Raw genomic sequence first — 54,012 nt, 5'->3', positions numbered from 1 at the left:
CGGCTAACCCGGCGTCCTGCCGGGTTACCCACGGATTCAAGCCTGCGTTCGGCCAGCGTGGTTTAACGGGGCGCCTAAGATCAAGATCAAAAGCCAGATCAAGAGCGACTCGCTTCGCATCGTGGTTACGGTTGGGCGCTGCTGAGTTGTGTAGATACTTATGCTTATGGGGGGCTGCAAGTGAAAGGCGCCTTTGCTTGCAGCTTGCAGCTTGCAGCCTAAACCTTGAGCGCCTTCTTGGGATAAATGTCATAACGACTGGACTTGCCCTCCAGCGCATGGCTCGGCTTGGGCCCGTCAATGCACGGCGCCTTGCGCGGGCGCTTGACCACTACGCGATGGCTGGCCAGGGCCAGGGCCGCCGCGAGCAATGCCGGTGCATCCAGGTCATCACCGACCAGTGGCCGGAACAGGCGCATTTCCTTCTTCACGAGGGCGGTTTTCTCGCGGTGCGGGAACATTGGGTCCAGGTAGATCACTTGCGGCGGCTCGCCTTCCCAATTGAGCATCACTTCAATGGCGTTGCCCTTGAGCAGCGTCATGCGCGCCACGATCGGCGCCACGTCAAAATCCTGCGCGGCGCGTGCCAGGCCGTCTTCCAGCAAGGCACCAATCAACGGCTGGCGCTCGATGAGGCTCATCTCACAGCCCAGGCTTGCCAGCACGAACGCATCCTTGCCCAGCCCGGCCGTGGCGTCCAGTACACGGGGGCGCACGCCTTGGGCGACGCCCACGGCCTTGGCGATCATCTGCCCGCTGCCACCGCCATATAGACGCCGGTGCGCCGCGCCGCCTTCGACAAAGTCGACCCGCACCGGGCCCGGTGCGTCCGGCCCGAGCTGTTGCAATTGCAGGCCTTGTTCGCCGACCTGCAGGGAAAAATCCGCTTCATCGCGTTGCACAGGCAAGCCCAGCAGCGCAGCCCACTGCTCGGCGCGGGCCTGGAATTCTTCGGCCAAGGCCTCGACCCGAATGCGGCTGGCCGCTGGTTGTTCACTCATCAATCGCTACGCTCGAAAATATTAAGGATCGGCCAATACCGGCCGATAAAAACAACAGTCAGGTATTTTGCCAGAGCTGAGCGTCGACCGAAAAAAATGTCAGACATTCTTCCCCTAACCATCGGTGTACTGCCGACCCACAACCACTACGGCCTGCGCAATACTCAAGCGCTGGCCGGGGTGAGTCATGTGTGGCAGGACTTCTTTGCCCGAGCTCTGGCCGAACAGCTCGGCGCTACGCCGGGCGCGCTGGCCGCCACGACGCCTGCACCGCAGGACCCGGCGGTGGAACCCGGCGAAGGCGCCGACCTCTTGGCGCAGATCCTCACCCAGCGTGGGTGTGACGTGAAAGATACCGAAGTCGCCCCACCTGAGCCGCTGTTCCTGCCGATTGCCGAATTCGATACCGAGCTGCTGCCACCCGCGCCCGCGCCATTCCCTGACGAAGACATCATCGCCCAGCAACGCCAGCAGCATTTCGAAAGCGGCTGGGTACGGCCGATTGTCCTGAATGCGGGCCAACCCGCCGCTGAACCCGGCCCGGCGCCGCAGCCCCGCCCGCTGCATCTGCCGATTGCCGAGTTCGAGCTGGACTTGCTGCCACCGCCCGCGACCCCGTTCACCGAACAGGACTTGGTCGAACAACAGAAGGCCCTGGATTTCGACTACCACTGGGCACGTCCGTTGATCGTCAACAACCTGCGCCTGGCCGCCTGACGCTTAGCGACACACCCACCAGCGTCCCATGTCCAGATGAAAATGGTTACGGTGTGCGGCGTTGTAGTCCGGGCTCAACACCCCGTTGAACGCGTTACACGCACTGTCACGCACCTGACGCAGAAACCGTGCGTCAGCGTCGTCGCCCGGCCAATCCTTGAGCACACTGATACGGCGTCCATCGGCCAGGCGAAACCCGGCGATATCCAGGGCATTGGCCGAGGCGTGCTGACTGAGGCGGCCTTCGGCGCGGTTGTAGATAGTGCGACAGGCAAAACTGCCCAGGTGATCGACCCGCGTCACCGCCTCGCCATAGATCGCCTGAGCCGCCGGCTGCAGGCTGTGCCGCTCGAACAACGCAAAGGCTACGGCCAACGGGCAACTGGCCAGAAAACTGCGGCTCAAGCCCACCTCCCCGCCCTGTACCCGCAATGTGTTGCGCAACGGGCAGGCGGCGTCGGGGGCTGAGTCCGCCTGGCCGGTCACCCGCAACCCCGAGGTTTTCAGCACTTGGTCGCACAGCAACGGATTATCCTGCAGCCGCCCCAGCTTGTAGCGCGTCAACAGGTTCGGACTGGCGCGTACATCCAGCGGCGCCCAGGGGTTCCACTCGTCCGGCACCGGCACCCAGCCCCGCCATGCGCCCACCGCAACAGCGCCACCGAGCACCAACAACGCGCCCATCCACCCGATCGACCGCACGGCTTAGCCCTTGAAGAATTGATTGGCCTGGTCGAACGGCATCTTGCGTTCGGTAAAGGTGAAGGTGCCCGATCCATAGACCTCCTGCGCCGCCCGATAAAACTCGCCATAGGCCGCCAGGGCCAGGGCCGAGCCGACGCTGATGCGCCGCACGCCCAGCTCGCTCAACTGCGCGACGCTGAGGTTCAAGCCACCGGACATCAACACGTTCACCGGCTTGGGCGCGACGGCCTTGACCACCGCCAACACCTCTTCGGCACTGCGCAGGCCCGGCGCATACAGCACATCGGCGCCCGCCTCGGCGTAGGCTTGCAGGCGGCGAATAGTGTCGGGCAAATCCAGGCGGCCATGCAGGAGGTTTTCTGCGCGTGCCGTCAGCGTGAAGGGAAATGCCAGGCTGCGGGCAGCGGCAACGGCAGCCTCGACGCGCTCGACGGCCAGGTCGAAGGGGTAGATAGGGTCGGCGGCAACGCCCGTGGCGTCTTCGATGGAGCCACCGACGATACCGGTGGCGGCGGCTCGCAGAATGGTCTGGGCACAGCCTTGGGGGGTGTCGCTGAAACCGTTTTCCAAGTCGGCGGCGACCGGCAGCGCAGTCGCCCGGACGATGCTGCCGGCATTGCCCAGGGTGTCCTCCAGCGACAGCGCGCCTTCGGCATCCGGCCGCCCCAGGCTGAACGCAAAGCCCGCGCTGGTGGTGGCCAACGCTTCGAAGCCAAGGCTGGCAAGCATGATGGCGGAACCTGCGTCCCACGGGTTGGGCATCACAAAGGCACGATCACGGGTGTGCAGGGCTTGGAAGGTTTCGGCGCGAAGGGTTTGGGCATCCATGACGGGCTCCTGGCGGGGAAAAGAGCCCTAGAGTAACCCCAGTTGCTCCGCCACGGGTTCTCGATGCAAGGTCGGCAGCGGCACAAGCCCCGGCAGACGTGCCATCAACTGGTCATGGAAACGCAAGGCCAATTGGGCGGCGAGGCGGTTGTCCGAGGTGTGCAGGAACATGTAGGGGGTGCGCCCCTCTTCGATCCAACTGGCGATCTTTTCGACCCAGGGCATCAGGAATGGATCGTTGGCTTCAAGTTCGGGGTGCCCGATAAAGCGCACTTGGGGATATTGAGTCAACGCCGCCGGGCGCGCTGGCACCCTGGGCTTTTTCGATTGGGCATGCAGGACGGCCGCCGAGGTGGAGGTGCAACTGAACAGCGCGCGCGAATCGAGGCACACGCGCTCGACGCCACGGTCACGCAACAGGCGGTTGAGCATGCGCTCGGCCTCGCCTTTGGCGAAGAACTCATCGTGACGCACTTCAACCGCCAGTGGACGGTCAATGCCATCGAGGAATCCGGCCAGCTCTCCGAGACGCTGCGGGGTAAAACCCTTCGACAGTTGCAACCACAACGGCGACACACGCTCGCCCAGGGGGCTCATCAAGCCGATAAAACTTTCCGCCGCCGGCAGTTGTTCGCGCAAGTCACCGGCATGGCTGATATCACCCGGGAATTTGGCGGTGAAGCGAAAGTCATCGGGCATGATGTCGGCCCAGCGCTGCACGGTTGCGGCCGAGGGTCGAGCATAAAAAGTGGTGTTGCCTTCAACGGCGTTGAAGACCTGGGAATAGAGCCCGAGGTAATCGTTGGCGCGTGCATCGGCGGGGTACAGGTACTCGCGCCAGGCGTTTTCACTCCAGGACGGGCAACCGATGTAGTAAGGCAGGCGCATCAGATGTGGATATCGAGACCCAGCACTTCCATATCCCATTCGACAAAACCGGCGGTGGTCAGGTAGCTGGCCAGGGCATTGGCAACGCTTTTGCTCATGGAGCGGGGGAAGACCATGTCTTGCTGACGGGCGGGAAGACCGCTGATGCGTGCTTGAGTGCCGGCCTGCGCATCGGAGTGGACTTCGATGAAGTCCGGCGAGTCCTCGACGGAATCGTCCACCGTCGCGTTAGCCTTGCGCGGCTTACGCTTGATCGGGTACGACTGTGAGGAAAAGCCATCAATACGCATAGGCGCGAACTCGCTATCAATAGTGGCATTTTAGTGGCGCAATCCGTAACGCGCAAATGCTCTGGTGATAACTAGAACACATAATTGGTAAAAGGTTTAAAAACCGCTGCAAATTCTGACGATTGGCGAAATTTGCCTCAAAATGCCATCATTTTTGGCGTCAAATAATCCCGCGTTCCGCCTTGGTTTGCGCAACCTTGTCGCGCAAGTACACCGGCGCCGCCTGGTCAGCCGCAATGGCCTCGCCACGCTCGAATGCAAAGCGCGCCAAGGTCAGCAAATCCTCTGCATGGGGCAGCATCGCGGGGTCCTGGCCGACCAGCTGGACGCCGATCCGCTCGCCATAGCCCCAGCCGGTGCCGGCGCCGAACCAATCACCGCTGGCGTCCTCGGGCAGTGCAGATGATTCCGGCGCCTGCACCGCTTCCACGCCCACCAGGCGCATCTCGCCCGCCGTCTCGCGGTAGCAGCCCCAATAGACTTCATCCATGCGCGCATCAATCGCCGCCGCCACTTGCGAGGCGCCATGTTCACGCAGCGCACGCTGGGCCAGCACCGCAAGGTTGGACACCGGCAACACCGGACGCTCCAGCGCAAACGCCAGGCCCTGCACCACGCCAATGGCAATGCGCACGCCGGTAAACGCGCCGGGGCCACGGCCGAAAGCGATGGCATCCACGGCGGCCAGGCTGGTGCCGGCGTCTTCCAGCAGTTGCTTGATCATCGGCAACAGCTTCTGCGCGTGCAGGCGCGGGATCACCTCGTAGTGGCTGGTTACTTTGCCATCGTGCAGCAAGGCAACCGAGCAAGCTTCAGTCGCGGTGTCCAGGGCCAGCAGGGTGCTCATGGGTGTGGGTGTCCAAGTCGAAAAAAGTGCGCCAGTATAAACAACAACGGCCCGCAAGCGGGCCGTTGTCAATGCAGTCGATCAACGCATCAGCTCAGTGCTTGCAGCACCTTGGCTGTAATCGCCTCCACGGAGCCGACGCCAGGGATATGGCTGTATTTCGGCTTGCCCTGGGCAGCGGAGAGCTTCTGGTAGAAGTCCACCAGCGGCTTGGTCTGGGAATGGTAGACCGACAGGCGATGACGCACGGTTTCTTCGGTATCGTCCTTGCGCTGCACCAGGTCTTCACCGGTGACATCGTCCTTGCCTTCAACCTTGGGTGGGTTGTAGACGACGTGGTACACGCGGCCCGAGCCTTCGTGTACGCGACGACCGGCAATGCGCTGGACGATTTCTTCGTCCTCGACGGCGATTTCAACCACGGCGTCCAACTCGACACCGGCCTTGACCAGGGCTTCAGCCTGGGGAATGGTGCGCGGGAAGCCGTCGAACAGGAAACCGTTCTTGCAGTCTTCCTGGCTGATGCGTTCCTTGACCAGGTTGATGATCAGGTCATCGGAGACCAGGCCACCGCTGTCCATCACGCTCTTGGCGATCAGGCCCAGCTCGGTGCCGGCCTTGACGGCCGCGCGCAGCATGTCGCCGGTGGAGATTTGTGGAATGCCGAATTTTTCAGTGATGAACTTTGCCTGAGTACCTTTACCGGCCCCGGGAGCTCCCAGCAGAATGACGCGCATCGATGTGCTCCTCAATTTTTTATAGAGATGACGCTCGGATTCGCCGCGTGGGGCCAATCTCGTAAAAATGTGGTTCCAGGCCGATCAAACGGCCAAAGGCTGATCAAGATACACAGCGGGCCCTTGCCACACAAGCCGCCCAAAGTAGGAGAAACCCGCGCCAGGCATGCGTCGGCCAACGGGTTTGCCTGAGCGCAACCCCGCCCCTCAAACAACGACCGCCCTTTTCCGGGCGGTCGTCGCAGTTCATTCGCAAGCCGTTGAGAACACGCGAAAAACCTCAACCGGTGTTGCGCAAACCTGCGGCAATACCGGCTACGGACACCAGCAGCGCCTGTTCCAGAGGGCTGTCCTGCGCCGCTTCGCGTTGGCGCGAGCGGGCGAGCAATTCAGCCTGCAACAGATGCAGGGGGTCCAGGTAGGTGTTGCGCAGGCGGATGAACTCCAGGGTATCCGGGCTGTGGGCCAAGAGTTGCGACTGCCCGGTCAGGCCAAGCACCACCTCGCAGGCCTGCGACAATAGGTCGCGTAAATGCGCGCCCAATGGCAGCAAGTCAGGCTGCACCAGGCGCTCATCATAGAGCCGGGCGATATCGGCGTCGGCCTTGGCCAGCACCATTTCCAGCATATCGATGCGGGTGCGGAAGAACGGCCACTGTTCGCGCATCTGCCCAAGCAACTCACCCTCGCCGCGCTCCAGGGCCTTGCTCAATGCCGCTTCCCAGCCGAGCCAGGCGGGCAGCATCAAGCGGGTCTGGGTCCAGCCGAAGATCCACGGAATCGCGCGCAGGCTTTCAATACCGCCGGCACGCCGCTTGGCCGGGCGGCTGCCCAACGGCAAGCGGCCCAGTTCCTGTTCCGGTGTGGACTGGCGGAAATACTCGACGAATTGCGGATTTTCCCGCACCACCGCCCGGTAGGCGCTGACGCCGTCGGCCGCCAATTCGTCCATCAAGTGACGCCAGGCCGGTTCCGGGGGCGGTGGTGGCAACAGCGTGGCTTCGAGCACTGCGGCCAGGTAGAGGTTGAGGTTCTGCTCGGCAATGTCCGGCAGGCCGAACTTGAAGCGGATCATCTCGCCTTGTTCGGTGGTGCGGAACCGCCCCGCCACCGAGCCCGGCGGCTGCGACAGAATCGCCGCATGCGCCGGGCCGCCGCCACGGCCGACGGTGCCACCGCGACCGTGGAACAACAGCAACTCCACTTGCTGCTCACGGCAGATGTCCACCAAACGCTCCTGCGCCCGGTACTGCGCCCAGGCGGCAGCAGTGGTGCCGGCGTCCTTGGCCGAGTCCGAATAGCCGATCATCACTTCCTGCGGGCCTTGCAGCCGCGCGCGATAGCCCGGCAGCTGCAACAACCGCTCCATCACCGGCCCGGCGTTATCCAGGTCGGCCAGGGTCTCGAACAGCGGCACCACACGCATCGGCCGCTGCACACCGGACTCTTTGAGCAGCAGTTGCACCGCCAGCACATCCGAGGCGGCACCGGCCATGGAAATCACATAGGAGCCCAGCGATGCGGCCGGTGCAGCGGCGATTTCCCGACAGGTGTTCAAGACTTCCGCCGTGTCTGCCGACGGCTTGAAATAACCCGGCAGCAGCGGCCGACGATTGTCCAGTTCCTTGCTCAGGAAGTCGATGCGCGCTTCTTCGTCCCAGTCCTCATAACGTCCCAGGCCAAGGTAGTCGGTGATTTCAGTCATGGCCGACGCGTGGCGAGTGGAGTCCTGGCGCACATCCAGGCGGACCAGGAACAGGCCAAAGGTCACGGCGCGGCGCAGGCAATCGAGCAACGGGCCATCGGCGATCACGCCCATGCCGCACTCATGCAGCGACTGATAGCACAGTTGCAACGGACCGAGCAGGTCGCGATTGTCGCGCAGCACCTGCTCGGGTGCCGGTGCAGTGCCATTCAACGAGGCATGGGCCCACTGGCGCGTGGCGCGCAGACGTTCGCGCAACTGCTTGAGCACCGCACGGTAGGGTTCGACGCTGTCTCCCGCCTGGGCCTGCAACGCCGCGCTGGCCTGTTGCATGGACAACTCGGAGGCGAGTTGATCGATATCGCGCAGATACAAATCCGCCGCCATCCAGCGCGCCAGCAACAGCACTTCACGGGTGACCGGCGCGGTGACGTTCGGGTTGCCGTCACGGTCGCCGCCCATCCACGAGGCAAATCGAATCGGCGCAGCCTCAAGCGGCAGGCGCAAACCGGTTGCGGCATGCAAGGCCTGGTCGGCCTTGCGCAAATAATTCGGGATGGCCTGCCACAAGGAATGCTCGATGACGGCAAAGCCCCACTTGGCTTCATCCACCGGCGTAGGCCGCACGCGACGGATTTCCTCGGTGTGCCAGGCCTCGGCGATCAAGCGTTGCAAACGTTCACGGATGTGCTCGCGTTCGGCACGGGTAAGGTCACGGTGATCCTGCAGCGCCAACTGCGCGGCGATCGCGTCGTACTTCTGGATCAGGGTGCGACGTGCGACTTCGGTGGGGTGGGCGGTGAGCACCAGTTCGATTTCCAGCCGCGCCAATTGGCGCGCCAGGGATTCATCGCTGTGCCCTTCACGCTGCAGACGGGCCAACAGTTCCGGCAACACGCGGGACTCGAAGGGCGCCGGCTGCGACTCATCGCGCCGGTGAATCAACTGGTACTGCTCGGCAATGTTGGCCAGGTTGAGGAACTGGTTGAAGGCCCGGGCTACGGGCAGCAGTTCGTCTTCCTGCAGTTGATTGAGGCTTGTGCTGAGTTCATCGCCCGCGCCGCGCCGGTCGGCCTTGGCGCCTTTACGGATCTGCTCGATCTTGTCGAGAAAATCACCGCCGTATTGCTCTGCAATGGTGTTGCCCAACAGTTCACCCAGCAGGTGAACATCCTCACGCAAGCGTGCATCGATATCACTCATCAGCCACTCTCCAGCCAGAAATCCGGGACGCGCAGGGGGTCCAGAGTGCCGTCGGCGCAGGTTTCTGACAAGACACTTTAAACCTTGCCGCTTCCCGCTAGTCTCAACATCAGGTCGCCGCGTTATGCACACCGGCGGCTGGACACTCATTATTGAGGTTGCCATGAAAATTCGAGACCTGCCCCAGCATTGGGAAGAGACCGCCAAGGGTCAACTGACCAAAACCGAATACGCCATTCATCTGGATGTAGAGGCCGCCGCGAGACTGGCCGCCCTGGCCGAGATGTACCCCAAGCGTCACGCCGAAGAACTGCTCGGCGAGCTGATCGGCGCCGCCCTTGAAGAATTGGAAGCCAGCTTTCCCTACGTCCAGGGGCAGCAAGTGATTGCCACCGATGAGGAAGGCGATCCGCTGTATGAAGACGTTGGGCCCACACCGCGATTTCTGACGCTGTCACGCCGCTATCTGCATGATTTGTCAGCCGGTAATGACGAACAGCAGCACTGATCACTGTTTACCCACCCCAATTTAACCCAGGTATTCCGGGCTTTTCAGCGGCCCGGAGTACCGTTGTGCGTGGTGAAAGTTCCAATTTTCCAGAGCTGACCAATCAGTCAGATATTTTTTTAGGCAAATCGCCATCTTCGCTGAACTTTTGAAAAAAGCCTCCGGTCACAGCCAGTAAGCCATCACTTGGAACGCTCGTTTGAACTGGTGTCATGTGCTTTACCGCCGGGCCCGCAAACGAACACCAAGATGGATTTTGATGTTTTTCAGGAGCTACCCAATGGAGTTGAAGACGATGAAGACCAGCACTGCCAAATCCTCGTTTAACCACCTGCGCGGGCTTAAATTGGCCGCGCTGGCAATCGGCACCAGCTTCGTTCTGGCAGGTTGCGCCGGTAACCCGCCGACCGAGCAGTACGCAGTGACCCAGTCTGCGGTCAACAGCGCGGTCAGCGCCGGCGGCACCGAGTTCGCAGCCGTGGAAATGAAGTCGGCTCAGGACAAGCTCAAAGAAGCTGAAATCGCCATGCACGACAAGAACTACGACAAAGCTCGTATGTTGGCTGAACAAGCCGAGTGGGATGCTCGTGTCGCTGAGCGTAAGGCCCAGGCTGCCAAGGCCGAGCAAGCGGTGAAGGATTCCCAGAAAGCAGTTGATGAGTTGCGTAAGGAAGGCATGCGCCCGGCTGCTATCCAGCAGAAGTAAGCCGCTGCCCCTTGATTGCATCGCACCTGATATCGAATTGAAAGGACGACACGACTATGCGTAAACAATTGATGATCCCTGCCCTGTTGGCGATGAGCGTTGCCCTGGCAGCCTGCTCCACCCCGCCGAACGCGAACCTGGAAAACGCACGGACCAACTTCACGGCCCTGCAAACCAACCCGCAGGCGACCAAGCTCGCAGCCCTGGAAACCAAAGACGCCAGCGAGTGGCTGGACAAGGCAGACAAGGCCTACCGCGACAAGGAAGACGAGAAGAAAGTCGACCAACTGGCTTACCTGACCAACCAGCGTGTAGAAGTGGCCAAAGACACCATTTCCCTGCGTGAGTCCGAAGCCAAGCTGAAAAACGCTGGCGACGAACGTGCCCGCGCCCTGCTGGACGCCCGTGACGCGCAGATCAAGCAACTGCAAAACAGCTTGAACGCCAAGCAAACCGATCGCGGCACCCTGGTAACTTTCGGTGACGTGCTGTTTGCCACCAACAAGTCCGACCTCAAATCCAGCGGCCTGGTCAACATCACCAAGCTGGCTCAGTTCCTGCGCGACAACCCGGACCGTAAAGTGATCGTCGAAGGCTACACCGACAGCACCGGTTCCGACTCGTACAACCAGAGCCTGTCCGAGCGCCGCGCCGCTTCCGTACAGCGCGCACTGGCCCAGCAAGGCGTGGACATTTCGCGCATCGTGACCCAGGGTTACGGCAAGGAATATCCGGTTGCCGACAACGGCAGCGTCTCCGGCCGTGCGATGAACCGTCGCGTCGAAGTGACTATTTCCAACGACAACCAGCCAGTCAAGCCGCGCTCGTCCGTTGCTAACTGATTGATTGAAGCGGCATAAAAAAACCCACCTTATGGTGGGTTTTTTTTCGGCTCGTCGAACTGTACGGTTCGACCGGTATCTTCAGCCGGCATTTGAATCTGCGGGCCCGCCTGCTTGTCTGCCTGACTCTCAAGCCTGTTGCGGCGAGCAGCTTCCTGTTCAATCGCCACATGCTGCCTTGCCATGATCAGCATATTTTCCAGCACTGGAATCTTGAATTCCATCCTCGCCTCAAACCGTGTGAGTGACAACGCTTTGTGTGGTATCTGAAGAAATAAGGTTCCAGGCATTCCTGCCCAGACCGACGACTGGCCATCCGATGCACGAAAAAAACCGCCCCTGCAGGCTGATGCCGTTCAGTTAAGGCTTTTTGTAGGAGCGAGGGGGGCGCCTAGCTCTTGCTCGCAAAAAACCACAGGCGCCGCGTTCAACCAGGAAACACGCGTTATCGTTGACGTTTTTCGCGAGCAAGCTCGCTCCTACAGAGGGCGATGTACGCTTAACTGAACAGCATTAGCCCTGCAGGCGGTTTTTCCAGGAGGCTTGATCAGTTGCCGACTTGGCCTGAACCTTGATAGTCCGGCTGCTGGATCTGGCCCTGTCCCGCGCTCTGACCACCGCTTTGGCCATCGTCGGCGCCTTGACCGCCCTGGGCACCTTGAGCGCCCTGCGCGCCACCCGCCTTCTGCGCGAGCAACTTCTTCAGCAGCTCCTCCAATTCCTTGAGGGGATCTTCACCACCGGCACCACTATTTCCCTGACTGCCTTGAGAACCCTTGGCTTTAAGATCCTGGATCTGCTTTTGTACGTCTTTAATCTGCTGGTCGAGGCCTTGCGAGCTTCCCTGGCCATTGCCAGCGCCGCCCACACCCCCCATGCCGCCCATGCCACCCATGTTCGCGCCGCCCGAGATACCGTTGATTCCTGCCATAAATGCTAACTCCAACCTATGAATTAAGGGACCGATCAGCCTTGCCAATCGGTGAATAATCAGTGGTGGGTGAGCCAGGATGGTTCCGGCCTGCCGGGTGGCTGACATGCGTGAAATCAATAGTCTGTAAAGACTAGGGTGGTTTCCCACGGCTGGGAGGCAGAATTCACTGTTGCAGTTGCGGAGTTTCTTGCCCGATGCAACGCACTGCCTGTTTCTTGTTGTTCACCAGTACGCCGCTCAAGCCTTTCTGGTCGGTATCGAACATCACCAGCACACCGTCCACGCACTGCGCCACTTGAGTGGCGGGGGTCAGTGAGACTTTGTAATCCTCCCCCGGCACGGTCTTGAGCATCGTGAATTCACTGAGCAGCAGCGCATCTTCCGGCTTGGCGAAGTGCAGGTAGCCGTAGTACCACAAACAACCGACCGTACCGATGATGGTGCCGATCCCTGTGAGAATCAGCGGGATCATGTTGCGCTCTTCACTCATTGCGGGCTCTCTGATGGGTCAACCTTGGAAAGGGGGTAATTCGGTATTTCGCCCAGACGCCGCAGGCCGTTGAAATGCTGCGGGTCATCCAGGTAACGCAACATGACGGTTTGCCAGGTCTTGTCGGCAAACGTCTGCACATGCCCGCCTCGCGTCAGCTGCAGTACCCTGGGCGGCGGCGCCGCTTGGTAAAGGCGTATGCCGTTGGACACGGGCACGATCGGATCATCCAGGCTGTGAAACAGCAGTTTGGGAACGCCCTTGAGCTGGGGCATGGCGTTGATCGCGCTGTCGGCGTCAGGTACCAGCCAGGACAGAGGGACCTGAAACGGCCATGTTAACCAGGAAGTGCTCAGGGCAAATTGTCCCACGTCACGATAACTGGCGGGCACACCGTCCAATACCAGGGCTTTGAGCCGGGACTGGCGCTCGGGGTGAGCCGCCAGATAATGCACCGCCAGGGCGCCGCCCAGGCTCTGGCCAAGCACGACCAACGGCTGCCCCTGGGCTTCGGGCGCCTGATCCAGCCAGCTGAAGGCTGCGTCCACGTCCTGGTAGATAGCCGGCAGTGACGGCTTGCCTTGCGAAAGCCCATAACCGCGATAGTCGAGCAACAGCACCTGGTAGCCCTGCTCCGGCAACCACCAGCTGCCGCCCAGATGCCACGCCAGGTTGCCGCCGTTGCCGTGCAGGTGCAGCACCGTGCCTTTGAGGGGCACGCCAGGCTTGGCCGGCAGCCACCAGGCGTGCAGTTTCACGCCGTCGGCGGTGGTAAGGGTGACGTCGCGATACGCCAGGTGGGCTTTTTCCGGCGTGAACGGCAGGCCGGGCTCGGGGTAGAACAGCAGGGAGCTGCAGCCGTTCAATGTGAGTAGCAGGCACAGAATGCCGAGGATTCTCATCCGTTGAGCCTCGTGAGTGAGATGAAATGGGCGGACGTGGGAGATCCCGGGTGAGTCGCCGTCCGGTCAAAGGATATTGGAATAGTCCGCCTCGATCCGGTCCAGGCTCAAATGGTTGAGGAAGTTGGAAAAGCACATCCAGGCCGCCAGTGCGTTCATGTCGCGAAACTGTTCGGGCAGGTACTTGGGCGGCACGACCAGGCCTTCGTCGACCAGTTGGCGCAAGGTGCGCATATCTTCGAGCGTGGTCTTGCCGCAGAACAGCAACGGCACCTGTTCCAGCTTGCCCTTGCGCACGGCCAGCTGGATGTAGTTGTAGACCATGATAAAGCCCTTGAGGTAGGACAGGTCCTTGGTGAACGGCAGGCCGGTCGGCACCGAGCCACGGAACACTCGACTGGCGTTGCCGTAGCTTTCCGCCATTTCAAAACCCTGCTCGCGGAAGAACTCGAACACCTGCAGGAAGTCGGCGCCCTCCTCCACCATATGGATGGCGCGGGTGCGGTTGGTCAGTTTGCGCAGCCGGCTGGGGTAGGAGGCAAACGTGATGATCTCCATCAGGATCGCCAGGCCTTCCTGGGTCACGGTGGACGAGGGCGGCCCCTTGGACAGGAACGTGCAGATCGGCTGGTTCTGGCCATTGAGGGTGGTGCCCACATGCACCAGGCCTTCGTGCACTTCCAGGGCGCGCACGTCACGGTCGTTGAACATCGCGTCGGCGCGGATCTTGATGTAGTCGGCGCCCGCCGCTGCGTCGGCGACGATGCCATCGGACTCGAATACGCGGATGGTCTCCTCGGCCTCGCCGAACACCTTGTTCAAGCGGGTCTGCAGCAGGCTCACCGCATCCTTGGCGGTCAGGGTCTTGGCTTCGTCCTTGAGGTCGCCCCGGCCATCGATGTTGTTCAGGTAGTCCGAAAGCATCAGCCCCAGGTCCGCCAGCGTCGGGTCGCCGGCGTGGAAGGCGTCGGAAGCGGCGCCGTAGAGTTCCTGGGAGATCAGGCCGAAGTCCTCGGTGCCACGGGCTTCGAGCATCCGCACGACCATGCGGTACTCCCGGCACATGCGGCGCATGATCTGCCCCACCGGGCTGAACTGGCCGAGGCGGCGGGTAATGTCGCGCTCGATGTTCTGGAACTCCAGCTTGACCGCGCTGGAATCGAACGACAGCGGCCGGTTCAGGTAGTAATCGCGATCCACGGCGGGCATGGCCTTGCCCTTGGCCTTGAGAAAGCCCTGGCGAATGTTCTCGTCCCACTTCACCGCATCAAGGACGCGGATCGGTGTTTGCGCCAGCACAATGCGATCGGACAAGCTGCGTATCGTCTGCTGGTAATCGTCCACCCGGTGCTTCCTCTTTGAACGTGGCCTTTCTGGTATCAGACTGAAGCCAATACCAGGTGCATGTAACGCTTGAGTATCTCCAGCATTTCTTCACCGGTCAGCGGCTCTGCGCCGCCCAACAGGCCCTGATATTCCATCCGACTGATAATCGCCGTCAACACCTTGGCATCCTGCTGCGGCTCGCGGGAGCCCAATACCTGGAAAAACTGCCCGGTGCCTTGCAGCAGAATCTGTTGGTGGGAGCGTACCAGTTCGGCAAGGCGCGGATTGAGCAAGGCTTCCTGGCGGAAAGCCTGCTCGGCCATCAGGTATTCGCGACGGTTGATCAGTTGGCGCTGCACATAGTCGGCGGTCAGCCGCGCAATGTCATCGGCCAGCTGCGAGCGCGACGCCGGACTGCCGTCGCCGTAAGCGACCATCTCGCGCAGCAGGCCTTCGTTGCGCACCCACAGCTTGCCCATGAACGCGGCGCTGCGTTCGACGTATTGGGCGAAGGTGTCGGTGAGCAGGTCATCGATATCCTTGAAGTAGTAAGTGGTGGCCGACAACGGCACGCCGGCCTCCGCCGCCACGGCCCGGTGCCGCACGGCACGTACGCCGTCACGGACCACGATGCGCATGGCCGCATCGAGAATGTCCTGCCGGCGCTGTTCACTGCCCCGGCGGCTGGCCTTGCGGCCCTGGTACTGGACGCTATCGGCCACGGCAGCGGCAACGCCGGCGGCGCCTTCTTGAGCCATTACGCGGTTCACCACATTTCCCTCTTCTAAGTGTGACGCGCAGCGTCACAGGATGCATTCCCACGCAGAGCGTGGGAACGAGCAACCGATCAACAAAACCTGGCGCTGTTTGTTTGACGCGAATTTACGCCACATAAAAAAGCCGCCTTATAAAAGGCGGCTTCGGATTTCGCTACGGTTACGCTTGTGGCCGCATATGCGGGAACAAGATCACATCGCGGATCGACGGCGAGTTGGTCAACAGCATCACCAGCCGGTCGATGCCGATACCTTCACCGGCGGTGGGCGGCATGCCGTATTCCAGGGCCCGTACGAAGTCGGCATCGTAGTGCATGGCTTCGTCATCACCGGCGTCCTTGTCGGCCACCTGGGCCATGAAGCGCTCGGCCTGATCTTCCGCGTCGTTGAGCTCGGAATAGGCGTTGGCGATTTCACGGCCGCCAATGAACAATTCGAAACGGTCGGTGACGTTCGGGTTGTCGTCGTTACGACGCGCCAGCGGCGACACTTCGAACGGGTACTGGGTGATGAAGTGCGGCTGTTCGAGCTTGTGCTCCACCAGTTCTTCGAAAATCATCACCTGCAACTTGCCCAGGCCTTCGAAGCCCAGCACCTTGGCGCCGGCCTTCCTGGCGATGGCGCGAGCCTTGTCGATGTCGTTCAGGTCGTCAGCGGTCAGCTCAGGGTTGTACTTGAGGATCGAGTCGAACACCGACAGACGCACGAACGGCTCGCCGAAGTGGAACACTTTGTCGCCATAAGGCACGTCAGTGCTGCCCAGCACCAGCTGCGCCAGTTCACGGAACAGTTCTTCGGTCAGGTCCATGTTGTCTTCGTAGTCGGCGTAGGCCTGGTAGAACTCCAACATGGTGAATTCAGGGTTGTGCCGAGTCGAGACGCCTTCGTTACGGAAGTTGCGGTTGATCTCGAACACCTTCTCGAAACCGCCGACCACCAGGCGCTTGAGGTACAGCTCCGGCGCGATCCGCAGGAACATTGGCAGGTCCAGCGCATTGTGGTGGGTTTCGAACGGCTTGGCCGCGGCGCCACCAGGGATGGTCTGCAGCATCGGCGTTTCCACTTCCAGGAAGTCACGCTGGGCCAGGAAGCTGCGGATGTGGGCGATGACCTGCGAACGCACGCGGAAGGTCTGGCGCACGTCTTCGTTGACGATCAGGTCAACGTAGCGCTGGCGGTAGCGCTGCTCGGTGTCGGTCAGGCCGTGGTGCTTGTCCGGCAGCGGGCGCAGGGACTTGGTCAGCAGGCGCACGCTGGTCATCTCGACATACAGGTCGCCTTTGCCGGAACGGGCCAGGGTGCCCTCGGCTGCGATGATGTCGCCCATGTCCCAGGTTTTCACCGAGGCCAGGGTTTCTTCGGAAAGGGTCTTGCGGTTGACATAGACCTGGATGCGCCCGGTCATGTCCTGGATCACCATGAACGAGCCACGGTTGAGCATGATGCGACCCGCCACCTTGACCGGGATCGCCGCTTCTGCCAGCTCTTCCTTGGTCTTGTCCGCGTACTCTTTCTGCAGGGCATCGCAGTAGTTGTCGCGGCGGAAGTCGTTGGGGAAGGCGTTACCCTTGGCGCGCTCGGCAGCAAGCTTTTCCTTGCGCAGGGCGATCAGGGAGTTTTCTTCCTGTTGCAGGGCTTGCGGGTCGAGTTGTTGGTCGCTCATGTCTTAAATTTTCCATCAGGTTCGTTGTCCCCGGCCAGTGGCCGGGGATCGCCTACAATCTTTACAGCCCCGATTTCAGGCTGGCTTCCAGGTATTCGTCGATATCACCGTCGAGCACCTTGTCGCAGTCGCTGCGTTCGATGTTGGTGCGCAAATCCTTGATCCGCGACGCATCGAGCACGTAGGAACGGATCTGGTGCCCCCAGCCGATGTCCGACTTGGTGTCTTCCAGCGCCTGGGACGCGGCGTTGCGCTTCTGCATTTCCTGCTCGTACAACTTGGCCCGCAGCATTTTCATGGCGGTGTCCTTGTTGGCGTGCTGGGAGCGCTCGTTCTGGCAGCTGACCACGGTGTTGGTCGGTACGTGGGTGATACGCACGGCCGAGTCGGTGGTGTTTACGTGCTGGCCACCAGCACCGGAGGAACGGTAGGTGTCGATGCGCAGGTCGGCCGGGTTGATCTCGATTTCCACCTTGTCGTCGATCTCCGGGGAGACGAACACCGCCGAGAAGGACGTATGGCGACGGTTGCCGGAGTCGAACGGGCTCTTGCGCACCAGGCGGTGCACGCCGATCTCGGTACGCAACCAGCCAAAGGCGTATTCGCCCTTGATGTGCACGGTCGCGCCCTTGATACCGGCCACTTCACCGGCGGACAGCTCCATGATGGTCGCGTCGAAACCGCGCTTGTCGGCCCAGCGCAGGTACATGCGCAGCAGAATGTTGGCCCAGTCCTGGGCCTCGGTGCCGCCGGAACCGGCCTGGATATCCAGGTAGGCGTTGTTCGGGTCCATTTCGTGGCTGAACATGCGGCGAAATTCAAGCTTGGCGAGGTTTTCCTCGAGACGGGCCAGCTCGGCGACAACATCGCCCACGGCGCTTTCGTCATCTTCTTCGACGGCCATGTCCAGCAGGTCGCGGCAGTCGGCCAGGCCGGTGTTCAGTTCGTCGAGCGTGTCGACGATCTGCGCCAGCGCAGCGCGCTCGCGCCCCAGTTCCTGGGCGTACTCAGGTTTGTTCCAGACACTCGGATCTTCAAGCTCGCGATTGACTTCGGTCAGACGCTCATGCTTTTGATCGTAGTCAAAGATACCCCCGAATAGTTTCGGAGCGCTCGGACAGGTCCTTGATGGTGTTAAGGATCGGGTTGATTTCCATGGCGGGCAGCACTCGTTGGCGAACTTTTGAAAGCCGGCGAGTATAACGGCAAACGCCTGGAAACGGCAGTCCACCCGGCCGAAAAGGCAGAGGTTTGTACACAATCCCAAGACCGACGAAGAGCCAAATGTGGGAGGGGGCTTGCCCCCGATGGCAGTCTGTCTGCCAATGAAGTTGTGACTGACACACCGCTATCGGGGGCAAGCCCCCTCCCACATTTGGCTTTGCGCCGGCCTTGAGTTATTCGATGCCGACTTGATTGCGCCCATTATGCTTGGCGATATACAACCCCTTGTCCGCCGCCATGATCAACTGCCGGCAATCGGTGCCCTGTACGGGTGTCAACGTCGACAGGCCAATGCTGACGGTCAGGCTCGAACCTTCCGCAGGCGCGATATGCGGGATTTTCAGGGCGGCCACCGCCATGCGCAGTTTTTCCGCCACCAGCCGCGCACCGCCCGGCGAGGTGTTGGGCAGCACCAGCGCGAACTCTTCGCCGCCATAGCGTGCCGGCAGGTCGGAGGGACGGCTGCTGGCTTCGCGGATGGTATTGGCGACTTTGCGCAAGGCCTCATCACCCTCGACGTGGCCAAAGCTGTCGTTGTAGGTCTTGAAGAAGTCCACATCGATCATCAGCAAGGAGAGCTGGGTCTGGTCGCGCATGGCTCGGCGCCATTCCAGTTCCAGGTATTCGTCGAAGTGGCGGCGATTGGACAGCCCGGTCAGGCCATCGGAGTTCATCAGCCGTTGCAGCACCAGGTTGGTGTCCAGCAACTGTTGCTGGCTGACCCGCAGCGCACGGTAAGCCGCGTCGCGCTGCAACAGGGTCATGTAGGAGCGCGAGTGATAGCGAATGCGCGCCACCAGTTCGATATTGTCCGGCAGCTTGACCAGGTAATCGTTGGCCCCGGCCGCAAACGCTGCGCTCTTGATCAGCGGGTCTTCCTTGGTGGAAAGCACGATGATCGGGATATTCGCCGTGGCCGGGTGATTGCGGTACTCGCGCACCAGGGTCAGGCCGTCGAGGCCGGGCATGACCAGGTCCTGCAGGATCACGGTCGGCTTGATGCGAATTGCCTGCGCGATCGCCTGGTGCGGGTCGGCGCAAAAGTGGAAATCGATGTTTTCTTCATGGGCCAGGCCGCGCCGCACAGCTTCGCCGATCATGGCCTGGTCGTCGACCAGCAGCACCATGGCGGCGTTTTCGTCGGTCTTGAAGTCGTCAAGTTGCAAATCATTCATGTGCGGTCACCTGAATTACGCCTGCAAACCAGCACGGCGGGAGATTGTCGATCATGTTGCAAAGACCTCCTGCAATCGCGGCGCAATTCTTTCCAGTGGGCGAATTTCAACAGCGGCATCAATCGCCGCCGCTGCTTTGGGCATCCCATACACCGCCGAACTCGACTGGTCCTGGGCGATGGTCAAATATCCTTGTTCGCGCATCAACTTGAGGCCCTGGGCGCCGTCGCGCCCCATGCCGGTCAGCAGTACGCCGACGGCGTCACCGATCCAATAGCTGGCGACACTTTCGAAAAACACGTCGATGGACGGCCGGTAAATCTCGTTCACCGGCTCTGCGGTATAGGCTAGCGTGCCATTTTTCAACAAGCGAATATGGTGGTTGGTACCGGCCAGCAAGACCACGCCGCTCTGCGGAGGCTCACCCTCTCGCGCCAGGCGCACCGGCAGGCCGGACGCACTGCTCAACCACTCGGCCATGCCCGCGGCGAACACCTGGTCCACATGCTGGACCAGCACGATGGCGGCGGGAAAGTTGCGGGGCAATCCCTTGAGCAGGACTTCCAGGGCAGCCGGACCGCCCGCCGAAGAACCGATCGCCACCAGGCTCTGGCGTTTGCCGGTGCTGCGATCGGGCGCGGTTTCGGCGCGCACACGGCTACCGCGCTGGCCGATCAGCCAGCCGATATTGAGGATCTTGCGCAACAACGGCGCTGCCGCATCCCTGGGGTTGCCCACGCCGAGCGCCGGGGTGTCCACCACATCCAGGGCGCCGTGGCCCATGGCTTCGAACACCCGGCTCATATTGGCCTGGCGGTCGACGGTCACCAGCAGAATCGCGCAGGGCGTCTCGGCCATGATCTGCCGCGTGGCCTCCACGCCGTCCATTACCGGCATGATCAAGTCCATCAGGATCAGGTCCGGCAGCCGTTCGGCACAGCGCTGCACCGCTTCCAGGCCATTACTGGCCACCCATACCACCTCGTGCGCGGGTTCCAGGTTCAAGGCGCGCCGCAACGCCTCGACGGCCAGGGGCATGTCATTGACGATCGCAATCCTCATGCCCGGGCGCCCCCGATCAGTTCAACCACGGCGTCGAGCAAGGCATCGTCGTGGAAGCTGGCTTTGGCCAGGTAATAGTCGGCGCCGGCGTCGAGGCCTCGGCGTCGGTCTTCTTCCCGATCCTTGTAGGAAACCACCATCACCGGCAACGATTGCAGGCGACTGTCACGGCGCAAGAGTGTGACCAATTCAATACCGTCCATGCGGGGCATATCAATATCAGTGATAAGCAGGTCGAAATCCTCGGAACGCAATGCGTTCCAGCCATCCATGCCATCGACCGCAACGGCCACTTCATAACCGCGATTGAGTAATAACTTGCGTTGCAGCTCACGCACAGTCAGAGAGTCGTCCACCACCAGTACCCGCTTGCGCGGTGCCTCGGTGGCCTGCTGGGTGCGCCGGGCGATACGTTCCAGGCGGCCGGTGTTGAGCAACTTGTCCACCGAACGCAACATGTCCTCCACGTCGACGATCAGGACCACCGAGCCATCGTCAAGCAAGGCGCCGGCGGAAATATCCTGGACCTTGCCCAGGCGATCATCCAGCGGCAATACCACCAGGGTGCGCTCACCGATAAAGCGCTCGACGGCGATCCCATACACGGCATCGCGCTCGCGTATCACCACCACTTTCAAGGTATCGCCAGGGGTTTGCCCCGGTGGACGCTGCAACAGCTGACTGGCGGCGACCAGGCCGACATGCCGGCCCTCGTGCCAGAAATGCTGGCGACCTTCCAGTTGCACAATGTCCTCGGGCGCCAGGTCGCACATGCGTTCGATGTGCGCCAGCGGGAAGGCGTAGGCTTCATCACCGACCTCCACCACCAGGCTGCGCACCACCGACAGGGTCAACGGCACCTCCAGGTGAAAGCGACTGCCCTGCCCCGCCGTCTGCTCCAGCACCACGGCGCCGCGCAGTTGACGCACCATGTGCTGCACCGCATCCAGGCCGACGCCGCGACCGGACACTTCGGTCACCTTGTCACGCAGGCTGAACCCCGGCAGGAACAGGAACGTGAGCAGTTCTTCCTCGCTCAGGCGCAACGCGGTTTCCACGGGGGACAGGTGCCGGTCGACAATGGTACCGCGCAGGCGCTCAAGGTCGACGCCGTTACCGTCATCGCTCAACTCCAGCACCAGCAAGCCGGCTTGATGGGACGCACGCAGGCGAATCAAGCCTTCCGCCGGCTTGCCCGCCAGCAGCCGCTGCTCGGGCATTTCGATGCCGTGGTCGACGGCATTGCGTAATAAATGCGTGAGTGGCGCCTCGAGCTTTTCCAGCACATCGCGGTCGACCTGGGTCTTTTCGCCCTCGATCTCCAGGCGCACTTGCTTGCCCAGGCTGCGGCCAAGGTCACGCACCATGCGCACCTGCCCGGCCAGCACATCGGCAAACGGGCGCATGCGACAGGCCAACGCGGTGTCGTAAAGCACCTGGGCGCGCTGGCCGGCCTGCCAGCCGTACTCGTCCAGCTCGGCGTTCTTCTGCGCCAGCAGCGCCTGGGCCTCACTCAACAAGCGGCGGGTATCGGCCAGGGCTTCCTGGGCCTCAAGGTTGAGGTCGACGACCTTGAGGTGGCCCTCGAGGGTATCCAGGGCGCGCAGGCTGTTGCTTTGCAGGCGCTTGAGGCGCTGCAGGCTGGCGAGATAGGGCTTGAGTCGCTGGGTTTCCACCAACGATTTGCTGGACAGGTCCAACAGGCTGTTCAAGCGTTCGGCCGTGACCCGTAGCACGCGCTCACCGCCTTCGGTCATGCGTTTGCCCTGGCGCGGCGGCTCGCTGATGACGGCGGGCGCAGGCTCAGGTTCGGGTACCGGCGCTTCGATCACCGGCATGGGAGCCGGTTCGGGTTTCGGCGCGACCATGGCAGTCGGTTGCGACGGGTCCAGCAAGCGCTCCATCAGCGCCACATAGGCCTGGATATCCGCCGCCCCTACGTTATTGCCCGGGGTGGCGATACGCATCAGCAAATCCGTGCCCTGCAGCAACGCGTCGATATGCTCGGGCTGCAGGTACAAGCGCGCTTCCTGGGCGCTGACCAGGCAGTCTTCCATGACATGGGCCACGCTGACGCCGGCATCCACCCCGACAATCCGCGCCGCGCCCTTGAGCGAGTGCGCGGCGCGCATGCAGGCCTCAAGCTGGTCGGCCTGGGTCGGGTTGCGTTCCAGGGCCAGCAGGCCTGCACTGAGCACCTGGGTCTGCGCATCGGCTTCCAGACTGAACAGTTCCAACAGCGAGGCATCGCGCATCTGGTCGGGGGTCATGCGAGGCTCCGGGTCACGGCGGACAACAATTGAGCCTCGTCCAGCCAACGCAGGCTGCGGCCTTTCCACTGCAATACGCCCTGGGTGAAACGCGCGCTGGCCTGGGTACCGGAGGCCGACGCGGCGCTCAAGGTGCGCTCATCGATGGCATGGATGCCATCCACTTCGTCCACCGGCACGACCACCGGGCCATCCTGCGCGGCAATGATCAGCATGCGCGGCATGATGCGCCCGCCGGTGGCGCCGGTATTGGCGCTGTCCAGGCCGAGCAGTTCCACCAGCGACAGGCAGGCCACCAATGCGCCGCGTACGTTGGCCACGCCCAGCAAAGCCCGGGAGCGCTGGTGCGGCAAGGAGTGGATCGGTTGCAGCGGCGCGACTTCCACCAGGCAACGGGTCGCGATGCCAAGCCACTCCTCGCCGAGGCGGAACATCAGCAAGGAGCGGGTGACCACCTGGTTGTCGAGCTCGCCGGCGGCTTGCGCGGGACGCTCGTCCTGCACCAGCGCATAGCGGTCGAGCAGGCGCGTGGCCGCGGCCGAATACACCGAGCAGTTACGGCAATGGATGTGCTCCACCAGCAAGGGGCAGGATTTGTCGCCATGGATGCCGATGCGGTTCCAGCAGTCGTCGATGGCTTGGGTGTCGGCCAGGGTCAGATCCAGGCCAGCGGTATCCAGCGCGTCAGGGCTACTCATCGTTTGGACTCACTGTCAGCTCGCTCGCTACGCGCGGCCCGCGCCTGCAAACGACGCGCCCCCGCACTGTCGCCCTGGGACTCGAGCAACGCGGCCAGGTGCATCAAGGCCTGCGGATGCTGCGGTTCCAGGTATAAGGCTTTACGGTAATACCCTTGGGCTTGCGGGGCATTGCCGGCTACATCGCTGAGCAAGCCCAGCCAGTAGAACACCTGGGCCACCGGCGGATGGCTGCCCAGATAGCGCTCGCACGCAGCGCGGGCCTCGGCACTCTTGCCCTCATTGGCCAAGGTGGCGATCTGGTTGAGCAGCTCGCCGGCCTCCGTATGCGCTGCCTTGACCGGCGCCGCCTGGGCGCCAACCGTACTGAACGGGCGCGGCTTGAGCGTAACAGGCGCCGCACTGCGCGGCGGCGTGGGTGCCGGTATCGGTGCAAACACCGGGGCTGGCGCGACCGACTCCGCGTGCCGGCTGAACGCAAAGGATTGCGGCACGCCAATCGAACGCATGCCATGGTGTCCCAGCAGGCTGCCTTCGGCTGGGCCGATAAACAACACGCCGTCCACGTGGGTCAGTTCCTTGAGCACATCGAAGACTTGCTTCTGGGTGGGCTGATCGAAATAGATCAGCAGGTTGCGACAGAACACAAAATCATAACTGGACTCATTGGCCAACAGCGCCGGGTCGAGCAGGTTGCCGACTTGCAGGCGCACTTGCTCGCGCACCCGGTCGGCGATGCGGTAGGCGCCGCCGTCTTCAGTGAAATGCCGGTCGCGAAATTCAAGGTCGGCGCCGCGAAAGGAGTTCTTGCCGTACACACCGCGGCGGGCACGCTCCACGGACAGCGGGCTGACGTCCATCCCCTGCACTTTGAACTGGTGCGGCGCCAGGCCGGCGTCGAGCAGGGCCATGGCAATCGAATAGGGCTCTTCGCCGGTGGAACAGGGCAGGCTGAGAATGCGCAAGGCGCGCATCTGCTTGATCTCGGCCAGGCGTGCATGGGCCAGGCGCGCCAGGGTCGCAAAGGACTCGGGGTAGCGGAAAAACCAGGTCTCGGGAACGATCACCGCTTCGATCAGCGCCTGCTGTTCATCGTGGGAGCTTTGCAGGAGCTGCCAGTAGGCGTCCGCTGTGGGCGCCTGGGACAGTTGGCAACGCTGGCGCACCGCGCGCTCGATGATCGCCTCGCCCACCGACGCGACGTCCAGGCCGATACGTTCCTTCAGGAAGGCCGAGAAGCGCGGATCACTGCTCATAGGCTCAACTCGCTGGAAAACAGCAACGCACGCACGTCATCGCTCAACAACTCGGCCACACCGATCCATTGCATCAAGCCCAGCGCATCTTCGCGCACCGGCCCCAGGTAGGGCGCCTGGCGGTTATCCAGGCCATAAGGCTGGAATTCGGCGGGGTCGCAACGCAGGGTGTCGGTGGCCTGCTCCAGGATCAGGCCCAGCCACCGCGCCTGGCTCCCGGCTTGTGGCTGATAATTGACCAGCACCAGCCGCGTACTCGTACGGGCCTGGGCCACGGTGCCGAAGGTCAGCGCGCTCAGGTCGATCACCGGCACCAGCGCGCCGCGATGGGCAAAGATGCCCGCCACCCACACAGGTGCCTGGGCGATGGGTTTGAGCGGCAGGCGCGGCAGCACCTCGACCACTTCCGTGGCCTTGAGGGCAAAGCGCTCAGTGCCGATGTGGAACACCAGGAACAACGCCTTTTTCGCTGCCGTAACGGCGCCGCGTTTAGCCGCGAGGTCGCTCATCAGACTTTGAAACGCGACACGCCGCTGCGCAGACCCACCGCGACCTGGCTCAGTTCATCGATGGCAAAGCTGGCCTGGCGCAGGGACTCGACGGTCTGGCTGCTGGCATCCCCCAACTGCACCAGCGCGTGGTTGATCTGCTCGGCGCCGGTGGCCTGGGCCTGCATGCCTTCATTGACCATCAACACCCGCGGCGCGAGGGCCTGCACCTGGTGGATGATTTGCGACAGTTGCTCACCCACTTGCTGCACCTCGAACATGCCTCGGCGCACTTCCTCGGAGAACTTGTCCATGCCCATCACGCCCGCCGACACCGCCGACTGGATCTCGCGCACCATCTGCTCGATGTCGTACGTCGCGACGGCGGTCTGGTCGGCCAGGCGGCGCACTTCGGTAGCGACCACGGCAAAACCGCGCCCGTACTCACCGGCTTTCTCGGCCTCGATGGCGGCGTTGAGGGACAGCAGGTTGGTCTGGTCTGCCACTTTGACGATGGTCACCACCACCTGATTGATGTTGCCGGCCTTCTCATTGAGGATCGCCAGCTTGGCGTTGACGAGGTCGGCGGCGCCCATCACCGAATGCATGGTTTCTTCCATGCGTGCCAGGCCCTGTTGACCGGACCCGGCGGCGACCGAAGCCTGGTCGGCGGCAGTGGACACTTCGGTCATGGTACGCACCAGGTCCTTGGAGGTCGCGGCGATTTCACGCGATGTGGCGCCGATTTCAGTGGTGGTGGCGGCGGTTTCGGTGGCCGTGGCCTGTTGCTGCTTGGAGGTGGCGGCAATCTCGGTCACCGAGGTGGTGACCTGCACCGACGAACGCTGCGCCTGGGAGACCAGCGCGGTCAGCTCGGTCATCATGTCGTTGAAGCCGGTTTCGACCATATTGAATTCGTCATTGCGCTCCAGGTTCAGGCGTTTGCTCAGGTCGCCCGTGCGCATGACTTCGAGGATATCGACGATACGTTTCATCGGCGCCATGATTGCGCGCATCAACAGCAGGCCACACAGCGCGGCGGCAAGCACCGCCAGCAGCAGCGAGACGCCCATGCTGATCTTCGCGGCCTCGACGGCATCATCGATGGCGGCGGTAGCCTCGTCGGCAACTTGTTTGTTCTGCTGGATGATTTCATTGAGCTTCGCGCGGCCTGCGACCCAGGCGGGCGTCAGTTGCTCGTTGAACAGCCTGAGGGCCTCCACGGCGTTGTTGCTCTGCTGCGCCTGGAGCACTTGGGCGAGGATCTGGTTGTAGCTCTGGTGGGTTTTTTCGAAGGCGTCGAAATCGCTGCGATCCTGGGTGAAGTTGATCGTCTGGGCGTAGTCGGCCATGTATTTCTCAAGGCGTGCCTCGAAGGACTTGTAGTCCTGCTTGTCCTCCTCGGAAATGCCCTGGTTTTTGTGGATGCCCACCAATTCCTGGGTTTGCAGGTAGCTGTCGACCCAGGCGCTGCGAATCATCGAGCTGAAAAACACGCCAGGCACAGCGTCATCGCGCACGGAGCTCTCACTGGTTTCGATTTTCAACAGGCGCGAATACGAGAGCACGACCATCAGCAGCATGATCGCGATAATTACCGCAAAGCTCGCCAAAATCCGTTGGCGCAGGGTCCAGTTCTTCACAGTAATTCCTCGCAGATCCATTCAAATGGAGGGGAGTATAGCTGAGCGATGGCGTGTATTAACCAATGGTTTGCGGGGACACTGCAGGTGCCGGCGGCGCCCTGGCGGCAGGCGCCCTGGCGCTTGGAACCAAGCCGGGTTTGAAGGTGGGAGCAGGCCCGCTCCCACCTGTGGACAAGTAGGCGGTTTTATTCGAGGTTAAGGCGCACCTGTTTCTCCAGCTCCGCCTTCAGGCCCGGCTCCAGCTTCAGCTGGCGCGCCAGTTCGTCCAGGTAGGCCTTCTCCATGAAGTTTTCCTCGTCCACCAGCATCACACTGGCGATGTACATCTCGGCGGCCATTTCCGGGGTGCCGGCGGCGCGGGCGACGTCGGCCGGGTCGAGGGGTTTGTTCAACTCGGCGTGCAGCCAGGCTTGCAGTTCGCGGTCGTTGTCGAGCTTGGTGAACTCGCCTTCGATCAACGCCCGCTCACGCTCATCCACATGCCCGTCGGCCTTGGCGGCAGCGACCAGCGCCTTGAGAATGCCCTGGCTGTGCTGCTCGACCTGGGCCGGCGGCAGACGATCAATGGTTTGCGGCTCGCCCTGGGGCGCGTTGGCCTGCTGCGCCTGCCAGTTGCCGTAGGCTTTGTAGGCAATGACTCCCAACGCGGCCAGGCCTCCGTAGGTTAGGGCCTTGCCGCCGAATTTGCGCGCCTTCTTATTGCCCAGCAGCAAGCCCATGGCACCGGCCGCCAATGCACCACCGCCTGCGCCACCGAGCAGACTGCCAAGTCCGCCACTGCCAAGCAGCCCGCCAAGGGCGCCTTTGTCAGTCGATTGACGCTGGCCGCCAGCCTTGTTCTGCAACATGTCCTGGCCAGACTTGAGCAACTGATCGAGCAATCCACGGGTATTCATTCGTAGCCTCCAGACACTTGGGTTCGTAGGACCAATAGGCCCCCAGCGTAAAACTAAGTGCCAAAAACGCTCTATCTAGAGTGCTTCCAGATGTAACGCCCTGCCCTGGCGTCGGAAATGTCTTGTTGCACAGCGGCGCCATCATGCTGCCATCAATGATTTTTCCTTCACCATCGAACCGCTTAAGCTATCCGGCGTCTGTTTATTGTCCGTTGCGTTTGGCCGAAGGCATGTCCGAACCGTTATTTCTGATCCGTTACGTGCCAGGAACGGCGCGGGATTCGCTCACGACAGGTTGTCTCTATGCACCGCAGGAATTTGCTCAAAGCGTCCATGGCCATTGCGGCCTACACCGGTTTGTCGGCCAGTGGCCTGCTGGCCGCGCAGGCCTGGGCCGGGAACCGTGCCGCCGACGGCAAGGCCGTGGCATTCGATTTCGATACGCTCAAGGCCCAGGCCAAACAGCTCGCCGGCGCCGCCTACAAAGACACCCGGCAGGTGCTGCCGCCCACGCTGGCAACCATGACCCCGCAGAACTTCAACGCCATTGGCTACGACGGCAACCATTCGCTGTGGAAGGAACTGAACGGGCAACTGGACGTGCAGTTTTTCCACGTCGGCATGGGCTTCAAGACGCCGGTGCGCATGCACAGTGTCGATCCCAAGACCCGCGAGGCCCGCGAAGTGCATTTTCGCCCTTCGCTGTTCAACTATGAAAAAACCACGGTTGACACCAAACAGCTGACCGGCGACCTGGGCTTCTCCGGGTTCAAACTGTTCAAGGCACCGGAGCTTGACCGCCATGATGTGCTGTCGTTTCTGGGTGCCAGCTACTTCCGCGCCGTCGACTCCACCGGCCAGTACGGCCTGTCGGCGCGCGGCCTGGCGATCGACACCTACGCGAAAAAACGCGAAGAGTTCCCCGACTTCACCCAGTTCTGGTTCGAAACCCCGGACAAGGATGCCACCCGCTTCGTGGTCTACGCCCTGCTCGATTCCCCCAGCGCGACCGGCGCCTATCGCTTCGATATCGACTGCCAGGCCAATCAAGTGGTGATGGCGATCGATGCCCATATCAATGCGCGCACCGCCATCGAACAATTGGGCATTGCGGCCATGACCAGCATGTTCAGTTGCGGAACCCACGAACGCCGGATGTGCGACACCATCCACCCGCAAATCCACGACTCGGACCGCCTGGCCATGTGGCGCGGCAACGGCGAGTGGATTTGCCGTCCGCTGAACAACCCGGCCAAGCTGCAGTTCAACGCCTTCGCCGACACCAACCCCAAAGGCTTCGGCCTGGTGCAGACCGACCACGAGTTCGCCAGCTATCAGGACACCGTGGACTGGTACAGCAAGCGACCCAGCCTCTGGGTAGAACCCACCACCGCCTGGGGCGAAGGCTCGATCGACTTGCTGGAGATCCCCACTACCGGCGAGACCCTGGATAATATCGTAGCCTTCTGGACCCCGAAAAAACCGGTGGCGGCCGGCGATTCGCTCAACTACGGCTACAAGCTCTACTGGAGCGCCCTGCCGCCGGTGAGCACGCCGCTGGCGCAGGTCGACGCGACCCGTTCGGGCATGGGCGGATTTACCGAAGGCTGGGCCCCAGGCGAGCATTACCCTGAGGTGTGGGCACGCCGCTTTGCGGTGGACTTCAAGGGCGGCGGTCTGGACCGTTTGCCAGCCGGCACGGGCATCGAACCGGTGGTCACCTGCTCTCACGGCGAGGTGAAAGACTTCAGCGTGCTGGTGCTCGACAACATCAAGGGCTACCGCATTCTATTCGACTGGTACCCCACCAGTGACAGCGTGGAGCCAGTAGAGCTGCGTCTGTTTATCCGCACCCAGGACCGTACCCTGAGTGAGACTTGGCTGTATCAGTATTTCCCGCCCGAGCCGGGCAAGCGTAAATACACCTGAGACGGCGGCCCACGCTGTGGGAGCAATGTGCTCCCACACGGTGTCCGCCCACCCTTCAAAACCGAGACACGGTTTTCATCGCCCCAATCAAATACCGCATCGCAACCTGATCGCTCTCGGTCAGGGTGCGGTAATGCGCCAGCAGTTCGACTTCATCCGAACTCAACCTGCGGCCACGCAAGGACATCCTGCGGATCAGAAAAGACGCCATCACACCCGCTACACCATAGGACTTGGCCATGGACTGCTTCTCCTGATATCGATCCAATATGTCTGCTGCCCTTTATCCGCGTGACGTGAAGCGGACTGACTTCCTGGGCCGAAAATCAGGCTTATCGTAAGCGTAGAAACAATCTGGTTACGTGTGGGATTTTTTTTAGAGTATTCACTTAAATAATTGCTTCGGTAATAAATACCTACAACCCTTTCTCACGCCTTCACCGACCACTCAGATCGATCTGCGTCATCGCCACGAGCGAAAAAAACCCACCGCGTCAGGGTGGGTTGTGTGGGCATAGGCTAAGGATCAATCCCTGAGATCGGATTCATGAATCGGCTGGTCGCGGTGCGTCGCCCGTTGATATTGCGCCGGCCAGATCGCTTTGCGCCCGCCCAGGTCATCGTCGGCATGCAGCGGCCAGTACGGGTCGCGCAACAATTCGCGGGCCAGGAAGATGATGTCGGCCTGGCAGGTACGCAGGATATGTTCGGCCTGGGCCGGTTCGGTGATCATGCCGACCGTGCCGGTGGCGATGCCCGACTCTTTGCGTACCCGCTCGGCAAAGCGCGTCTGGTAACCGGGGCCGGTGGGGATTTCGGCGTTGGCGGCGGTGCCGCCGGAGGACACGTCGATCAAGTCCACGCCCAAGTCTTTCAGGCGGCGCGCCAGTTCCACGGTTTCATCGGGGTTCCAGCCGTCTTCCACCCAGTCGGTGGCTGACACGCGCACAAACAGCGGCAGGTTCTGGGGCCAGACTTCGCGCACCGCGCGGGTCACCTCCAGCACCAGGCGGATGCGGTTTTCGAAGGAGCCGCCGTACTGGTCCTGGCGCTGGTTACTGATGGGCGACAGAAACTGATGCAGCAGGTAACCGTGGGCGGCATGGATCTCCACCACTTCGAAACCGGCGGCCAGGGCACGCTTGGCGGCGGCGACAAAATCGGCGATCACTTGGCGGATCTGTGCTTCATCCAGCGGTTTGGGTTGCGTGTGCTGAGGGTCGAATGCGATAGGCGACGGACCTACCGGCAACCAGCCACCGTCCTCCGGCTTGACGCTGCCATGCTTGCCGATCCACGGCCGATAAGTGCTGGCCTTGCGCCCGGCGTGCGCCAGTTGAATACCGGCCACCGCGCCTTGCGCCGCAATAAAGCGTGTAATGCGTTGCAACGGTTCGATCTGTTCGTCTTTCCACAACCCCAGGTCCTGGGCGGTGATGCGGCCATCGGCGGTCACGGCGGTGGCTTCGGTGAAGATCAGCCCGGCGCCGCCCACGGCACGGCTGCCCAGATGCACCAGGTGCCAGTCGTTGGCCAGGCCATCATCGCTTGAGTATTGGCACATCGGTGATACCGCGATGCGGTTCAGCAGGGTGAGTTGACGCAGGGTGTAGGGTTCGAGCAACTGACTCATGGCGCACCTCTTCGGGTTCTGTGGGCAAGCTCCAAGGCTCTCTTCATGGTGCTTAGAGCCTAGTCGACAACGAAGGGTCGCACTGGGTTCAGAGCTAAAGAGTTCAGAGCTAAAGAGTTCAGAGGTAAAGAGTTCAGAGGTAAAGGGTTCAGAGGTGAACCGGGAGCCGATTGCCGGCTCCCGTGCTGCAGCGTCTTACATTTCGACCTGGGTGCCCAGCTCGATCACCCGGTTGACCGGGAGTTTGAAGAAGCGCAGGTTGCCGTTGGCATTCTTCAACATGAACGCGAACAACGCTTCGCGCCAGCGCGCCATGCCTTTGATACGCGAGGCGATCACGGTTTCGCGGCTGAGGAAGTAGGTGGTGCGCATCGGGCTGAAATCCAGCTCGTCCAGATGGCACAGTTTCAGCGCCTCGGGCACGTCCGGCTCATCGGTAAAACCAAAGTGCAGGATCACCCGGAAGAACCCCTCGCCATAGGCGTCCACTTCAAAACGCCGCGCCGCAGGCACACGCGGGATGTCTTCGTAGACCACCGTCAGCAGCACCACCTGCTCGTGCAACACCTGGTTATGCAACAGGTTGTGCAGCAGCGCATGGGGTACGGCGTCGGGGCGCGCCGTGAGAAATACCGCCGTGCCCTGCACGCGATGGGGCGGCTGCACGCGGATACTGCCGATAAATATCGGCAGCGGCAGGCCGCCCTCGTCGAGGCGCTCGACGAGCAATTGCTTGCCGCGCTTCCAGGTGGTCATCAGCACGAACAACACGATCCCCGCCAACACCGGAAAGGCGCCGCCCTGGATGATCTTCGGCACGTTGGCGGCAAAGTACAGCCCGTCCACCAACAGACAGCAGAGCAACACCGGCACCGCCAGCACCGGCGGCCATTTCCACAGCAGCAGCATCACCGCAGACACCAGAATCGTGGTCATCAGCATGGTGCCGGTCACCGCCACGCCATAGGCGGACGCCAGCGCACCGGAGGATTCAAAACCCAGCACCAGCAGGATCACGCCCACCATCAGCGACCAGTTCACCGCGCCAATATAGATCTGGCCCTGTTCGGCGCTGGAGGTATGTTGAATGTGCATACGCGGGATATAACCCAGCTGGATGGCCTGGCGCGTCAGGGAGAACGCACCGGAAATCACCGCCTGGGAGGCAATCACGGTGGCCAGGGTCGACAGCACCACCAGCGGAATCAGCGCCCAGCTCGGCGCCAGCAGGTAGAACGGGTTGCGGGCCGCTTCCGGATCGCCCAGCAACATGGCGCCCTGGCCGAAATAGTTGAGCACCAGCGCCGGCAGCACCAGGATGAACCAGGCACGGGCGATGGGTTTGCGGCCGAAGTGGCCCATGTCGGCATACAACGCTTCGGCGCCGGTCAGTGCCAGCACCACCGCGCCGAGGATGGCCACGCCGATGCCGGGGTGAGCCTCGAAGAAGCGCACGGCCCACATCGGGTTCATGGCGCTGAGCACCTCAGGGTGCAGGGTGATGCCATACACGCCAAGGCCGCCCAGCACCAGGAACCAGGTCACCATCACCGGCCCGAACAGCTTGCCGATGCGGTCAGTGCCGTGTTTCTGGATCAGGAACAGCGCCACCAGGACCACCAGCGCGATGGGCACGACCCAGCGCTCCAGGCCGTCGAACGCCAACTCCAGGCCCTCCACGGCCGACAACACCGAAATCGCCGGGGTGATCATGCTGTCGCCGTAGAACAGCGCCGCGCCGCACAAGCCGCACACCACCAGGAAACTGCGCAATTTCCTGCGCTCTCCCGCCGCACGACGTGCCAAAGCGGTCAGCGCCATGATGCCGCCTTCGCCCTGGTTGTCGGCGCGCAGCACGAACAGCATGTATTTGATCGACACGACCCAGATCAGCGACCAGAAGATCAGCGCCAGGATCCCCAACACCCCGTCATGGTTGACCTGTACCCCATAACCGCCATTGAACACCTCTTTAAGGGTGTAGAGCGGACTGGTCCCGATATCGCCATACACCACCCCGACCGCTGCTACCAGCATGCCAATCGGCTTGGCGTTCGAATGCTCGGCACCCGCTGCCTGACTACTTGCCTGACCCATCAACCACTCCTGCCCTTTGACCTGAGGTCGCTTATAAACAACGTGCTCAAACTGACCGTAGCATGCGCTGTTTTACTTCTCGTAACAGACGTTTTGTTGACCTTCGGATTTTACCTATGAGCAACGGCGCGAAGCATAGCGCAGCGCTGGTCGCATTTCTCTGCATTAAAACAGGCGTCTTTTTGCCTGCATTGACGTCACTGAGTACTAACGCTACGTTTTCGCGTGTTACCACCACCGTGATTCCGACCTATGGGTCGCCTGGCGTCATGCTTGGAGCAAAAAGCATTTGCCCGGTTTTTTGACGGGTTGATCCATACTCAGGACGTAGCCACAACGTAGCTACGTTTTTGATCGGGAGTCACGCTATGTCTGCATTACTGAAAACCACTGATGTGCGTTGTCGCATTGACGAGGATTTGAAGGAGCGTGCCACTGCTGTGCTCAATGCCTGTGGGCTTAGCCTCAGTGACGCCATGCGTCTTTTCCTCCGTCAGGTCGTGACGACGCAAGGGCTGCCTTTCGAGGTACGCATCCCTTCGGAGAAAACCGCTCGCGCCATGAAGCAAGCGCATGCTATCCGTCGCCAGTTCGATTCGATCGATGACATGCTAAGGGACGCCGATGGCGAAGCAGGAGAAGAAGCAAAAACGCGCTGAAATACCCAAGCAGTGCGCACAGACACCTGAGTTTAAAAAGTCCCGGGAACGCTATAAACGCGCCGGGCGTCGAGACATGAATGAGGTCAGGGTAGTGATGGTTTCGCTTTTTGTTGGGCGAACAACTACCCGCCGAGTATCGAGACCATGCGCTTACCGGAAACTGGGACGGGTTCAGAGAATGCCATATTGGTGGTGATTTCCTGCTGATTTACGAACATTCACGGGCTGACCTGATCACCTTTGTAGACTTGGGGAGCCACGCTGAATTATTTGCTTAGGCATTGGGGTATTGAACAGCACAGCGCTCGTCGCATTTCCCCGCATAAAGCTGGTCAAGTGCGTTGCCCGCCGCTAGAATTGCGCACTTTTTGATCAGAGGCGCACCAAGCGCCCGTCCGCTGCCTGCCCTTCACGGTGGCGGCGTCATTCGATACCGAGGTTAGACATGTCCACCACCATCGCAAAAGCCAACCCCAAGGTTGGCTTTGTTTCCCTGGGTTGCCCGAAGGCTCTGGTCGACTCCGAGCGCATTCTCACGCAACTGCGCATGGAAGGTTATGACGTCGTCTCCACTTACCAGGACGCGGACGTGGTGGTGGTCAACACCTGTGGTTTCATCGACTCGGCCAAGGCAGAGTCCCTGGAAGTGATCGGCGAAGCCATCAAGGAAAACGGCAAGGTCATCGTGACCGGCTGCATGGGCGTGGAAGAAGGCAATATCCGCAACGTCCACCCAAGCGTGCTTGCCGTGACCGGCCCGCAGCAGTACGAACAGGTGGTCAACGCCGTGCACGCCGTGGTGCCGCCGCGCCAGGACCACAACCCGCTGATCGACCTGGTGCCGCCGCAAGGCATCAAGCTGACGCCGCGTCACTACGCCTACCTGAAGATTTCCGAAGGCTGCAATCACAGCTGCAGCTTCTGCATCATCCCGTCGATGCGCGGCAAGCTGGTCAGCCGCCCGGTGGGTGATGTGCTGGACGAGGCCCAGCGCCTGGTCAAATCCGGCGTGAAAGAGCTGCTGGTGATCTCCCAGGACACCAGCGCCTACGGCGTCGACGTGAAGTACCGCACCGGTTTCTGGAATGGCGCGCCGGTGAAAACCCGCATGACCGAACTCTGCGAAGCGCTCAGCAGCCTGGGCGTGTGGGTGCGTCTGCACTACGTTTACCCGTACCCGCACGTGGACGAGCTGATTCCCTTGATGGCCGCCGGCAAGATCCTGCCGTACCTGGACATCCCGTTCCAGCACGCCAGCCCCAAAGTGCTCAAGGCCATGAAACGCCCGGCCTTCGAAGACAAGACCCTGGCGCGGATCAAGAACTGGCGCGAGATCTGCCCGGAACTGATCATCCGTTCGACCTTTATCGTCGGCTTCCCCGGCGAAACCGAAGAAGACTTCCAGTACCTGCTGGACTGGTTGACCGAAGCACAGCTGGACCGCGTCGGCTGCTTCCAGTACTCGCCGGTCGAAGGCGCTCCGGCCAACCTGCTGGACCTGGCCGTGGTGCCGGACGACGTCAAGCAGGACCGTTGGGAGCGTTTCATGGCGCACCAGCAAGCGATCAGCTCGGCGCGCCTGCAACTGCGCATCGGCAAGGAAATCGAAGTGTTGATCGACGAAGTCGACGAGCAAGGCGCGGTCGGCCGTTGCTTCTTCGATGCGCCGGAAATCGACGGTAACGTGTTTATCGACGATGCCAGCGGTTTGAAGCCGGGCGACAAGGTCTGGTGCACCGTGACCGATGCCGACGAATACGACCTGTGGGCGCAAAAGCGCGACTAAAGCGGTAAAAAATTAAAAAAGCCCTGCTTCTGGACAAGATGCGGGGCTTTTTTAGGTCTATCGTTTTGCCCATCGGCACCTATTTCGACAAGAGACAGCGGGCATGCGTGAGCATTCGGTTATCCACACCCCCAACAATAGCGATTACCCCGAGCTGGCGAGGATCTGGGAGGCCTCGGTGCGCGCCACTCATGACTTTTTGCCGGAAAGTTACATTGTGCTGCTCAGAGAGCTGCTGCTGACGCGCTATCTGGATTCAGTGATGCTCGTGTGTACCAAGGATTCGAGCCAGCGCATCACCGGGTTTGCCGGCGTAGCGGCGGGCAAGGTGGAAATGCTGTTTATCGATCCGCTGCACCGTGGCCAGGGCCTGGGACGGCAATTGCTGCGCTACGCAATCAACTGCATGAATGCCGATGAGCTGGATGTGAATGAGCAGAATCCGCAGGCGCTGGGTTTTTACCTCAAGCAAGGCTTTGAGGTGATCGGACGCACGGAGCACGATGGCCTGGGCCAGCCCTATCCGTTGCTGCATCTGCGCCTGCGCCAGCAGCAAATACGCAGTGGCTGAAATGGGGCCGGGATTAACCGGCGCCAGGCAGGTACAATAGCCGCCCCCTTTTGTTACGGCCCTTGTCATGACTGACCCCATACGCCTCTCCAAACGCCTTATCGAACTGGTCGGTTGCTCCCGTCGGGAGGCTGAGCTGTTTATCGAAGGCGGCTGGGTCTCGGTGGACGGTGAAGTGATCGACGAACCGCAGTTCAAGGTCACCACCCAGAAGGTCGAGCTGGACCCCGACGCCAAGGCTACCGTGCCGGAACCGGTGACCATCCTGTTGCACGCCCCGGCGGGGATGGATGCCGAGACGGCCATGGCGTCGATCAGCGCCGAAACCTTGTCGGAAGAACACCGCTTCAGCAAGCGCCCGCTAAAAGGCCACTTCCTGCGCCTGACCGCCAGCGCCGATCTGCAAGCCAAGGCCAGCGGCCTGCTGGTGTTCACCCAGGACTGGAAAATCCTGCGCAAGTTGACCGCCGATGCGGCCAAGATCGAGCAGGAATACGTGGTGGAAGTCGAAGGCGACATGGTCGCCCACGGCCTCAACCGCCTGAACCACGGCCTGACCTACAAAGGCAAAGAGCTGCCGGCCGTGAAAGCCAGCTGGCAGAACGAAAACCGCCTGCGCTTTGCGCTGAAAAATCCGCAGCCAGGCGTCATCGCGCTGTTCTGCGAAGCCGTTGGCCTGAAAGTCGTCGCGATCCGCCGCATCCGCATTGGCGGCGTTTCCATTGGCAAGGTGCCGGTGGGCCAGTGGCGTTACCTGTCCGGCAAAGAGAAGTTTTAGGCCGTTACCCTTTTCCCGACACTGCCTGATTGGGCGGTGTCTACCCGCTGAAAACCAGGATTGCCCACCATGATTCACAACGACGTACTGCGCAGCGTGCGCTACATGCTCGACATCAGCGATAACAAGATGGTCGAGATCATCAAGCTCGGCGGCATGGACGTGACCAAGGAAGACCTGCTCACCTACCTCAAGAAAGATGAGGAAGAAGGCTTTGTGTTCTGCCCGGATGAGGTGATGGCGCATTTCCTCGACGGCTTGGTGATTTTCAAGCGCGGCAAGGATGAAAGTCGTCCGCCGCAGCCGATCGAAACCCCGGTGACCAACAACATCATCCTGAAAAAACTGCGCGTGGCCTTCGAATTGAAGGAAGACGACATGCACGCCATCCTCAAGGCCGCCGAGTTCCCGGTGTCCAAGCCCGAGCTGAGCGCGCTGTTCCGCAAGTTCGGTCACACCAACTACCGCACCTGTGGCGATCAGTTGTTGCGCAACTTCCTCAAGGGTCTGACGCTGCGCGTCAGAGCCTAAAAACAGCCATAAGCTTCAAGCCGCAAGTTAAGAGCTTGCGGCGTGCGGCTTGCCACTTGAGGCTCCAGTAATGGCCTACCAGGTCTCGCCCATCGGCTTCGTACGCTCCTGCTTCAAGGAGAAGTTCGCCATCCCGCGTCAACCGCAACTGGCCCCGGCCGCCCGCGGTGTGCTGGAGCTGGTGGCGCCGTTCGATGGCGGCGAGGCGGTGCAGGGACTGGAGCAGGTCAGCCATGTGTGGCTGCTGTTTCTGTTTCACCAGGCACTCGAAGACACGCCACGCCTTAAAGTGCGACCGCCGCGCCTGGGCGGCAATACGTCCATGGGCGTGTTTGCGACCCGAGCGACTCATCGCCCCAACGGGATTGGCCAGTCAGTGGTCAAGCTGGACAAGGTGGAAGCGGGCCGGCTGTGGATTTCCGGGATCGATTTGCTCGATGGCACGCCGGTGCTGGATATCAAGCCGTATGTGCCGTACGCCGATATCGTCGACACGGCCACCAACAGCATCGCCAGCGGTGCGCCGCCGCTGATTGGCGTACAGTGGCTCAAGACCGCGCTGCAACAGGCGCAGGGCCATGCCCAGCGTCTGGGTGAACCGTTGGTTGAGTTGATTGACCAGTGCCTGGCGCAAGATCCACGGCCGGCGTACCAGACGCCTGGGCCAGAGCGCGAATACGGCGTGCAGTTCTGGGATGTGGATGTACGTTGGCACTATCCCGAGGCAGGGATGATTTGCGTATTGGAAGTGGTGCCTGCCGGATAAACCGGAACCCAAATGTGGGAGGGGGCTTGCCCCCGATAGCAGTGTGTCAGTCAACTCATCTGTGACTGATCCACCTCAATCGGGGGCAAGCCCCCTCCCACATTTTTTTGATCGCGTTTATTTTTCGACGAACGCACGCTCAATCAGGTAATCACCCGGCTCACGCATGCGTGGCGAAACCTTCAGGCCGAAGCTGTTCAGCACTTCGCTGGTTTCGTCCAACATGCTCGGGCTGCCGCACAGCATGGCGCGGTCGTCCTCGGGGTTGATCGGTGGCAGGCCGATGTCGCTGAACAGCTTGCCGCTGCGCATCAGGTCGGTCAGGCGACCTTCGTTTTCGAACGGCTCGCGGGTCACGGTCGGGTAGTAGATCAACTTGTCACGCAACGCCTCGCCGAAGAATTCATTCTGCGGCAGGTGCTCGGTGATGAACTCGCGGTAGGCGACTTCGTTGACGTAACGCACGCCGTGGCACAGGATCACTTTTTCGAAGCGCTCGTAGGTCTCCGGGTCCTGGATCACGCTCATGAATGGCGCCAGCCCCGTACCGGTGCTGAGCAGGTACAAGTGCTTGCCCGGCTTCAAATCGTCAAGCACCAGGGTGCCTGTCGGTTTTTTGCTGATGATGATCTCGTCGCCTTCCTTCAAGTGCTGCAACTGGGAAGTCAGCGGGCCATCCGGCACCTTGATGCTGAAGAACTCCAGATGCTCTTCCCAGTTCGGGCTGGCAATGGAGTAGGCGCGCATGAGCGGGCGGCCATTGGGCTGTTGCAGGCCGATCATCACGAACTGACCGTTCTCGAAGCGCAAGCCCGGATCGCGGGTGCACTTGAAGCTGAACAGAGTGTCGTTCCAGTGATGAACACTGAGGACACGCTCGTGGTTCATGTTGCTCATGTACGGGGGACTCCTGGAAATGGGTCTGCGCCAAATGTGAAGTGCGCAATTGCACAGCATTCTAATGGCGGCGACAATATCTGTTAACTGGATTATTAAGATAAGGGTTATCGGTTATATCGATATGCGATTTACTCTCCGTCAACTGCAAGTCTTCGTCGCCGTCGCCCAGCAGGAAAGCGTGTCACGCGCTGCTGGCCTGCTGGCCTTATCTCAATCCGCCGCCAGCACCTCGATCACCGAGCTGGAGCGTCAATCCAGCTGCCAATTATTCGACCGCGCCGGCAAACGCCTGAGCCTCAACGCCCTCGGTCATCAACTGTTGCCGCAGGCGGTGGCGTTGCTGGACCAGGCCAAGGAGATCGAAGACCTGCTCAATGGCAAGTCCGGCTTCGGCTCACTGGCGGTGGGCGCCACCCTGACGATCGGCAATTACCTGGCGACCCTGTTGATCGGCAGCTTCATGCAGCAGCATCCCGAGAGCCAGGTGAAACTGCATGTGCAAAACACTGCCCATATCGTGCATCAGGTGGCGCATTACGAAATTGACCTGGGTCTAATCGAAGGCGACTGCAGCCACCCGGACATCGAGGTGCAAACCTGGGTGGAGGATGAGCTGGTGGTGTTTTGCGCACCCCAGCATCATTTGGCCAAACGTGGCGTGGCAAGCATGGATGAGCTGACCCATGAAGCGTGGATCCTGCGCGAACAAGGCTCGGGCACGCGCCTGACGTTTGATCAGGCCATGCGCCATCATCGCAGCGCATTGAATATCCGCCTGGAGCTGGAGCACACCGAGGCGATCAAACGGGCAGTGGAATCAGGTCTGGGGATTGGCTGCATTTCGCGGCTGGCACTGCGCGATGCGTTCCGGCGTGGCAGCCTGGTGCCGGTAGAAACCCCGGATTTGGACCTGGCCCGGCAGTTCTACTTCATCTGGCATAAGCAGAAATACCAGACCTCGGCGATGCGCGAGTTCCTGGAGCTGTGCCGCGCGTTTACCGCCGGGGTTCAGCGCAGCGACGAAATCGTACTGCCGAGCATCGCCTGATCGTCAGATCAGAATCACCGCCCACACCAGCGTGATCATGGTCAAGGCGACGAATTGCGCGGCGCTGCCCATGTCCTTGGCGTTCTTCGACAAGGGGTGGCGGTCCAGGGAAATGCGGTCGATGGCCGCCTCCACTGCTGAATTGAGCAATTCGACGATCAGGGCCAACAGGCACACGGCAATCAGCAATGCGCGTTCGACGCGGCTGACCTGCAGGAAAAAACTCAACGGAATCAGGATGACGTTCAGCAGCACCAACTGACGGAACGCCGCCTCGCCGGTGAAAGCCGCGCGCAGGCCATCCAGGGAGTAGCCCCCTGCGTTGAAGATACGTTTGATACCGGTTTGACCCTTGAAAGGCGACATAGATGTAGGCAACTGAACCAAAGGAGTGGGGAAACTAGAGCACGCAAAGTCAAAAAAGCGTGAATCGGTGACAGCTTAATGCTGCGAAATTGACTCAAGTTGTTGCAGGAGTAACGCCGCCTGGGTGCGCGTACGTACGCCCAACTTGCGGAAAATAGCGGTGACATGGGCCTTGATCGTCGCTTCCGACACGCTCAGCTCGTAGGCAATCTGCTTGTTCAACAGGCCTTCGCAGACCATGGTCAACACGCGAAACTGCTGAGGCGTCAAGCTGGCCAGGCCATCACGGGCCGCCTTGGCTTCCTCGGACACGTTGATTTCTTCAAAAGCTTGCGGTGGCCAGGACACATCACCGTCCAATACCGTGCGCACAGCCTTCTGGATATCTTCCATCGCGCTGGACTTGGGAATGAAGCCGCTGGCGCCGAACTCCTTGGAGCGCACCACCACATCGGCCTCTTCCTGCGCCGAGACCATCACCACCGGTATCTGCGGATATTGCCCGCGCAGCAGCACCAGCCCCGAAAAACCGTAGGCGCCGGGCATGTTCAGGTCGAGCAGCACCAGGTCCCAGTCGGATTTTTCGGTCAAGCGGGCTTCCAACTCGGCAATGCTGGCGACTTCGACCAGTCGCACATCAGGGCCAAGGCCCAGGGTGACGGCCTGATGCAGCGCACTGCGAAACAGCGGGTGGTCATCGGCTATCAGGATGTCGTATGTGGCCATTGATTAAATGATCCTGTTTTTACGGGAGCCCTGATGGGTTCAGAGTTCGCCAGTACACAAGGCAACGACCAGGCGGCCATCGCCACGGGGCACGCTCAACGTCAAAAACACGCAAAACAACGTCGAAAAACCAAGGTAGCGCCCCAATCGGCGCCCAGCATGCCCAGCGTAGCCTGGGGGGTCAAGCACTACGCCCATGGGGATTTTAGCGGGTTGCGTGATTAAGGTGCCATCATGCGAACGTCGACGGGTCATACCGCCGGGATATAGGGCGCCAAACGTGTGTGGACACTGTCCGTCTCATCCACAGGCAACTGAAACTTGGCGGCCAGGTAGTGCGTGCTGAAAACATCGAGGTAAGCGTCCAGCACTTCGCTGGCGGCCTGATCACCGGCCAACTCCAGGCACAGCGCGGCCACCTCGGCGGTGCAGAAATGATCATCACGCTTGGAACGGCGCAACTTGTAACGTGACAACTGCTCCGGCGCCAGGCTCAGCACCGGCAAATGCTCCAGGTACGGGCTCTTGCGAAACATCTTGCGCGCTTCGCTCCAGGTGCCGTCCAGCAGGATGAACAGCGGGCGCTTGCCCTCCTCTGCATCCACCACGCTGACCACCCGTTCAGGCGCCACGAATTCCCCGGGAAACACGATGTACGGCTGCCACTGCGGGTCGGCGAGCAGGGTGAGCAGAGCCGGGTCGACCTCGGTCCGCGACCAGGCAAACGCGCTGGTGTCGTCAATGACATCGGCGATCAGCCAGCCGGTGTTGCTGGGTTTCATCGGTTCGACGTCGTGCATCAACAGGCACATCGCCGATTTGGCTTGAACCGTTGGTCGCCACGCGCACAGGCAGTATTCGGGAATCACTCGGCAGCCGGTGCACCGCTCGGCGCGCGATCCCCGATTCAGGAACGGCCTGACGGCTCGGGCCAGACGCCGGGTGCGCAAGCGGGAGACAGCGTGGCTCATTGGATACGCCACAGAAACGGGTCAATCGACACGGGATAACTCGAAAGCAATTGGAGTGGGCGCAGTTTACCAGCGATACGCCTGGCTGTAGTGGCCGGCGCTCACCTATAATTGCGCGCCACTGAACGCACAGCGCAGTGGCTGGTCTATGCACCAGTAACCGAATCAGGAGAATTTGATGCTGCGTTCCATGCTGCGCCTCGTTGCCCCATCCGTCGCTATTGCGCTGGCCTTGCCCATGGGCGCCCACGCGGCCTCGCTGCTGGAGGCTCAAATGAACCGCAAGCTGCAAAGCGTCGCGACCGAAAGCAACAAGGACCTGCCCCGGGAAATCGATGAGAAAACCCTGGAAGTGGCCTACACCGTTGAAGGTATGCAACTGATCGATCATCTCAGCGTGCAGCCTGACCGCGCCGAGCAGATGCGCGCCAATCCCAAGGCCGCGTATTTCCAATTGGGCCGCAGTGTCTGCACCAACCCAGGCTACCGCGAGCTGATGGCGAAGGGCGCGGTCATGCGCTACGAAATCACCGAGAACAAGACCAACCGTCCTGTCGCATCGGTCAAGTTCGCCGAAGCCGACTGCCCGGCTCCGTCCAAGAAGAAAAAGTAACCCTGCCTTGCACCTTGCGCGTTGCTGCCCGGTGACGCGCCACTCCCCTGCTCCAGCGCCCGCCTGCAGCTGAACGCCGTGATCAATCACCAATAAGCGGTTGCCAGCCAAGGGTTTTGCAGCCCATGATCAGCTCATCCCATGCGCCCGCCAGAGCAGTCTTCCCTGCTGTTCTGTAATACTTTCAGGGCAAAAGAGGCCTGCCCTCCTGCGGCAAGCAACGACACATGCAGTGTCGTGCCCCCCTGACGACACGCGTCGGCTGGCCAGGCCCTGTGAAGAAGGAGAAAGTTGAATGCCTTATGAATCGAATGCCTCCCTGCTCGATCTTTTTGAACAAAACGGTACCGACCTCACGCAGCAGGTTGACGCGCAACTCCAACTGGTCGCGCCAAACAGCCCGAACATTCCCCTTTATCGCGACATGATTCTCACGGTCCTGCGCATGGCCCAGGACGACCGTGACCGTTGGAATGCCAAGATCACCCTGCGTGCGATCCGTGAGCTGGACCACGCTTTCCGCGTGCTCGAACAATTCAAGGGACGACGCAAGGTGACGGTGTTCGGTTCCGCACGCACGCCGATAGAAAGTCCCCTGTATGCATTGGCTCGAGAGGTCGGCGCGGCATTGGCACGTTCCGACCTGATGGTCATCACCGGCGGCGGCGGCGGCATCATGGCGGCGGCGCATGAAGGCGCGGGCCTGGAGCACAGCCTGGGGTTCAACATCACCCTGCCGTTTGAACAGCATGCCAACCCGACCATCGATGGCACCGACAACCTGCTGTCCTTCCACTTTTTCTTCACCCGCAAACTGTTCTTCGTCAAGGAAGCCGACGCACTGATTCTGTGCCCGGGTGGTTTTGGCACCCTGGACGAAGCCCTGGAAGTGCTGACCCTGATCCAGACCGGTAAAAGCCCGCTGGTACCGGTAGTGCTGCTGGACGCTCCAGGCGGCGGTTTCTGGCAAGGCGCCCTGGACTTTATCCGCAGCCAGTTGGAGGCTAACCGCTACATCCTGCCGACCGACCTCAAGCTCATACGCCTGGTCTACAGCGCAGAAGACGCCGTGGACGAGATCAACCGGTTTTATGCCAACTTCCATTCAACCCGCTGGCTCAAGCGTGAATTCGTGGTGCGTATGAACCATCCCCTCAGTGATCAAGCCCTGGCCCATTTGCAGGATGAGTTTGCCAGCCTTCGACTGAGCGGAGAATTCCAGCAGCTTGCCTACACAGGCCAAGAGCATGACGACCCCAGGTTCAGTCATTTGACGCGGCTGGTCTTCAACTTCAATGGCCGAGACCAGGGGCGTTTGCGCGAGTTGGTCGACTACATCAACTTGCCGGAAAATTGGGTGCAGCCTCAGGGTGAGGTGCAACAGCGAGGGATGCCACAGCCTGCGTGATTTTTTGCAGGCGAAAAAAAAGGCCCACTATTTTCATAGTGGGCCTTTTGTTTTGCATTCAGTCGTCCATGTCCCGGCCGCTTAACAAGCGACTGATCATGTCCATCGAAAACCCGCGATAACTCAGGAAACGCCCCTGCTTCGCACGCTCCCTGGCGTCAATCGGCAGATGCCCAGCAAACTTGCGCCGCCAAGTCTCTTCCAACTGCGACTGCCAACTGATACCGCACTCGCGCAAAGCAAGGTCGATATCGGCACGTTGCAGGCCACGCTGGCTCAACTCTTCGCGAATCCGCGCTGGGCCATAACCGGACCGCGCGCGGTAGGACACAAAGCTTTCGAGGTATCGGGACTCCGACAACAGCCCCTCTTCCGTCAACCGGTCAAGGGCCGTTTCGATCATTTCAGGCTCTGCGCCGCGCTGACGCAATTTACGCGTCAGCTCGACTCGACCATGCTCGCGGCGAGCAAGCAAGTCCATTGCAGTGCGCCGAACGGCGACAAGTGTGTCCAGTACAACAGTCATCGTGTGCTTCAGATGTCAGTGTCGGCTTCTTCCATCTCGTCAACCGGCTCGCGGTTGGCGGCGGCCTTGACGTCCGGTGCTGGGGTGAGCAGCTTGTCGCGAATCTGCTTCTCAAGCGTGGCAGCGATATCCGGGTTGTCTGCCAGGAACTTGGCCGAGTTGGCCTTACCCTGACCGATCTTGCTGCCGTTGTAGGCATACCAGGCACCGGACTTCTCGACAAAACCGTGCAGCACGCCCAGGTCGATCATCTCGCCATTCAGGTAGATGCCTTTGCCATAAAGAATCTGGAACTCTGCCTGACGGAAAGGCGGGGCCACCTTGTTCTTCACGACTTTAACGCGGGTTTCGCTACCGACAACCTCGTCACCTTCCTTCACCGCGCCGGTACGACGGATATCCAGACGGACCGAAGCGTAGAACTTCAGCGCGTTACCACCGGTGGTGGTTTCCGGGCTGCCGAACATCACACCGATTTTCATACGGATCTGGTTGATGAAGATCACCAGGCAGTTGGCGTTCTTGATGTTGCCGGTGATTTTACGCAGCGCCTGGGACATCAGACGGGCTTGCAGGCCCACGTGCATGTCGCCCATTTCGCCTTCGATTTCTGCCTTCGGTACCAGCGCTGCCACGGAGTCGACCACGATCACGTCGATGGCGTTGGAACGCACCAGCATGTCGGTGATTTCGAGGGCTTGCTCACCGGTGTCCGGCTGCGAAACCAGCAGGTCGTCAACGTTGACGCCCAGTTTGCCGGCGTATTCAGGATCCAGGGCGTGCTCGGCGTCGACGAACGCGCACGTGGCGCCCATTTTCTGAGCCTGGGCAATCACCGACAGGGTCAGGGTGGTTTTACCGGAAGATTCAGGACCGTAGATCTCAACGATACGGCCTTTTGGCAGGCCGCCAATGCCGAGCGCGATATCCAGACCCAGAGAGCCAGTGGAAATAGCCGGGATCGCCTGACGGTCGTGATCGCCCATACGCATTACGGCACCCTTGCCGAATTGACGTTCGATCTGACCCAGGGCCGCAGCCAAGGCTTTCTTCTTGTTGTCGTCCATTAAAGTCCTCACGTAATCAATAAGGCCTGACGGCCAACACCTGTATAAGTAGACAGTATTGTTCCACAAAGATCGAAGATCGCCTACCCCTGATTGTCTATTTCTGCTGCAGCTCGTCGCAACAAGCCTTCGAGCGCGGCCTTTACCGTTTGTCGACGGACCTCGTCGCGGTTGCCGGGAAAGTGCGCACGCTCGGCCGTGACCTCATCGCCCACGCCAAACGCCAGCCATACCGTGCCCACCGGCTTGTCCGGCGAACCGCCGTCCGGGCCCGCCACGCCGCTGACCGCCACGGCAAAACGCGCCAGGCTTTTTTCCTGCGCCCCTCGCGCCATGGCTTCCACCACTTCCTGGCTGACGGCGCCGACCTTGGCAAACAGTTTTTCCGGCACATTCAGTTGCCGGGTCTTCTGCCGGTTGGAATAGGTGACATAGCCCGCCTCGAACCATGCCGAACTGCCCGGAATCCGCGTAATGGCTTCGGCAATACCGCCGCCGGTGCAGGACTCGGCGGTGGTGACATGGGCGTTGAGCACCTGCAAACGGCGCCCCAGTTCAGCAGCCAGTTGAGTGATTTCCTTCACGGTCGTCTCCAGGATTGGGCGGGGGTTCGCCTACCCTACAGCAGCCCATCGGCCATGCAAGTTGCAGAGTGCATCAAAAGACTAACGCGTGACGGCTCGCACATAGGCCTGACAGGCACCCAAGGCGATCAAGGCGTTATCGCCGTCGTCGGTGATGCGGATAATTCGTTGAGCATGCGCCGGGTCAAGTCGGGCTCGCGCGGCTGCATGAACCACGCCGCCGGGGGTGGCGGCGGCTGGCATTGGCGTGCAGCCGGCGGTATCGGTAGCGTCGAGAAGGACTGACAGCCGCACATCAGCAGTGGCCAGGCGGTCGCGCAGAGCAGCTTGGTGACGTTGGGCATCGCTCAACTCCTGAGTGTGTTGTTGGTCGCTGGTAGTGAGTTGGCGCACCAGGGCCTGGCGCTTTTGCTGTTCTGCCTGTTGCTGTTCAAACGCGGCCTGCTGTTGCTGGCTGAGCGCCAGCGCCTGCCCGGCCGCCTGCCGCTCCAGCTGCGCGCCATAGCGCCAGGCCTGTACCTGCCACACCAGTGCAAGCAGCAGGCAAACGCCGACCCAACGCAACGTGCCTAGCCAACGCATAGCACCGCCTTCGCCCTCTCCCACAACTGCACCCGCGCCTGCAGGCCATTAAGGCCGCCGTTGATACGCCGGGTAATGGTGGTGAATTGATCTTTATCCGCCAGCTCGTTGAGGCCGTTGCTGTACCAGAACCAGGCGGCGGACTCACACGCCCACTGCGGTTGTTCCAGCAATTGCGGTTGCTGCAACAGGCGCTCATCGCCAAACAGTGCCTGGCTGCATGCCAGGTAGTTGCGCCGCCCCGTGACCTGGATCAGGCCCCTGCCCCGGTATTTCTGGCCATCGCCATCCGCCTCGGGGGTATTGCCCAGGCGGGTGGCCAGGGTGCCGGTGTCGTACTTGCTGAGGTATTGATCGCTGCCCAGTTCGCGTACGTAGCGCAGTTCGGCGGATTCGTGACCGATTTGGGCGAGGAAGGCGGCAATGCGCCTGGCACTGTTGAGCTCGTACCGCACGAAGGCTGCATTTAACGGGGACAAAAAAATGCCCGCTCGAAGGCGGGCTCCCGGCATCACATCAAGAAGCTGGGTAAGGGTAATCTGCATGGGACCTACTCTGAAAAAATCTCTACACCGACAAACCACTGGCCTGGATCGTGCTTCGGTAGCCGCCGGTGCGTTTACCGCTGGCCGTCACCGTCTTGATCGACCAGCGTCCCTGCATGAAGCCCGGCCACGACTCGTCCAGCAGCAGCAACCCTTCAGCGGCCAGCGACGGGTTACCGGGGCACACCACATCGATCTGCAGTACTTCTCGGCTCACACGGCGCATCTCGCCCTGCGCCGCCGAGCGCGCTTCGTCCTCGCTTGGATAACGCTGCGTCACCACCTTGAACGGCGCGATCCCCAGCTCTACCACCTGCTTTTTGCCGCCCGCCGCATCCCACCAGGACGTCTGCACGCCTTTATATTTGGCGCGACTGGTTTCGGTAAGGGTGGCGCTGATGAAGGCGTGGTCGCCCGGGCGATTGTCACGGGTGACGGACAAGCGCACATCCGGCAGCGCCTTGCCCGACAAGGACTTGATCTGACCTTTGCGCCCGAGCACATAGAGCTCGTCCACAGGCTTGGCCACTGCATCGAAGCGTTTGGCCAGCCTGGTCAGAAATGCCATGTCACTCTCGTTGGTCTGGTCGATATGCGCGATTCGCTCGCCGTCGAGCTCAGGCGCCACACGCGGGGAAAACCCGTAGCGACTGGTCAATTGACGAAACAGTGCGCCCAGGGTTGTCGGCCCATGGCTGGCGGTGCGGCGCTGTTTGAACCCATGCTCATCGAACGGCGCCGCCGTGGCCACCAGCACCAGGCGCATCGGGAACAGCGACGGCTTACGCTGAGTGATCTTGAACATGCCCTTATCCACCAGGCCGGACTCCAGATAACCGACGCGCAAGCCGACTTTCCCGCCCAGATCGGGCAGGCCTTCAAGGCCCTCGATGTCGAGGGTCAACTTGAGTTGGTCGGACACAAATCCCGCCGCGTCAATATGCTCCCACTCCAATAGCCGCTCGTTGAACAAGGCGGCATTGGCGCCGTAAAGCTCCACCACCGGTGTGAATCCAAGTGCCATGATCGCTCCTTAATCCCAGGCTGAAACCGGCCGACTCGCGACAGGTTTTGCATCCAGTTCGGGCACCAGCACACTGACGCCGGCCGGCAATATTGCGCCCTTCTCCGCCAGCTCCGGATTCAAGCGCCACAGCGCCTCCTCCGCAGCATCATCACAGCGGCCGAGCTCTCGGTAGAGCAGCAGGTTTACCGAATCGCCCGCAATACTTCGGACTCTACGCATTGACGAACTCCTCCAATACCAGCGACCAGGCGATCGCCATGGCGGTGCCGTCGTCGATGACGCTGGTTTGTTTTTCGCTGATCGACTTGATGGTCCACAACCCCCAGTTGCGCCCCAGGCCGTCCACCAGAGGCAACGGCACGCGCAGGTCCTGCAGGGCCCGCAGTTCATCCAGACGTTGCATGCCATTGGCGCGCGCGGCCTTGCCGCCCACTGCCAATGTTTCGAGGCCCTGCCCCACCTGGCTGGATTTGGGTTTGCCGGCGATGATGTCCAGGCTGACCCACCCACCACTGCTGCCACGATCGAGGCTGTCGTAGGCGAACCCGCGCGACAGCCCGAAAATAAACGTGCCCAACACCATCTGTTGTCGCATCACACAGCTCCATCGGTCAGTGCTGCGCCACGTCGCGTCGCCAGCAGGTTGTCCATCGACAGCGGCGTAAATTGCGCTTCGATCTGTTGCACCACGAGTGTCGCCAATTGCTGATAGCTGGCTTGTTCCGGCGCGTTGATAGTGATTTGCGGGGCAAAATTGATTTGACGGTTATCGGCTTGGGGGTTGTTGAGGTTGTGGCTGACATCCGTGGGAGACGGCAAGCGATCCCCGGAACCCATTACTTTCTCGGCAAGCCATGCCCCCACGTCACTGCCGACAAACGTACCGACGGCGCCGCCCACCACGTTGCCGATCGCGCCACCGGCGACGCCGCCCATGACCCCGCCCAGCACCGTACCGGCACCCGGCACCACCGAACCGATCACCGCTCCGGCAAGCGTGCCGACCGCTCGGCCAATCGCCATGCCGGCGAACTCACCGGCAACGCCACCGGCGACGGCGCCGCCTATCGAACCCACGCTGGAGCCCAGCGCTTCACCCGGATTCCCCGTCAGCGCGCCCTGTGTGACATCAACTCCGGCCTGTGCCAGCACCAACCCCAACGAAGCCTGTCTGGCGACTTTGCCGGCCTTCTCCGTTCTGCTTGGGCGGTCAGGACCGGACGCCGAACCCGGCGTGGGTTTACCTGTAGGGGTGTCGTCACTCCGAGTGTGCTGCGGGCGGGCGGAAGGGTCAGCGGCAGGTCCTTCGCGGAGAATTTTCCCCGCGACCTTTTCAAACACCTTGTCCTTCACGGCATCGAACACGCCGGAAAGCACAGCCCCCAGTGCAGCCCCTGCCACCGTGACGGCGGCGGTGGTGTGAGGCAGCGCTTCAGCCAAGCCACTCACGCCGTTGACCAAACCGGTCATCGCTGTCAGCGAGGTATCCACGGCGGGCGCCAGGGCCACATCGGAGGCAGTTTGCAAGCGCGTGGTACTGGCCTCATAGGCCTGCCGTCGAGCCTGGGTGGAATCGGCGCGAATCGCTGCAACGCGCTGAACAGAGCCTTGATCGCCTAACGCCGAGGTGGCGTAGGTGGACGTTTCGGCCACCTGCGAAAAAGCGTGTTTAACGCTGTCAATAATCGGCACCAGGCTCAGAATCGACTGGTTACCGTCGAACAGTTGCGCCGCCAGCGCCGCCTGCTTTTCAGCCGGTTGCGACTTGAGTGCCTCCAGCACGGTAACCAGGGTCTGCGGGGCATCCTGTTTCATGCCACCGGCCAGCTCTTTGGGATCAAGCTTGAGCGCTGCCCAGGCACTGCGCTGCGCGGGAGAAGCGCTGTCGCCTTTGGCCAGGGCGAGACTGATTTTTTCCAGTCCGAGCTCCGCAGCACCTTTGCTGTTACCGGCACTCAACAACACCGCCGAAAGCGCCGCGGCCTGCTCGGGAAGCATGCCCGCAGTCGTTGCGGCGGCGCCGCGACGTTGCACGATCGCTGCAATGTCCGCTGACTCGGCCTTGAGCGAGACATCGTTGCCCAGCACATTTGTCGCGTCAGCCAAATCCACGGCTTGGGCGCGGTCAAGGTGCATAGACTCACGCCATCCGCCGATGAGTTCGCCGGCATGCTTCACATCGATTTTGAACGCCGTCGCCATGATCGCCGCGTCGCGGGCGAATTGCTGCAAGTCTGCCTGGCGCCCGGCCTGGTCGATATTGCCTGACGCGTCAACTCGCTCGCTGCCGATACCCGACTTGGCCGCAACGTACTCGACCTTCGCCAGGTCCACCGCGCTCGCGCCGCTGGCCGCCACCATGGGCTCGGTCGCCATGGCCAGGTTGGCTTCGCGCATTGACTTGCGCTCACGCCCGACGAAGTGCAGCAGTTGGTGCAGGTCGGTCATCGCGGCATCCAGTGCCTGCGATGGCGTACCCGCGGGGGCCGCCGTGCGGGTGCTCGTATCGCCCGTGCCCGCCGCCTCGATGGCGTCGGCTTGCCGGGCGTCCATCATCTTGAGCAATGAGGCGTTGAACAGCTCAAGCGTGCCCACAAGCCGCGCCTGGCTTTCGGCCAAATGGTTGATCTGCAGGCTGGCATCGGCCAATGCCAACACCAGGTTCGCGGCACCTCCCGGCACCGCCTCAGCCGGACTCGCCAGGGTTTGCGCGATGGGGTTGAGGCTGGCCTGTGCGCCGGCCATTTGGGGTGAGCGCTGAATCATCACGCCGTCCCTGGCGATGGCTGAATCAGCACCTTTATTACTGTCTGCCATCCCGCTCTACTCCTGTTTAACGCCAAGGCGATTGATCGCGATGTCGTAGCGGCGCATTGCCTTGCCGGCGTCCCAGTCGAGGATTTCCGCTTCGGTTACTGAGTAAACCAGCGGTACTACATCGAGGATCACTTCGATGTCGCGTTCCGAAAGAAGTCCGCCGGTTTGTTTAAAAAATCGTCGATGCGCCCCTGCAGTTCGGTCCAGTCGGGCACGGTCAAGCCGGCGAGATCGGGAATCATCAGGCCGGCGCAATGAGCGGTGATGAACTCGGCGCGTTCTTTGTTGGTGGGCAGTTTTTTCATCACTTTGGTGGCGCGCATGGCGGGCATTTCCAGTGTGACGTGGGTGAGCGTGCGACCGCTTGCCTGAAGGGGAAGCAGCAGCGCGACCTGCTCGCTGGTCAGCGATTGGCGCGGCACATCGGCCTGATCGAGAAAAAACGATGCAGGCTGGGTCGACATCTCGTGTACGTATTGCGCAATGCTGACGTAGTCCGGGCGCTTGAGTTGGTCGAGTTCTTTTTCCGACAGTCCGGTGGCGAGCTTGGCCAGTTCGAAAAACTGCTCATCCTCATCGTCGCCAGCGCGCGCCAGGGCTTCTTTCTGTGGCGCGTAGAACAAGGGTTTGAGTTGAATCTGCTCGATCACGGCACCGGTGTCGGCGGTGATCGGGGACAGCAGGACGTGTAGCGCAGGCATCCAGGCCATGGGGTGATTCCTTGATCAGGTATGGGGCGAGCGAACCCGCCCCCGGGGCCTTACGGCATCAGCACGGCGCGGCGGGCGTCGCCGAGAATGTCGACGCCGTTGAGCACGAACTTCTGGGTACGCACGTCGATGTCGATCACCGAAATGCCGTTTTCCAGACGGTTATAGGTACGGCAGGACAGTTCCAGGGTGGTGACGGGCTTGGCATTCATCGTCAGCGCGGTTTCGGTCAGCGACTTCAACTTGCCGCCCACGGTGTGGTAGGTGAAGTAGGTCTTGCCATCCTGATCCTGCCCGGCTTCGCGCACGTTCAACAGGATGTCATCGCCCCGCGTGACGCCAAGCGCCAGCAACACTTCTGCACCCACCCCTTGCAGTACCAGGGTTGCGCCCATCACCTTGGCGCTTTTGGCCACCTCCTCGGCGATGAAGCGCCCGCCGGTCATCGGGTCCATTTCGAACTCGATCTTCGGCGGCGTAAAGGAATCGACCGTGGCCGACAACGGCAGGCCTTGGAGGGTGGCCGCAATGGCCTGTCTGACTCGGTTGGTAAACATTAGAGAACGTCCTCCAGGAACTGCTCGATGATTTCATCGCGGGCGTTGAGTTGATAAACCATGTGTTCGTTCGGCGCGTAGCGGCCATAGTCGATGACGATGAACCAGGTGCCGTTCTTGTACTTCTCGACGCTGTTCAACTCCGGATGCAGGTAGACGCTGCCGCCAGGGATGGTTTCGTCGGCCACCAGGGTTTGCAGCCAGTCGTTGATGCGCTTGACCTCCTGATCCATGAAGGATTTGGTGAGGTTCCTGGCCATGGCCTTCTGGCCGGCCTTGACCAGCTTGCGGCTGATGGCGTCTTCCAGGCCGACATAGCTGATGAACTTGCCGGTGATGGAACGGTTGCCCAGCAGCGAGAAACCGCCGAGCACCGTGCGGGCGTAGTAGCTCACGCCATAACGGTTGAGCAGGTCGCCTTCGGTGGAGGTGTCGAGGATGTTGTACTCGACGACGCGGGAAACGTCTTCGGCGAAGGTCACCTGATTACCCGGGCTTTCCCACTGCTTGACTTTGGCCAGCACAGCGATGGCCAACGAGGACGGCGAGAGGAACACGTTCTTTTTCGCAGCCTTGGAATACACCGACGGCATGTTGTGCACCAGCAGGCAACGGTCGAAGCCCAGGTCTGCACCGCCCAGTTCGCCGCTGTAGGTCACTTGATCGGCGACCGAAGCGTCCTTGCCATCGAGTACCACACGGGCCTTGATGCGCTTGCCGAAGGAGGCGAACTCGCCGGCTACGGCCTTGGTGCCGGTGAAACCCGGGGCACCGATGATGGTCAGGTCTTCAGGCACGCTGCTCAGGGCAGCCAGGCCGAGTTTGCGACCGGTGACCGGGTCGTTGCCGCCGATCACATTGTTGAGCGTGTCGGCCGGGGTGGCGCCTTCTTCGACAATCACCACGTAGACCGGCACCTTGACCACTTTGAGGATCTGGTACACCGCCTGGAACAAGGTGCCCGACTCGGTACCGGTCGGGTCGAGCAGCGCCTGGGTGGTGAAGCTGTTGATACGAAACGGCGCGTTT

Annotated in this window: 58 protein-coding genes and 1 pseudogene (1 of these 59 cut by a window edge); 15 read left to right on the top strand and 44 right to left on the bottom strand. The window is 61.4% G+C overall.

Annotated features, from left to right (window positions below):
• Positions 1-218 precede the first annotated feature (218 nt).
• Positions 219-1,001 (bottom strand): class I SAM-dependent methyltransferase, encoded by a 783-nt coding sequence (locus BFQ00_RS20585; RefSeq protein ID WP_065886066.1) that lies wholly within the window; start codon positions 999-1,001, stop codon positions 219-221.
• A 96-nt stretch (positions 1,002-1,097) separates the two neighbouring features.
• On the opposite strand from BFQ00_RS20585, the gene BFQ00_RS20580 reads away from it, so the two are divergent.
• A complete protein-coding gene (locus tag BFQ00_RS20580) occupies positions 1,098-1,718 on the top strand; it encodes an energy transducer TonB (RefSeq protein WP_065934559.1) in 621 nt (206 codons plus the stop codon).
• Positions 1,719-1,721: 3 nt separating this feature from the next.
• On the opposite strand, the gene BFQ00_RS20575 is transcribed toward BFQ00_RS20580, so the two are convergent.
• The 7 genes from BFQ00_RS20575 to ppc form a co-directional block, all read right to left on the bottom strand.
• Positions 1,722-2,402, bottom strand: a complete 681-nt coding sequence (locus BFQ00_RS20575; RefSeq protein WP_065934558.1) for an extensin-like domain-containing protein — start codon at positions 2,400-2,402, stop codon at positions 1,722-1,724.
• Between the two features lie 21 nt (positions 2,403-2,423).
• Positions 2,424-3,251 (bottom strand): isocitrate lyase/PEP mutase family protein, encoded by an 828-nt coding sequence (locus BFQ00_RS20570; RefSeq protein WP_065934557.1) that lies wholly within the window; start codon positions 3,249-3,251, stop codon positions 2,424-2,426.
• Positions 3,252-3,278: 27 nt separating this feature from the next.
• Complete coding sequence (locus BFQ00_RS20565; protein ID WP_065934556.1) at positions 3,279-4,139, bottom strand: DUF72 domain-containing protein; 861 nt, start codon at positions 4,137-4,139, stop codon at positions 3,279-3,281.
• Positions 4,139-4,429 carry a hypothetical protein gene (locus BFQ00_RS20560; RefSeq protein WP_065934555.1) on the bottom strand — a complete coding sequence of 97 codons (291 nt, stop codon included), beginning with the start codon at positions 4,427-4,429 and terminating at the stop codon, positions 4,139-4,141. Before BFQ00_RS20560 ends, BFQ00_RS20565 begins: the two co-directional genes overlap by 1 nt.
• A gap of 160 nt (positions 4,430-4,589) precedes the next feature.
• Positions 4,590-5,276 (bottom strand): tRNA (adenosine(37)-N6)-threonylcarbamoyltransferase complex dimerization subunit type 1 TsaB, encoded by a 687-nt coding sequence (gene tsaB / locus BFQ00_RS20555; protein WP_065934554.1) that lies wholly within the window; start codon positions 5,274-5,276, stop codon positions 4,590-4,592.
• A gap of 89 nt (positions 5,277-5,365) precedes the next feature.
• Positions 5,366-6,013, bottom strand: coding sequence for an adenylate kinase (adk, locus tag BFQ00_RS20550; RefSeq protein WP_003172225.1), 648 nt, complete (start codon positions 6,011-6,013; stop codon positions 5,366-5,368).
• 280 nt (positions 6,014-6,293) lie between these two features.
• Positions 6,294-8,921 (bottom strand): phosphoenolpyruvate carboxylase, encoded by a 2,628-nt coding sequence (gene ppc, locus BFQ00_RS20545; RefSeq protein WP_065934553.1) that lies wholly within the window; start codon positions 8,919-8,921, stop codon positions 6,294-6,296.
• A 163-nt stretch (positions 8,922-9,084) separates the two neighbouring features.
• On the opposite strand from ppc, the gene BFQ00_RS20540 reads away from it, so the two are divergent.
• The 3 genes from BFQ00_RS20540 to BFQ00_RS20530 all read left to right on the top strand — a co-directional run bounded on the left by BFQ00_RS20540 (position 9,085) and on the right by BFQ00_RS20530 (position 10,977).
• On the top strand, positions 9,085-9,429 hold the full coding sequence (locus tag BFQ00_RS20540; RefSeq protein ID WP_065891951.1) for a pilin assembly protein: 345 nt from the start codon (positions 9,085-9,087) through the stop codon (positions 9,427-9,429).
• A gap of 280 nt (positions 9,430-9,709) precedes the next feature.
• Positions 9,710-10,135 (top strand): DUF4398 domain-containing protein, encoded by a 426-nt coding sequence (locus tag BFQ00_RS20535; protein ID WP_065886057.1) that lies wholly within the window; start codon positions 9,710-9,712, stop codon positions 10,133-10,135.
• Positions 10,136-10,191: 56 nt separating this feature from the next.
• A complete protein-coding gene (locus tag BFQ00_RS20530; RefSeq protein ID WP_065886056.1) occupies positions 10,192-10,977 on the top strand; it encodes an OmpA family protein in 786 nt (261 codons plus the stop codon).
• A 29-nt stretch (positions 10,978-11,006) separates the two neighbouring features.
• Here the strand turns inward: BFQ00_RS20530 and BFQ00_RS20525 are convergent, their stop codons facing one another.
• The 16 genes from BFQ00_RS20525 to BFQ00_RS20445 all read right to left on the bottom strand — a co-directional run bounded on the left by BFQ00_RS20525 (position 11,007) and on the right by BFQ00_RS20445 (position 27,783).
• Positions 11,007-11,201 (bottom strand): hypothetical protein, encoded by a 195-nt coding sequence (locus BFQ00_RS20525; protein ID WP_065886055.1) that lies wholly within the window; start codon positions 11,199-11,201, stop codon positions 11,007-11,009.
• 323 nt (positions 11,202-11,524) lie between these two features.
• Positions 11,525-11,908, bottom strand: coding sequence for a hypothetical protein (locus tag BFQ00_RS20520; RefSeq protein WP_170827576.1), 384 nt, complete (start codon positions 11,906-11,908; stop codon positions 11,525-11,527).
• Positions 11,909-12,074: 166 nt separating this feature from the next.
• Positions 12,075-12,401 carry a hypothetical protein gene (locus BFQ00_RS20515; RefSeq protein ID WP_065934552.1) on the bottom strand — a complete coding sequence of 109 codons (327 nt, stop codon included), beginning with the start codon at positions 12,399-12,401 and terminating at the stop codon, positions 12,075-12,077.
• Positions 12,398-13,303: an alpha/beta hydrolase gene (locus BFQ00_RS20510; protein WP_065891950.1), complete on the bottom strand. Its 906-nt coding sequence runs from the start codon at positions 13,301-13,303 to the stop codon at positions 12,398-12,400. Before BFQ00_RS20510 ends, BFQ00_RS20515 begins: the two co-directional genes overlap by 4 nt.
• 66 nt (positions 13,304-13,369) lie before the next feature.
• The gene (locus BFQ00_RS20505) at positions 13,370-14,647 is read right to left on the bottom strand and encodes a flavohemoglobin expression-modulating QEGLA motif protein (RefSeq protein WP_005785511.1); all 1,278 of its coding nucleotides are present in this window, start codon (positions 14,645-14,647) and stop codon (positions 13,370-13,372) included.
• Between the two features lie 35 nt (positions 14,648-14,682).
• Complete coding sequence (locus BFQ00_RS20500) at positions 14,683-15,399, bottom strand: TetR/AcrR family transcriptional regulator (RefSeq protein ID WP_083203333.1); 717 nt, start codon at positions 15,397-15,399, stop codon at positions 14,683-14,685.
• Positions 15,400-15,565: 166 nt separating this feature from the next.
• The gene (gene lysS, locus BFQ00_RS20495; protein ID WP_065886051.1) at positions 15,566-17,068 is read right to left on the bottom strand and encodes a lysine--tRNA ligase; all 1,503 of its coding nucleotides are present in this window, start codon (positions 17,066-17,068) and stop codon (positions 15,566-15,568) included.
• A 61-nt stretch (positions 17,069-17,129) separates the two neighbouring features.
• Positions 17,130-18,225, bottom strand: a protein-coding gene (gene prfB, locus BFQ00_RS20490; protein ID WP_104501908.1) for a peptide chain release factor 2 whose coding sequence is annotated in 2 segments (ribosomal slippage) — positions 17,130-18,152 and positions 18,154-18,225 — 1,095 coding nt in all. Because the reading frame shifts where the segments join, the coding sequence is not laid out codon by codon here.
• Between the two features lie 240 nt (positions 18,226-18,465).
• Complete coding sequence (locus tag BFQ00_RS20480; RefSeq protein ID WP_065934551.1) at positions 18,466-19,467, bottom strand: response regulator; 1,002 nt, start codon at positions 19,465-19,467, stop codon at positions 18,466-18,468.
• A gap of 51 nt (positions 19,468-19,518) precedes the next feature.
• Positions 19,519-20,529 carry a chemotaxis response regulator protein-glutamate methylesterase gene (locus tag BFQ00_RS20475; protein ID WP_065934550.1) on the bottom strand — a complete coding sequence of 337 codons (1,011 nt, stop codon included), beginning with the start codon at positions 20,527-20,529 and terminating at the stop codon, positions 19,519-19,521.
• Positions 20,526-22,799, bottom strand: a complete 2,274-nt coding sequence (locus BFQ00_RS20470; RefSeq protein ID WP_065934549.1) for a hybrid sensor histidine kinase/response regulator — start codon at positions 22,797-22,799, stop codon at positions 20,526-20,528. Before BFQ00_RS20470 ends, BFQ00_RS20475 begins: the two co-directional genes overlap by 4 nt.
• Positions 22,796-23,497, bottom strand: a complete 702-nt coding sequence (locus BFQ00_RS20465; RefSeq protein WP_065934548.1) for a chemotaxis protein CheW — start codon at positions 23,495-23,497, stop codon at positions 22,796-22,798. The genes BFQ00_RS20470 and BFQ00_RS20465 overlap by 4 nt, the downstream gene beginning before the upstream one ends.
• On the bottom strand, positions 23,494-24,753 hold the full coding sequence (locus tag BFQ00_RS20460) for a CheR family methyltransferase (protein WP_065934547.1): 1,260 nt from the start codon (positions 24,751-24,753) through the stop codon (positions 23,494-23,496). Before BFQ00_RS20460 ends, BFQ00_RS20465 begins: the two co-directional genes overlap by 4 nt.
• The gene (locus tag BFQ00_RS20455; RefSeq protein ID WP_065934546.1) at positions 24,750-25,262 is read right to left on the bottom strand and encodes a chemotaxis protein CheW; all 513 of its coding nucleotides are present in this window, start codon (positions 25,260-25,262) and stop codon (positions 24,750-24,752) included. Before BFQ00_RS20455 ends, BFQ00_RS20460 begins: the two co-directional genes overlap by 4 nt.
• Positions 25,262-26,884 carry a methyl-accepting chemotaxis protein gene (locus tag BFQ00_RS20450; protein ID WP_065886044.1) on the bottom strand — a complete coding sequence of 541 codons (1,623 nt, stop codon included), beginning with the start codon at positions 26,882-26,884 and terminating at the stop codon, positions 25,262-25,264. Before BFQ00_RS20450 ends, BFQ00_RS20455 begins: the two co-directional genes overlap by 1 nt.
• A 188-nt stretch (positions 26,885-27,072) precedes the next feature.
• On the bottom strand, positions 27,073-27,783 hold the full coding sequence (locus tag BFQ00_RS20445; RefSeq protein WP_065886043.1) for a tellurite resistance TerB family protein: 711 nt from the start codon (positions 27,781-27,783) through the stop codon (positions 27,073-27,075).
• A 303-nt stretch (positions 27,784-28,086) separates the two neighbouring features.
• Here BFQ00_RS20445 and BFQ00_RS20440 point away from each other — a divergent pair, with 303 nt between their 5' ends.
• Positions 28,087-29,712: a glucan biosynthesis protein D gene (locus tag BFQ00_RS20440; RefSeq protein ID WP_065934545.1), complete on the top strand. Its 1,626-nt coding sequence runs from the start codon at positions 28,087-28,089 to the stop codon at positions 29,710-29,712.
• A gap of 55 nt (positions 29,713-29,767) precedes the next feature.
• Here BFQ00_RS20440 and BFQ00_RS20435 read toward each other — a convergent pair whose 3' ends face one another.
• The 3 genes from BFQ00_RS20435 to BFQ00_RS20425 all read right to left on the bottom strand — a co-directional run bounded on the left by BFQ00_RS20435 (position 29,768) and on the right by BFQ00_RS20425 (position 33,442).
• A complete protein-coding gene (locus tag BFQ00_RS20435; RefSeq protein ID WP_065886041.1) occupies positions 29,768-29,953 on the bottom strand; it encodes a hypothetical protein in 186 nt (61 codons plus the stop codon).
• A gap of 285 nt (positions 29,954-30,238) precedes the next feature.
• Positions 30,239-31,345, bottom strand: coding sequence for an NADH:flavin oxidoreductase/NADH oxidase (locus tag BFQ00_RS20430; RefSeq protein ID WP_065886040.1), 1,107 nt, complete (start codon positions 31,343-31,345; stop codon positions 30,239-30,241).
• Positions 31,346-31,540: 195 nt separating this feature from the next.
• Complete coding sequence (locus BFQ00_RS20425) at positions 31,541-33,442, bottom strand: potassium transporter Kup (RefSeq protein WP_065886039.1); 1,902 nt, start codon at positions 33,440-33,442, stop codon at positions 31,541-31,543.
• Between the two features lie 368 nt (positions 33,443-33,810).
• Here BFQ00_RS20425 and BFQ00_RS20420 point away from each other — a divergent pair, with 368 nt between their 5' ends.
• From BFQ00_RS20420 to tsaA, 7 genes and pseudogenes are all read left to right on the top strand, one after another.
• A complete protein-coding gene (locus tag BFQ00_RS20420; protein ID WP_057723256.1) occupies positions 33,811-34,101 on the top strand; it encodes a type II toxin-antitoxin system RelB/DinJ family antitoxin in 291 nt (96 codons plus the stop codon).
• A 76-nt stretch (positions 34,102-34,177) separates the two neighbouring features.
• Positions 34,178-34,382: pseudogene (locus BFQ00_RS29340) on the top strand (type II toxin-antitoxin system YafQ family toxin).
• A 167-nt stretch (positions 34,383-34,549) separates the two neighbouring features.
• On the top strand, positions 34,550-35,890 hold the full coding sequence (rimO, locus tag BFQ00_RS20415) for a 30S ribosomal protein S12 methylthiotransferase RimO (protein ID WP_065886038.1): 1,341 nt from the start codon (positions 34,550-34,552) through the stop codon (positions 35,888-35,890).
• A 103-nt stretch (positions 35,891-35,993) separates the two neighbouring features.
• Positions 35,994-36,461 (top strand): GNAT family N-acetyltransferase, encoded by a 468-nt coding sequence (locus BFQ00_RS20410; protein WP_065934544.1) that lies wholly within the window; start codon positions 35,994-35,996, stop codon positions 36,459-36,461.
• A gap of 67 nt (positions 36,462-36,528) precedes the next feature.
• Positions 36,529-37,239: an rRNA pseudouridine synthase gene (locus BFQ00_RS20405; protein ID WP_065886036.1), complete on the top strand. Its 711-nt coding sequence runs from the start codon at positions 36,529-36,531 to the stop codon at positions 37,237-37,239.
• A gap of 69 nt (positions 37,240-37,308) precedes the next feature.
• On the top strand, positions 37,309-37,770 hold the full coding sequence (locus tag BFQ00_RS20400) for a DUF1456 family protein (protein WP_005785469.1): 462 nt from the start codon (positions 37,309-37,311) through the stop codon (positions 37,768-37,770).
• A 70-nt stretch (positions 37,771-37,840) separates the two neighbouring features.
• Positions 37,841-38,536 carry a tRNA (N6-threonylcarbamoyladenosine(37)-N6)-methyltransferase TrmO gene (gene tsaA, locus BFQ00_RS20395; RefSeq protein WP_065934543.1) on the top strand — a complete coding sequence of 232 codons (696 nt, stop codon included), beginning with the start codon at positions 37,841-37,843 and terminating at the stop codon, positions 38,534-38,536.
• A 117-nt stretch (positions 38,537-38,653) separates the two neighbouring features.
• On the opposite strand, the gene fpr is transcribed toward tsaA, so the two are convergent.
• Positions 38,654-39,433, bottom strand: a complete 780-nt coding sequence (fpr, locus tag BFQ00_RS20390; protein WP_003189055.1) for a ferredoxin-NADP reductase — start codon at positions 39,431-39,433, stop codon at positions 38,654-38,656.
• Between the two features lie 124 nt (positions 39,434-39,557).
• Between fpr and BFQ00_RS20385 the strand changes: the two genes are divergently transcribed.
• Positions 39,558-40,484 carry a LysR family transcriptional regulator gene (locus tag BFQ00_RS20385; protein ID WP_010212678.1) on the top strand — a complete coding sequence of 309 codons (927 nt, stop codon included), beginning with the start codon at positions 39,558-39,560 and terminating at the stop codon, positions 40,482-40,484.
• A 3-nt stretch (positions 40,485-40,487) separates the two neighbouring features.
• Here the strand turns inward: BFQ00_RS20385 and BFQ00_RS20380 are convergent, their stop codons facing one another.
• The 3 genes from BFQ00_RS20380 to BFQ00_RS20370 form a co-directional block, all read right to left on the bottom strand.
• Entirely contained in the window at positions 40,488-40,850 is a 363-nt protein-coding gene (locus BFQ00_RS20380; protein WP_003189051.1) for a diacylglycerol kinase, read from the bottom strand.
• 75 nt (positions 40,851-40,925) lie between these two features.
• Positions 40,926-41,576 carry a response regulator transcription factor ErdR gene (gene erdR / locus BFQ00_RS20375; protein ID WP_065891931.1) on the bottom strand — a complete coding sequence of 217 codons (651 nt, stop codon included), beginning with the start codon at positions 41,574-41,576 and terminating at the stop codon, positions 40,926-40,928.
• A gap of 251 nt (positions 41,577-41,827) precedes the next feature.
• Positions 41,828-42,547, bottom strand: a complete 720-nt coding sequence (locus BFQ00_RS20370) for a tRNA-uridine aminocarboxypropyltransferase (protein ID WP_065934542.1) — start codon at positions 42,545-42,547, stop codon at positions 41,828-41,830.
• A 178-nt stretch (positions 42,548-42,725) separates the two neighbouring features.
• Here BFQ00_RS20370 and BFQ00_RS20365 point away from each other — a divergent pair, with 178 nt between their 5' ends.
• Positions 42,726-43,160 carry a PA3611 family quorum-sensing-regulated virulence factor gene (locus BFQ00_RS20365; RefSeq protein WP_065934541.1) on the top strand — a complete coding sequence of 145 codons (435 nt, stop codon included), beginning with the start codon at positions 42,726-42,728 and terminating at the stop codon, positions 43,158-43,160.
• Between the two features lie 295 nt (positions 43,161-43,455).
• Positions 43,456-44,568, top strand: coding sequence for an LOG family protein (locus BFQ00_RS20360; protein WP_065934540.1), 1,113 nt, complete (start codon positions 43,456-43,458; stop codon positions 44,566-44,568).
• 58 nt (positions 44,569-44,626) lie between these two features.
• On the opposite strand, the gene recX is transcribed toward BFQ00_RS20360, so the two are convergent.
• From recX to BFQ00_RS20300, 13 genes are all read right to left on the bottom strand, one after another.
• The gene (recX, locus tag BFQ00_RS20355; protein ID WP_065886030.1) at positions 44,627-45,094 is read right to left on the bottom strand and encodes a recombination regulator RecX; all 468 of its coding nucleotides are present in this window, start codon (positions 45,092-45,094) and stop codon (positions 44,627-44,629) included.
• An 8-nt stretch (positions 45,095-45,102) separates the two neighbouring features.
• Positions 45,103-46,161, bottom strand: coding sequence for a recombinase RecA (gene recA, locus BFQ00_RS20350; RefSeq protein ID WP_005785454.1), 1,059 nt, complete (start codon positions 46,159-46,161; stop codon positions 45,103-45,105).
• 83 nt (positions 46,162-46,244) lie between these two features.
• The gene (locus BFQ00_RS20345; RefSeq protein WP_065886029.1) at positions 46,245-46,745 is read right to left on the bottom strand and encodes a CinA family protein; all 501 of its coding nucleotides are present in this window, start codon (positions 46,743-46,745) and stop codon (positions 46,245-46,247) included.
• A gap of 81 nt (positions 46,746-46,826) precedes the next feature.
• Complete coding sequence (locus BFQ00_RS20340) at positions 46,827-47,327, bottom strand: lysis system i-spanin subunit Rz (protein WP_065934539.1); 501 nt, start codon at positions 47,325-47,327, stop codon at positions 46,827-46,829.
• A complete protein-coding gene (locus tag BFQ00_RS20335) occupies positions 47,315-47,872 on the bottom strand; it encodes a glycoside hydrolase family 19 protein (RefSeq protein WP_065934538.1) in 558 nt (185 codons plus the stop codon). Before BFQ00_RS20335 ends, BFQ00_RS20340 begins: the two co-directional genes overlap by 13 nt.
• 22 nt (positions 47,873-47,894) lie before the next feature.
• Complete coding sequence (locus tag BFQ00_RS20330) at positions 47,895-48,896, bottom strand: contractile injection system protein, VgrG/Pvc8 family (protein WP_065934537.1); 1,002 nt, start codon at positions 48,894-48,896, stop codon at positions 47,895-47,897.
• 9 nt (positions 48,897-48,905) lie between these two features.
• A complete protein-coding gene (locus BFQ00_RS20325; protein ID WP_065886025.1) occupies positions 48,906-49,118 on the bottom strand; it encodes a tail protein X in 213 nt (70 codons plus the stop codon).
• A complete protein-coding gene (locus BFQ00_RS20320) occupies positions 49,111-49,494 on the bottom strand; it encodes a phage tail protein (RefSeq protein WP_065886024.1) in 384 nt (127 codons plus the stop codon). The genes BFQ00_RS20325 and BFQ00_RS20320 overlap by 8 nt, the downstream gene beginning before the upstream one ends.
• Positions 49,494-51,716, bottom strand: coding sequence for a phage tail tape measure protein (locus BFQ00_RS20315; protein WP_065934536.1), 2,223 nt, complete (start codon positions 51,714-51,716; stop codon positions 49,494-49,496). Before BFQ00_RS20315 ends, BFQ00_RS20320 begins: the two co-directional genes overlap by 1 nt.
• A gap of 6 nt (positions 51,717-51,722) precedes the next feature.
• A complete protein-coding gene (locus tag BFQ00_RS30130) occupies positions 51,723-51,848 on the bottom strand; it encodes a hypothetical protein (RefSeq protein ID WP_256537039.1) in 126 nt (41 codons plus the stop codon).
• Positions 51,845-52,426, bottom strand: coding sequence for a phage tail assembly protein (locus BFQ00_RS20310; protein WP_065934535.1), 582 nt, complete (start codon positions 52,424-52,426; stop codon positions 51,845-51,847). The genes BFQ00_RS30130 and BFQ00_RS20310 overlap by 4 nt, the downstream gene beginning before the upstream one ends.
• Before the next feature lie 50 nt (positions 52,427-52,476).
• The gene (locus BFQ00_RS20305) at positions 52,477-52,983 is read right to left on the bottom strand and encodes a phage major tail tube protein (RefSeq protein WP_065886021.1); all 507 of its coding nucleotides are present in this window, start codon (positions 52,981-52,983) and stop codon (positions 52,477-52,479) included.
• Positions 52,983-54,012, bottom strand: partial view of a phage tail protein gene (locus BFQ00_RS20300; RefSeq protein ID WP_065934534.1) — the 3' portion only. It continues 137 nt past the right edge of the window; the window shows 1,030 of its 1,167 coding nt (coding positions 138-1,167); its start codon lies beyond the right edge, outside the window; its stop codon occupies positions 52,983-52,985. Before BFQ00_RS20300 ends, BFQ00_RS20305 begins: the two co-directional genes overlap by 1 nt.

The organism is Pseudomonas sp. 28 E 9 (assembly GCF_900004785.1).
Taxonomy (GTDB): Bacteria; Pseudomonadota; Gammaproteobacteria; order Pseudomonadales; family Pseudomonadaceae; genus Aquipseudomonas; species Aquipseudomonas orientalis_A.
Note: the sequence above shows the minus strand (reverse complement) of the source record. Positions and strands in the feature narration are given on the sequence as shown.

Bases quoted from the DNA above. Each gene is read 5' to 3' on its own strand.
- BFQ00_RS20335 (WP_065934538.1), bottom strand. From the start codon at position 47,872: ATGCAGATTACCCTTACCCAGCTTCTTGATGTGATGCCGGGAGCCCGC.
- BFQ00_RS20585 (WP_065886066.1), bottom strand. From the start codon at position 1,001: ATGAGTGAACAACCAGCGGCCAGCCGCATTCGGGTCGAGGCCTTGGCC.
- BFQ00_RS20315 (WP_065934536.1), bottom strand. From the start codon at position 51,716: ATGGCAGACAGTAATAAAGGTGCTGATTCAGCCATCGCCAGGGACGGC.
- BFQ00_RS20460 (WP_065934547.1), bottom strand. From the start codon at position 24,753: ATGAGCAGTGATCCGCGCTTCTCGGCCTTCCTGAAGGAACGTATCGGC.
- fpr (WP_003189055.1), bottom strand. From the start codon at position 39,433: ATGAGCAACATGAACCACGAGCGTGTCCTCAGTGTTCATCACTGGAAC.
- BFQ00_RS20365 (WP_065934541.1), top strand. From the start codon at position 42,726: ATGCTGCGTTCCATGCTGCGCCTCGTTGCCCCATCCGTCGCTATTGCG.
- BFQ00_RS20320 (WP_065886024.1), bottom strand. From the start codon at position 49,494: ATGCGACAACAGATGGTGTTGGGCACGTTTATTTTCGGGCTGTCGCGC.
- BFQ00_RS20380 (WP_003189051.1), bottom strand. From the start codon at position 40,850: ATGTCGCCTTTCAAGGGTCAAACCGGTATCAAACGTATCTTCAACGCA.
- BFQ00_RS20310 (WP_065934535.1), bottom strand. From the start codon at position 52,426: ATGGCCTGGATGCCTGCGCTACACGTCCTGCTGTCCCCGATCACCGCC.
- lysS (WP_065886051.1), bottom strand. From the start codon at position 17,068: ATGAGCGACCAACAACTCGACCCGCAAGCCCTGCAACAGGAAGAAAAC.
- BFQ00_RS20530 (WP_065886056.1), top strand. From the start codon at position 10,192: ATGCGTAAACAATTGATGATCCCTGCCCTGTTGGCGATGAGCGTTGCC.
- BFQ00_RS20535 (WP_065886057.1), top strand. From the start codon at position 9,710: ATGGAGTTGAAGACGATGAAGACCAGCACTGCCAAATCCTCGTTTAAC.
- BFQ00_RS20440 (WP_065934545.1), top strand. From the start codon at position 28,087: ATGCACCGCAGGAATTTGCTCAAAGCGTCCATGGCCATTGCGGCCTAC.
- BFQ00_RS20560 (WP_065934555.1), bottom strand. From the start codon at position 4,429: ATGCGTATTGATGGCTTTTCCTCACAGTCGTACCCGATCAAGCGTAAG.
- BFQ00_RS20400 (WP_005785469.1), top strand. From the start codon at position 37,309: ATGATTCACAACGACGTACTGCGCAGCGTGCGCTACATGCTCGACATC.
- BFQ00_RS20435 (WP_065886041.1), bottom strand. From the start codon at position 29,953: ATGGCCAAGTCCTATGGTGTAGCGGGTGTGATGGCGTCTTTTCTGATC.
- BFQ00_RS20370 (WP_065934542.1), bottom strand. From the start codon at position 42,547: ATGAGCCACGCTGTCTCCCGCTTGCGCACCCGGCGTCTGGCCCGAGCC.
- BFQ00_RS20580 (WP_065934559.1), top strand. From the start codon at position 1,098: ATGTCAGACATTCTTCCCCTAACCATCGGTGTACTGCCGACCCACAAC.
- tsaB (WP_065934554.1), bottom strand. From the start codon at position 5,276: ATGAGCACCCTGCTGGCCCTGGACACCGCGACTGAAGCTTGCTCGGTT.
- BFQ00_RS20420 (WP_057723256.1), top strand. From the start codon at position 33,811: ATGTCTGCATTACTGAAAACCACTGATGTGCGTTGTCGCATTGACGAG.
- BFQ00_RS20360 (WP_065934540.1), top strand. From the start codon at position 43,456: ATGCCTTATGAATCGAATGCCTCCCTGCTCGATCTTTTTGAACAAAAC.
- adk (WP_003172225.1), bottom strand. From the start codon at position 6,013: ATGCGCGTCATTCTGCTGGGAGCTCCCGGGGCCGGTAAAGGTACTCAG.
- BFQ00_RS20470 (WP_065934549.1), bottom strand. From the start codon at position 22,799: ATGACCCCCGACCAGATGCGCGATGCCTCGCTGTTGGAACTGTTCAGT.
- BFQ00_RS20475 (WP_065934550.1), bottom strand. From the start codon at position 20,529: ATGAGGATTGCGATCGTCAATGACATGCCCCTGGCCGTCGAGGCGTTG.
- rimO (WP_065886038.1), top strand. From the start codon at position 34,550: ATGTCCACCACCATCGCAAAAGCCAACCCCAAGGTTGGCTTTGTTTCC.
- BFQ00_RS20455 (WP_065934546.1), bottom strand. From the start codon at position 25,262: ATGAGCGACCTCGCGGCTAAACGCGGCGCCGTTACGGCAGCGAAAAAG.
- BFQ00_RS20465 (WP_065934548.1), bottom strand. From the start codon at position 23,497: ATGAGTAGCCCTGACGCGCTGGATACCGCTGGCCTGGATCTGACCCTG.
- erdR (WP_065891931.1), bottom strand. From the start codon at position 41,576: ATGGCCACATACGACATCCTGATAGCCGATGACCACCCGCTGTTTCGC.
- tsaA (WP_065934543.1), top strand. From the start codon at position 37,841: ATGGCCTACCAGGTCTCGCCCATCGGCTTCGTACGCTCCTGCTTCAAG.
- BFQ00_RS20330 (WP_065934537.1), bottom strand. From the start codon at position 48,896: ATGGCACTTGGATTCACACCGGTGGTGGAGCTTTACGGCGCCAATGCC.
- BFQ00_RS20525 (WP_065886055.1), bottom strand. From the start codon at position 11,201: ATGGAATTCAAGATTCCAGTGCTGGAAAATATGCTGATCATGGCAAGG.
- BFQ00_RS20515 (WP_065934552.1), bottom strand. From the start codon at position 12,401: ATGAGTGAAGAGCGCAACATGATCCCGCTGATTCTCACAGGGATCGGC.
- BFQ00_RS20570 (WP_065934557.1), bottom strand. From the start codon at position 3,251: ATGGATGCCCAAACCCTTCGCGCCGAAACCTTCCAAGCCCTGCACACC.
- recA (WP_005785454.1), bottom strand. From the start codon at position 46,161: ATGGACGACAACAAGAAGAAAGCCTTGGCTGCGGCCCTGGGTCAGATC.
- BFQ00_RS20480 (WP_065934551.1), bottom strand. From the start codon at position 19,467: ATGAATGATTTGCAACTTGACGACTTCAAGACCGACGAAAACGCCGCC.
- BFQ00_RS20575 (WP_065934558.1), bottom strand. From the start codon at position 2,402: ATGGGCGCGTTGTTGGTGCTCGGTGGCGCTGTTGCGGTGGGCGCATGG.
- BFQ00_RS20445 (WP_065886043.1), bottom strand. From the start codon at position 27,783: ATGAATACCCGTGGATTGCTCGATCAGTTGCTCAAGTCTGGCCAGGAC.
- BFQ00_RS20520 (WP_170827576.1), bottom strand. From the start codon at position 11,908: ATGGCAGGAATCAACGGTATCTCGGGCGGCGCGAACATGGGTGGCATG.
- BFQ00_RS20565 (WP_065934556.1), bottom strand. From the start codon at position 4,139: ATGCGCCTGCCTTACTACATCGGTTGCCCGTCCTGGAGTGAAAACGCC.
- BFQ00_RS20305 (WP_065886021.1), bottom strand. From the start codon at position 52,983: ATGTTTACCAACCGAGTCAGACAGGCCATTGCGGCCACCCTCCAAGGC.
- BFQ00_RS20430 (WP_065886040.1), bottom strand. From the start codon at position 31,345: ATGAGTCAGTTGCTCGAACCCTACACCCTGCGTCAACTCACCCTGCTG.
- BFQ00_RS20425 (WP_065886039.1), bottom strand. From the start codon at position 33,442: ATGGGTCAGGCAAGTAGTCAGGCAGCGGGTGCCGAGCATTCGAACGCC.
- BFQ00_RS20340 (WP_065934539.1), bottom strand. From the start codon at position 47,327: ATGCGTTGGCTAGGCACGTTGCGTTGGGTCGGCGTTTGCCTGCTGCTT.
- ppc (WP_065934553.1), bottom strand. From the start codon at position 8,921: ATGAGTGATATCGATGCACGCTTGCGTGAGGATGTTCACCTGCTGGGT.
- BFQ00_RS20510 (WP_065891950.1), bottom strand. From the start codon at position 13,303: ATGAGAATCCTCGGCATTCTGTGCCTGCTACTCACATTGAACGGCTGC.
- recX (WP_065886030.1), bottom strand. From the start codon at position 45,094: ATGACTGTTGTACTGGACACACTTGTCGCCGTTCGGCGCACTGCAATG.
- BFQ00_RS20410 (WP_065934544.1), top strand. From the start codon at position 35,994: ATGCGTGAGCATTCGGTTATCCACACCCCCAACAATAGCGATTACCCC.
- BFQ00_RS20385 (WP_010212678.1), top strand. From the start codon at position 39,558: ATGCGATTTACTCTCCGTCAACTGCAAGTCTTCGTCGCCGTCGCCCAG.
- BFQ00_RS20405 (WP_065886036.1), top strand. From the start codon at position 36,529: ATGACTGACCCCATACGCCTCTCCAAACGCCTTATCGAACTGGTCGGT.
- BFQ00_RS20325 (WP_065886025.1), bottom strand. From the start codon at position 49,118: ATGCGTAGAGTCCGAAGTATTGCGGGCGATTCGGTAAACCTGCTGCTC.
- BFQ00_RS20540 (WP_065891951.1), top strand. From the start codon at position 9,085: ATGAAAATTCGAGACCTGCCCCAGCATTGGGAAGAGACCGCCAAGGGT.